The 57,183-nt window shown below is 36.3% G+C and carries 60 protein-coding genes, 20 tRNA genes, 2 rRNA genes, 1 pseudogene and 4 riboswitches (1 of these 87 only partly in view); of the genes and pseudogenes, 20 read left to right on the top strand and 63 right to left on the bottom strand.

All coding sequences use genetic code 11. The features are described from left to right. Together CO726_RS12165 and CO726_RS12160 are read left to right on the top strand one after the other, a co-directional pair. On the top strand, positions 1-265 hold the final stretch of the coding sequence (locus CO726_RS12165) for an MFS transporter (protein WP_099684407.1). Its footprint begins 938 nt before the window's first position; only the last 265 of its 1,203 coding nucleotides appear in the window; the start codon falls outside the window, past its left edge; the stop codon is at positions 263-265. Positions 266-596: 331 nt separating this feature from the next. Continuing rightward, positions 597-2,252 carry a Na/Pi cotransporter family protein gene (locus tag CO726_RS12160; RefSeq protein ID WP_098762428.1) on the top strand — a complete coding sequence of 552 codons (1,656 nt, stop codon included), beginning with the start codon at positions 597-599 and terminating at the stop codon, positions 2,250-2,252. A 36-nt stretch (positions 2,253-2,288) separates the two neighbouring features. On the opposite strand, the gene CO726_RS12155 is transcribed toward CO726_RS12160, so the two are convergent. After that, positions 2,289-3,287, bottom strand: coding sequence for a YhdH/YhfP family quinone oxidoreductase (locus CO726_RS12155; RefSeq protein ID WP_099684406.1), 999 nt, complete (start codon positions 3,285-3,287; stop codon positions 2,289-2,291). Between the two features lie 315 nt (positions 3,288-3,602). Here CO726_RS12155 and CO726_RS12150 point away from each other — a divergent pair, with 315 nt between their 5' ends. Both CO726_RS12150 and CO726_RS12145 read left to right on the top strand, forming a co-directional pair. After that, positions 3,603-4,811 (top strand): LCP family protein, encoded by a 1,209-nt coding sequence (locus CO726_RS12150; protein WP_099684405.1) that lies wholly within the window; start codon positions 3,603-3,605, stop codon positions 4,809-4,811. A gap of 148 nt (positions 4,812-4,959) precedes the next feature. Further along, positions 4,960-5,400, top strand: coding sequence for a hypothetical protein (locus CO726_RS12145; protein WP_000642359.1), 441 nt, complete (start codon positions 4,960-4,962; stop codon positions 5,398-5,400). Between the two features lie 186 nt (positions 5,401-5,586). On the opposite strand, the gene CO726_RS12135 is transcribed toward CO726_RS12145, so the two are convergent. The 11 genes and pseudogenes from CO726_RS12135 to spoVR form a co-directional block, all read right to left on the bottom strand. After that, positions 5,587-6,351 carry a sulfite exporter TauE/SafE family protein gene (locus CO726_RS12135; RefSeq protein ID WP_099684404.1) on the bottom strand — a complete coding sequence of 255 codons (765 nt, stop codon included), beginning with the start codon at positions 6,349-6,351 and terminating at the stop codon, positions 5,587-5,589. A gap of 33 nt (positions 6,352-6,384) precedes the next feature. Beyond that, positions 6,385-6,864 (bottom strand): DsrE/DsrF/DrsH-like family protein, encoded by a 480-nt coding sequence (locus tag CO726_RS12130; RefSeq protein WP_099684403.1) that lies wholly within the window; start codon positions 6,862-6,864, stop codon positions 6,385-6,387. A gap of 72 nt (positions 6,865-6,936) precedes the next feature. Further along, positions 6,937-7,233, bottom strand: coding sequence for a rhodanese-like domain-containing protein (locus CO726_RS12125; protein ID WP_098761737.1), 297 nt, complete (start codon positions 7,231-7,233; stop codon positions 6,937-6,939). Positions 7,234-7,247: 14 nt separating this feature from the next. Next, complete coding sequence (locus CO726_RS12120) at positions 7,248-7,607, bottom strand: rhodanese-like domain-containing protein (RefSeq protein ID WP_098761736.1); 360 nt, start codon at positions 7,605-7,607, stop codon at positions 7,248-7,250. A gap of 30 nt (positions 7,608-7,637) precedes the next feature. Continuing rightward, positions 7,638-7,868 (bottom strand): sulfurtransferase TusA family protein, encoded by a 231-nt coding sequence (locus CO726_RS12115; RefSeq protein ID WP_098761735.1) that lies wholly within the window; start codon positions 7,866-7,868, stop codon positions 7,638-7,640. Positions 7,869-7,887: 19 nt separating this feature from the next. Beyond that, positions 7,888-9,018 (bottom strand): MBL fold metallo-hydrolase, encoded by a 1,131-nt coding sequence (locus CO726_RS12110; RefSeq protein WP_099684402.1) that lies wholly within the window; start codon positions 9,016-9,018, stop codon positions 7,888-7,890. Positions 9,019-9,056: 38 nt separating this feature from the next. Then, positions 9,057-9,617, bottom strand: coding sequence for a sulfurtransferase TusA family protein (locus CO726_RS12105; protein WP_099684401.1), 561 nt, complete (start codon positions 9,615-9,617; stop codon positions 9,057-9,059). An 88-nt stretch (positions 9,618-9,705) separates the two neighbouring features. Continuing rightward, a complete protein-coding gene (locus CO726_RS12100; protein ID WP_098761732.1) occupies positions 9,706-9,969 on the bottom strand; it encodes a metal-sensitive transcriptional regulator in 264 nt (87 codons plus the stop codon). Between the two features lie 185 nt (positions 9,970-10,154). Then, positions 10,155-11,819, bottom strand: a complete 1,665-nt coding sequence (gene cdr, locus CO726_RS12095; RefSeq protein ID WP_099684400.1) for a CoA-disulfide reductase — start codon at positions 11,817-11,819, stop codon at positions 10,155-10,157. A gap of 146 nt (positions 11,820-11,965) precedes the next feature. Beyond that, positions 11,966-13,332, bottom strand: a pseudogene (locus CO726_RS12090) (neutral/alkaline non-lysosomal ceramidase N-terminal domain-containing protein). A gap of 19 nt (positions 13,333-13,351) precedes the next feature. Continuing rightward, positions 13,352-14,770 (bottom strand): stage V sporulation protein SpoVR, encoded by a 1,419-nt coding sequence (spoVR, locus tag CO726_RS12085; protein WP_098761729.1) that lies wholly within the window; start codon positions 14,768-14,770, stop codon positions 13,352-13,354. A gap of 267 nt (positions 14,771-15,037) precedes the next feature. Here spoVR and CO726_RS12080 point away from each other — a divergent pair, with 267 nt between their 5' ends. From CO726_RS12080 to CO726_RS32970, 3 genes are read left to right on the top strand one after another with little or no spacing between them, the layout of a single operon-like run. After that, entirely contained in the window at positions 15,038-16,051 is a 1,014-nt protein-coding gene (locus tag CO726_RS12080; protein WP_099684398.1) for a hypothetical protein, read from the top strand. Between the two features lie 10 nt (positions 16,052-16,061). Then, positions 16,062-17,426 (top strand): hypothetical protein, encoded by a 1,365-nt coding sequence (locus CO726_RS12075; protein ID WP_099684397.1) that lies wholly within the window; start codon positions 16,062-16,064, stop codon positions 17,424-17,426. After that, the gene (locus CO726_RS32970; RefSeq protein WP_099684396.1) at positions 17,423-17,728 is read left to right on the top strand and encodes a YkgJ family cysteine cluster protein; all 306 of its coding nucleotides are present in this window, start codon (positions 17,423-17,425) and stop codon (positions 17,726-17,728) included. The genes CO726_RS12075 and CO726_RS32970 overlap by 4 nt, the downstream gene beginning before the upstream one ends. 90 nt (positions 17,729-17,818) lie before the next feature. Here CO726_RS32970 and CO726_RS12065 read toward each other — a convergent pair whose 3' ends face one another. The 3 genes from CO726_RS12065 to CO726_RS12055 all read right to left on the bottom strand — a co-directional run bounded on the left by CO726_RS12065 (position 17,819) and on the right by CO726_RS12055 (position 21,833). Beyond that, entirely contained in the window at positions 17,819-19,609 is a 1,791-nt protein-coding gene (locus CO726_RS12065; protein WP_245916626.1) for an AAA family ATPase, read from the bottom strand. Positions 19,610-19,865: 256 nt separating this feature from the next. Continuing rightward, positions 19,866-21,104 carry a type I restriction enzyme HsdR N-terminal domain-containing protein gene (locus CO726_RS12060; protein WP_099684552.1) on the bottom strand — a complete coding sequence of 413 codons (1,239 nt, stop codon included), beginning with the start codon at positions 21,102-21,104 and terminating at the stop codon, positions 19,866-19,868. A gap of 168 nt (positions 21,105-21,272) precedes the next feature. After that, positions 21,273-21,833, bottom strand: a complete 561-nt coding sequence (locus CO726_RS12055; protein ID WP_099684394.1) for a nitroreductase family protein — start codon at positions 21,831-21,833, stop codon at positions 21,273-21,275. 232 nt (positions 21,834-22,065) lie between these two features. On the opposite strand from CO726_RS12055, the gene CO726_RS12050 reads away from it, so the two are divergent. The 9 genes from CO726_RS12050 (at position 22,066) to CO726_RS12010 (ending at position 28,890) form a co-directional block, all read left to right on the top strand. Further along, positions 22,066-22,662, top strand: a complete 597-nt coding sequence (locus CO726_RS12050) for a hypothetical protein (protein ID WP_136699581.1) — start codon at positions 22,066-22,068, stop codon at positions 22,660-22,662. 258 nt (positions 22,663-22,920) lie between these two features. After that, positions 22,921-24,426 carry a spore germination protein gene (locus CO726_RS12045; RefSeq protein WP_099684392.1) on the top strand — a complete coding sequence of 502 codons (1,506 nt, stop codon included), beginning with the start codon at positions 22,921-22,923 and terminating at the stop codon, positions 24,424-24,426. Beyond that, positions 24,423-25,505, top strand: coding sequence for a spore germination protein GerYC (gerYC, locus tag CO726_RS12040; RefSeq protein WP_099684391.1), 1,083 nt, complete (start codon positions 24,423-24,425; stop codon positions 25,503-25,505). Before CO726_RS12045 ends, gerYC begins: the two co-directional genes overlap by 4 nt. Before the next feature lie 12 nt (positions 25,506-25,517). Continuing rightward, on the top strand, positions 25,518-26,627 hold the full coding sequence (locus tag CO726_RS12035; RefSeq protein ID WP_099684390.1) for a GerAB/ArcD/ProY family transporter: 1,110 nt from the start codon (positions 25,518-25,520) through the stop codon (positions 26,625-26,627). A gap of 45 nt (positions 26,628-26,672) precedes the next feature. Then, entirely contained in the window at positions 26,673-27,185 is a 513-nt protein-coding gene (locus tag CO726_RS12030) for a PCYCGC domain-containing protein (protein ID WP_099684389.1), read from the top strand. Between the two features lie 115 nt (positions 27,186-27,300). After that, positions 27,301-27,549 (top strand): YhdB family protein, encoded by a 249-nt coding sequence (locus tag CO726_RS12025; RefSeq protein WP_001195459.1) that lies wholly within the window; start codon positions 27,301-27,303, stop codon positions 27,547-27,549. A 165-nt stretch (positions 27,550-27,714) separates the two neighbouring features. Then, on the top strand, positions 27,715-28,134 hold the full coding sequence (locus CO726_RS12020) for a disulfide formation protein C (RefSeq protein ID WP_099684388.1): 420 nt from the start codon (positions 27,715-27,717) through the stop codon (positions 28,132-28,134). Positions 28,135-28,146: 12 nt separating this feature from the next. Then, positions 28,147-28,602, top strand: a complete 456-nt coding sequence (locus tag CO726_RS12015; RefSeq protein WP_099684387.1) for a thioredoxin family protein — start codon at positions 28,147-28,149, stop codon at positions 28,600-28,602. Between the two features lie 72 nt (positions 28,603-28,674). Then, positions 28,675-28,890, top strand: coding sequence for a DUF1540 domain-containing protein (locus CO726_RS12010; protein WP_098761720.1), 216 nt, complete (start codon positions 28,675-28,677; stop codon positions 28,888-28,890). A gap of 33 nt (positions 28,891-28,923) precedes the next feature. On the opposite strand, the gene CO726_RS12005 is transcribed toward CO726_RS12010, so the two are convergent. The 3 genes from CO726_RS12005 to CO726_RS11995 all read right to left on the bottom strand — a co-directional run bounded on the left by CO726_RS12005 (position 28,924) and on the right by CO726_RS11995 (position 30,975). Beyond that, positions 28,924-29,175, bottom strand: a complete 252-nt coding sequence (locus CO726_RS12005) for a hypothetical protein (RefSeq protein ID WP_000834197.1) — start codon at positions 29,173-29,175, stop codon at positions 28,924-28,926. Positions 29,176-29,278: 103 nt separating this feature from the next. Continuing rightward, positions 29,279-30,040, bottom strand: coding sequence for a L,D-transpeptidase (locus CO726_RS12000; protein WP_099684386.1), 762 nt, complete (start codon positions 30,038-30,040; stop codon positions 29,279-29,281). Positions 30,041-30,108: 68 nt separating this feature from the next. Further along, entirely contained in the window at positions 30,109-30,975 is an 867-nt protein-coding gene (locus CO726_RS11995) for an SDR family oxidoreductase (RefSeq protein ID WP_099684385.1), read from the bottom strand. A gap of 203 nt (positions 30,976-31,178) precedes the next feature. Here CO726_RS11995 and CO726_RS11990 point away from each other — a divergent pair, with 203 nt between their 5' ends. Next, complete coding sequence (locus CO726_RS11990) at positions 31,179-32,480, top strand: NCS2 family permease (RefSeq protein ID WP_098761717.1); 1,302 nt, start codon at positions 31,179-31,181, stop codon at positions 32,478-32,480. A gap of 97 nt (positions 32,481-32,577) precedes the next feature. Here the strand turns inward: CO726_RS11990 and CO726_RS11985 are convergent, their stop codons facing one another. From CO726_RS11985 to CO726_RS11975, 3 genes are all read right to left on the bottom strand, one after another. Continuing rightward, positions 32,578-32,781 (bottom strand): hypothetical protein, encoded by a 204-nt coding sequence (locus CO726_RS11985; protein ID WP_099684384.1) that lies wholly within the window; start codon positions 32,779-32,781, stop codon positions 32,578-32,580. 130 nt (positions 32,782-32,911) lie between these two features. Further along, positions 32,912-33,766, bottom strand: a complete 855-nt coding sequence (locus CO726_RS11980; RefSeq protein WP_099684383.1) for a patatin-like phospholipase family protein — start codon at positions 33,764-33,766, stop codon at positions 32,912-32,914. 127 nt (positions 33,767-33,893) lie between these two features. Further along, the gene (locus CO726_RS11975) at positions 33,894-34,355 is read right to left on the bottom strand and encodes a MarR family transcriptional regulator (RefSeq protein WP_099684382.1); all 462 of its coding nucleotides are present in this window, start codon (positions 34,353-34,355) and stop codon (positions 33,894-33,896) included. A 140-nt stretch (positions 34,356-34,495) separates the two neighbouring features. Here CO726_RS11975 and CO726_RS11970 point away from each other — a divergent pair, with 140 nt between their 5' ends. Then, a complete protein-coding gene (locus CO726_RS11970) occupies positions 34,496-35,677 on the top strand; it encodes an MFS transporter (protein ID WP_099684381.1) in 1,182 nt (393 codons plus the stop codon). A gap of 22 nt (positions 35,678-35,699) precedes the next feature. Here the strand turns inward: CO726_RS11970 and kdpDN are convergent, their stop codons facing one another. From kdpDN to tenA, 18 genes are all read right to left on the bottom strand, one after another. Beyond that, positions 35,700-36,854, bottom strand: coding sequence for a KdpD-like non-kinase potassium sensor (gene kdpDN / locus CO726_RS11965; RefSeq protein ID WP_099684380.1), 1,155 nt, complete (start codon positions 36,852-36,854; stop codon positions 35,700-35,702). Between the two features lie 56 nt (positions 36,855-36,910). Beyond that, positions 36,911-37,492, bottom strand: coding sequence for a K(+)-transporting ATPase subunit C (kdpC, locus tag CO726_RS11960; RefSeq protein ID WP_099684379.1), 582 nt, complete (start codon positions 37,490-37,492; stop codon positions 36,911-36,913). 16 nt (positions 37,493-37,508) lie between these two features. Next, a complete protein-coding gene (gene kdpB, locus CO726_RS11955; RefSeq protein ID WP_136699579.1) occupies positions 37,509-39,599 on the bottom strand; it encodes a potassium-transporting ATPase subunit KdpB in 2,091 nt (696 codons plus the stop codon). A 13-nt stretch (positions 39,600-39,612) separates the two neighbouring features. Next, positions 39,613-41,280, bottom strand: coding sequence for a potassium-transporting ATPase subunit KdpA (gene kdpA, locus CO726_RS11950; protein ID WP_099684377.1), 1,668 nt, complete (start codon positions 41,278-41,280; stop codon positions 39,613-39,615). A gap of 19 nt (positions 41,281-41,299) precedes the next feature. Beyond that, positions 41,300-41,380 (bottom strand): K(+)-transporting ATPase subunit F, encoded by an 81-nt coding sequence (gene kdpF, locus CO726_RS11945; protein WP_000972378.1) that lies wholly within the window; start codon positions 41,378-41,380, stop codon positions 41,300-41,302. Continuing rightward, the gene (locus tag CO726_RS11940) at positions 41,377-41,481 is read right to left on the bottom strand and encodes a SipW-dependent-type signal peptide-containing protein (protein ID WP_000887889.1); all 105 of its coding nucleotides are present in this window, start codon (positions 41,479-41,481) and stop codon (positions 41,377-41,379) included. The genes kdpF and CO726_RS11940 overlap by 4 nt, the downstream gene beginning before the upstream one ends. Positions 41,482-41,576: 95 nt before the next feature. After that, positions 41,577-41,722: riboswitch (cyclic di-AMP (ydaO/yuaA leader) on the bottom strand. Between the two features lie 261 nt (positions 41,723-41,983). Beyond that, positions 41,984-42,214, bottom strand: coding sequence for a hypothetical protein (locus CO726_RS11930; RefSeq protein ID WP_136699577.1), 231 nt, complete (start codon positions 42,212-42,214; stop codon positions 41,984-41,986). A gap of 16 nt (positions 42,215-42,230) precedes the next feature. Continuing rightward, positions 42,231-42,617 carry a hypothetical protein gene (locus CO726_RS11925; protein WP_136699575.1) on the bottom strand — a complete coding sequence of 129 codons (387 nt, stop codon included), beginning with the start codon at positions 42,615-42,617 and terminating at the stop codon, positions 42,231-42,233. 93 nt (positions 42,618-42,710) lie between these two features. After that, positions 42,711-42,858, bottom strand: a riboswitch (cyclic di-AMP (ydaO/yuaA leader). 91 nt (positions 42,859-42,949) lie between these two features. Next, complete coding sequence (gene thiD, locus CO726_RS11920; protein WP_136699573.1) at positions 42,950-43,765, bottom strand: bifunctional hydroxymethylpyrimidine kinase/phosphomethylpyrimidine kinase; 816 nt, start codon at positions 43,763-43,765, stop codon at positions 42,950-42,952. Positions 43,766-43,771: 6 nt separating this feature from the next. Further along, positions 43,772-44,791, bottom strand: a complete 1,020-nt coding sequence (locus CO726_RS11915) for a thiazole biosynthesis adenylyltransferase ThiF (RefSeq protein ID WP_099684373.1) — start codon at positions 44,789-44,791, stop codon at positions 43,772-43,774. Further along, complete coding sequence (gene thiG / locus CO726_RS11910; protein ID WP_099684372.1) at positions 44,784-45,554, bottom strand: thiazole synthase; 771 nt, start codon at positions 45,552-45,554, stop codon at positions 44,784-44,786. Before thiG ends, CO726_RS11915 begins: the two co-directional genes overlap by 8 nt. Positions 45,555-45,556: 2 nt before the next feature. Next, positions 45,557-45,760 (bottom strand): sulfur carrier protein ThiS, encoded by a 204-nt coding sequence (gene thiS / locus CO726_RS11905; protein WP_001049505.1) that lies wholly within the window; start codon positions 45,758-45,760, stop codon positions 45,557-45,559. 15 nt (positions 45,761-45,775) lie between these two features. Continuing rightward, on the bottom strand, positions 45,776-46,885 hold the full coding sequence (gene thiO, locus CO726_RS11900; RefSeq protein WP_099684371.1) for a glycine oxidase ThiO: 1,110 nt from the start codon (positions 46,883-46,885) through the stop codon (positions 45,776-45,778). Beyond that, positions 46,878-47,498: a thiazole tautomerase TenI gene (gene tenI / locus CO726_RS11895; protein ID WP_099684370.1), complete on the bottom strand. Its 621-nt coding sequence runs from the start codon at positions 47,496-47,498 to the stop codon at positions 46,878-46,880. Before tenI ends, thiO begins: the two co-directional genes overlap by 8 nt. A gap of 10 nt (positions 47,499-47,508) precedes the next feature. After that, a complete protein-coding gene (locus CO726_RS11890) occupies positions 47,509-48,504 on the bottom strand; it encodes an ABC transporter substrate-binding protein (protein WP_099684369.1) in 996 nt (331 codons plus the stop codon). Continuing rightward, positions 48,501-49,253: an ABC transporter permease gene (locus tag CO726_RS11885; RefSeq protein ID WP_098761739.1), complete on the bottom strand. Its 753-nt coding sequence runs from the start codon at positions 49,251-49,253 to the stop codon at positions 48,501-48,503. The genes CO726_RS11890 and CO726_RS11885 overlap by 4 nt, the downstream gene beginning before the upstream one ends. Continuing rightward, positions 49,253-50,002 (bottom strand): ABC transporter ATP-binding protein, encoded by a 750-nt coding sequence (locus CO726_RS11880; RefSeq protein WP_099684368.1) that lies wholly within the window; start codon positions 50,000-50,002, stop codon positions 49,253-49,255. The genes CO726_RS11885 and CO726_RS11880 overlap by 1 nt, the downstream gene beginning before the upstream one ends. Next, complete coding sequence (tenA, locus tag CO726_RS11875; protein ID WP_000666826.1) at positions 49,971-50,666, bottom strand: thiaminase II; 696 nt, start codon at positions 50,664-50,666, stop codon at positions 49,971-49,973. The genes CO726_RS11880 and tenA overlap by 32 nt, the downstream gene beginning before the upstream one ends. An 84-nt stretch (positions 50,667-50,750) precedes the next feature. Then, a riboswitch (TPP riboswitch) is annotated at positions 50,751-50,853 on the bottom strand. Positions 50,854-50,913: 60 nt separating this feature from the next. Next, positions 50,914-51,026, bottom strand: a riboswitch (TPP riboswitch). A gap of 269 nt (positions 51,027-51,295) precedes the next feature. Between tenA and CO726_RS11870 the strand changes: the two genes are divergently transcribed. Further along, positions 51,296-52,456 carry an SH3 domain-containing protein gene (locus tag CO726_RS11870; protein WP_099684367.1) on the top strand — a complete coding sequence of 387 codons (1,161 nt, stop codon included), beginning with the start codon at positions 51,296-51,298 and terminating at the stop codon, positions 52,454-52,456. A 5-nt stretch (positions 52,457-52,461) separates the two neighbouring features. Continuing rightward, positions 52,462-52,794 (top strand): hypothetical protein, encoded by a 333-nt coding sequence (locus CO726_RS11865; RefSeq protein ID WP_099684366.1) that lies wholly within the window; start codon positions 52,462-52,464, stop codon positions 52,792-52,794. Between the two features lie 241 nt (positions 52,795-53,035). Here the strand turns inward: CO726_RS11865 and CO726_RS11855 are convergent, their stop codons facing one another. The 24 genes from CO726_RS11855 to CO726_RS11740 form a co-directional block, all read right to left on the bottom strand. Further along, positions 53,036-54,187, bottom strand: a complete 1,152-nt coding sequence (locus tag CO726_RS11855) for a DUF3965 domain-containing protein (RefSeq protein WP_099684364.1) — start codon at positions 54,185-54,187, stop codon at positions 53,036-53,038. A 295-nt stretch (positions 54,188-54,482) separates the two neighbouring features. Next, a complete protein-coding gene (locus CO726_RS11850) occupies positions 54,483-54,902 on the bottom strand; it encodes a CBS domain-containing protein (RefSeq protein WP_099684363.1) in 420 nt (139 codons plus the stop codon). A 130-nt stretch (positions 54,903-55,032) separates the two neighbouring features. Further along, a tRNA-Glu gene (locus tag CO726_RS11845) sits at positions 55,033-55,104 on the bottom strand. 1 nt (position 55,105) lies between these two features. After that, a tRNA-Asn gene (locus CO726_RS11840) sits at positions 55,106-55,180 on the bottom strand. An 8-nt stretch (positions 55,181-55,188) separates the two neighbouring features. Then, positions 55,189-55,265: transfer RNA gene (locus tag CO726_RS11835), tRNA-Ile, on the bottom strand. Between the two features lie 9 nt (positions 55,266-55,274). Further along, a tRNA-Trp gene (locus CO726_RS11830) sits at positions 55,275-55,345 on the bottom strand. A gap of 6 nt (positions 55,346-55,351) precedes the next feature. After that, positions 55,352-55,424 (bottom strand) — tRNA-Thr (locus tag CO726_RS11825). A gap of 9 nt (positions 55,425-55,433) precedes the next feature. Next, positions 55,434-55,509, bottom strand: a tRNA-Phe gene (locus CO726_RS11820). A gap of 8 nt (positions 55,510-55,517) precedes the next feature. After that, a tRNA-Asp gene (locus tag CO726_RS11815) sits at positions 55,518-55,593 on the bottom strand. Between the two features lie 3 nt (positions 55,594-55,596). Continuing rightward, positions 55,597-55,673: transfer RNA gene (locus CO726_RS11810), tRNA-Met, on the bottom strand. A gap of 27 nt (positions 55,674-55,700) precedes the next feature. Continuing rightward, positions 55,701-55,793, bottom strand: a tRNA-Ser gene (locus tag CO726_RS11805). A 55-nt stretch (positions 55,794-55,848) separates the two neighbouring features. Beyond that, a tRNA-Ser gene (locus CO726_RS11800) sits at positions 55,849-55,941 on the bottom strand. Positions 55,942-55,961: 20 nt separating this feature from the next. Then, positions 55,962-56,034 (bottom strand) — tRNA-Ala (locus tag CO726_RS11795). Positions 56,035-56,049: 15 nt separating this feature from the next. After that, positions 56,050-56,123, bottom strand: a tRNA-Pro gene (locus CO726_RS11790). A gap of 10 nt (positions 56,124-56,133) precedes the next feature. Continuing rightward, positions 56,134-56,207 (bottom strand) — tRNA-Arg (locus CO726_RS11785). A gap of 3 nt (positions 56,208-56,210) precedes the next feature. Further along, positions 56,211-56,299 (bottom strand) — tRNA-Leu (locus tag CO726_RS11780). Between the two features lie 16 nt (positions 56,300-56,315). Continuing rightward, positions 56,316-56,390 (bottom strand) — tRNA-Gly (locus CO726_RS11775). 29 nt (positions 56,391-56,419) lie between these two features. Beyond that, positions 56,420-56,500 (bottom strand) — tRNA-Leu (locus CO726_RS11770). 14 nt (positions 56,501-56,514) lie between these two features. After that, a tRNA-Lys gene (locus CO726_RS11765) sits at positions 56,515-56,590 on the bottom strand. A gap of 4 nt (positions 56,591-56,594) precedes the next feature. Further along, positions 56,595-56,669 (bottom strand) — tRNA-Gln (locus tag CO726_RS11760). Between the two features lie 11 nt (positions 56,670-56,680). Next, positions 56,681-56,764: transfer RNA gene (locus CO726_RS11755), tRNA-Tyr, on the bottom strand. Between the two features lie 8 nt (positions 56,765-56,772). Then, positions 56,773-56,848 (bottom strand) — tRNA-Val (locus CO726_RS11750). A gap of 5 nt (positions 56,849-56,853) precedes the next feature. After that, a 5S ribosomal RNA gene (rrf, locus tag CO726_RS11745) occupies positions 56,854-56,969 on the bottom strand. Positions 56,970-57,070: 101 nt separating this feature from the next. Continuing rightward, positions 57,071-57,183 (bottom strand): 23S ribosomal RNA (locus CO726_RS11740); the annotation flags it as partial.

Raw genomic sequence — 57,183 nt, 5'->3', positions numbered from 1 at the left:
AGCGATTCAACCTGCACTACAAGCATGGATGATCGACCGAGTAGCACCTCACCGACGAGGAGTCGCAACAGCTACATTCTTCTCAGCATTTGACCTAGGAATTGGTGCTGGCGCAATTATTTTTGGATTCATTGCACATTTTACAAACTACGCAACTGTATATCGCTATTCCTCTCTACTACTTATTGCGTTCCTGTTCATTTACATCACAAGTGTAAGAAAACAAAAGCATGGAAATAAAAACACAGAAAAAGCTGCTGGATAATTCCAGTGGCTTTTTTATCTTATTTTTGATGTTATAAAACTACATGCATTTTCCTACATATTTTTTTAACTTCCATCAAAAAATATACGATGAACTCGCAGACGCTTTCCTTGATATTCATCTGAACAATACTATTCTAAAAAGTGTGATTTCTTTACAAAAATACGATTTACAAAAGACAAAAACCAATAAAATACAGCTGTTTCTTTAAAGAATTGTAAACTTTTCATCCCTTTGTAAATTTAGTGTAAATTTTACTGATAAACCGTTTACAGTTACTCAAGGTTCAGTTAATAATTACATCGTACATGAAATTTAAGGAGTGGAATGCGTGGAATACAATGTTCAAGATATGATCTTCCAGTTCATTGGTGGATTAGGTATTTTCTTATTCGGGATTAAATACATGGGCGATGGACTGCAACAAGCAGCTGGAGATCGTCTTCGCGATATTCTAGATCGCTTTACAACAAACCCACTTATGGGTGTACTAGCAGGTATGTTAGTTACTGTATTAATCCAATCAAGTTCAGGAACAACAGCTTTAACAGTCGGACTTGTAAGTGCCGGATTTATGACATTAAGACAAGCAATTGGTGTTATTATGGGTGCGAACATCGGAACGACAGTTACTGCATTTATTATCGGAATTAAAATCGGAGAATATGCTCTCCCAATTATGGCAGTTGGAGCAATTTTACTATTCTTCTTTAAAAATAAAAAAGTTCATTCTTTAGGTCAAGTTGTATTCGGTTTTGGTATGTTATTCTTCGGTTTAGAATTAATGAGTACAGGTATGAAACCTCTTCGCTCTTTAGAATCATTCCAAGAATTAACAGTTAGCATGAGTGATAACCCAATTTTAGGAGTTGTTGTTGGTACAGTCTTCACTTTAATTGTACAAAGTTCAAGTGCAACAATCGGTATTTTGCAAGAACTATTCGGTCAAGGGGCAATCGATTTACAAGCTGCCCTACCTGTATTATTCGGTGATAATATCGGTACAACAATTACAGCAGTATTAGCAGCAATCGGTACTTCTATTGCCGCAAGACGTGCAGCATTAGTTCACGTTATCTTTAATATCGTCGGTACAATCATATTTACGATTTTATTAGTACCGTTTACAAGTTTAATTCAATATTTCCAAACGTCATTAAACTTAAATCCAGAAATGACAATTGCATTTGCACACGGAACGTTTAATGTAACGAATACACTCATTCAGTTCCCATTCATCGCTGTATTAGCATGGATTGTAACGAAAATTATTCGTGGTGAAGATGCAGCTATTGATTTCAAACCGCAACATTTAAATCCAATCTTTATTGAGCAATCTCCAGCTATCGCTTTAACAGAAGCTCAAAAAGAAATCATCCGTATGGCTGAGTTTTCATTACATGGATTAAAAGAAGCAAATCAATTTTTAAATACACAAGACAAAAAACACGCTGATATGGCTACTCAATTAGAAGGAGCTATTAACAATTTAGATAAAAAAATTACCGAGTATTTAGTTTTACTATCAGAAAAACCACTTTCACCTACGGATTCTGAAAAGCATTCAGTTCTAGCAGGTGTTGTTGGAGATATTGAACGTGTTGGTGATCATGTAGAAAACCTTGTAGAACTTGTAGATTTCCAAATTTCAAACCGTGTTTCTCTATCAGACGAAGCACTAGCTGAATTAAATGAAATGCTTGAGTTAACAATTTCAACATTACAAGACGCAGTTGAAGCTTTAACAAACTTCGATACTGAATTAGCTCGAACTGTTATTGCGAAAGAACGTAAAATTGACCAAATGGAACGTGTTCTTCGTAAACGTCACGTATTACGTCTGAACGAACGTAGCTGTTCAGGTAATGCAAGTATCATCTTCGTCGATATGGTAAGTAACTTAGAACGTATCGGTGATCACGCTGTAAATATCGCTGACGGAGTTTTAGGTGAACAAGGAAAAATCAATTTAAAACAATCATTATAATGAAGAAAAGAGACGCTACATTACGCGTCTCTTTTCTTATTTCATTTTTACTACCGTTCTTCCTTTTAACTTTCCTTGTAGTATAAGCTCAAACTTCTCATCTAATTCTTCTAATGCACATTCTGCTGTATAAGATAATAGCTCTAAACTTTTCCAATCCTCTGCTAACAACGCCCACACTACTCTTCTCACATCTACTGGACATTGCACTGAATCTATTCCTAAAAGGCTAACTCCTCGTAATATGAATGGATATACTGTTGTATGTAACTCATGCCCTGCCACATTTCCACATGTCGTTACACAACCGTCATATCGAACCAATTTCAAAGCTGTTTCGAGTATTTTTCCGCCTACAGTATCGATAACCCCAGCGTATCCCCCTTTCAGCATTGGTCTTCCTGATTCATCATTCAATTCCGCGCGATGAATTACTTTTTTCGCTCCTAGACGTAGTAGCATCTGTTCTTCTTCCATTTTCCCTGTCGCTCCTACTACGTTAAATCCTAATTTACTTAAAATACTAACAGCTACACTCCCTACGCCGCCTGTAGCACCCGTTACTAAAACATCTCCCATACTTGGCGTTATGCCTGCTCTAATAAGCTTATATACTGATAAAGCAGCTGTAAAACCTGCTGTCCCGTACATCATACTTTCCTTTAATGACATTCCCTCTGGTAAAGAGATGATCCAAGATGCTGGCACGCGAATATATTCTCCGAAACCACCAGAAGTATTCATCCCTAAATCATATCCTGTTACAATGACTTGATCTCCTACCTTAATGGTTTCATCTTCACTACTCACAACTTCTCCTGCTGCATCAATTCCTGGCGTATGAGGATATGTTCTCGTAACACCTTTATTACCAGTAGCTGAAAGAGCATCTTTATAATTTAATGAAGAATAATGAACCTGTATTAATACGTCTCCCTCTGGTAAACTACTTACTTCTTTCTCTACAACGTTTCTTACAAACTGCTTACCTTCTGTTTCGTTCACAACAATTGCTCGGAATGATGTATGATTCATTATGTTCCTCTCCTTTATTCGTAAAGTTCTACTTTATTATATAGAAAATATAAGTACGCCTACTCATTTCTTCTTGGCTATATTTCAACAAATCTTACTTCTCTCTCTCTTTCTCATAATATATATTTTCATTTCTACTAAAAGCCTTTATACTTAATCTACATCTAAAAAATAAAATATAGAAAATCTGACTTTTTATAAATAAATTGAATTTTTACGAAATGTAAATGATTTGTAATGTTTTTTTTCGCTAAATTTCATTATAATAAGTGGATATGAGTGTCGTATTTCAATCCAAATGAAGGAGTACAGGAAATGGAGCAAAACCCATCTTTGCAAGAAAATACACGCAGTAAACCGAAAAAAAGTAAGAAAAAAATAAAAATTATTATAAGCGTTATTCTATTCTTTTTAATAGTAGGTGGCGGTTATACTTGGTTTTTAGTAAATAAAGCATCTTCTGCTGTTCGAAATGCCGCACACGATTTAGCACGCGGTGATAAATCTGATTTACGTGATAAAGCTGTAAAACCTATTACAAACAATGTCTCTGTCTTAGTAATGGGTGTTGATGAAAGCGATGTCCGCGGGAAAGAATATGGTGAAGCTATAAGAACGGATGCACTATTACTTGCAACGTTTAATAAAGATAGCAAAACTGTAAAACTATTAAGTATTCCACGAGATACATATACGTATATTCCAGTGGAAAAGAAAAAAGATAAAATTACACACGCTCATGCATACGGTTCTACTAAAAACGGAAAAGATGGTGGACCACAAGCAAGTATTGATGCAGTTGAAAAATTACTAAATGTTCCTGTTGATTACTTTGTAAAGTTTAACTTCAAATCATTTATGAAAATTGTCGATGATTTAGGCGGTATTGAAGTCGATGTACCAGTTGAATTTACTGAACAAGATAGTAATGATAACGCTGATGCAATTCACCTGAAGAAAGGTGTTCAAAAGCTAAATAGTGAAGAAGCTCTCGCTCTTGCTAGAACGCGCCACATTGATAGTGATGCAATGCGTGGACAACGTCAACAACTCGTTATTGAAGCTATTTTAAAGAAACTAACAAGTGTTGGCTCTGTAACAAAAGTTGGTAACATCATTGATGATATTAACGGACAATTCGTTACAAACTTAACATTCGATGATATGCTTTCATTCTATAAGTACGGATCGGATTCGGAAATTGAGAAATTACAAATTCAAGGTGAAGACTGCTATATGGCAAAAGGCGACGATACATGTAGCAAATCTGCTGGTGGCGGTCGAACATATTACTACAATCCAGATAAAAAAGAACTAGCAAATGTTACAAACCAACTTCGTACTCACCTTGGATTACCTGCATATACAAAAACAGACTCTGATTCAAAGAAAACAAACTCACAGAAAACAAAAGAATCTAAGTCTGAAAATTCAAGTGAACGCGAATCAAGTAACAATGAAGTGAAAAATAAGAATAAAAATAGCAGTGAAGATACAGAAACATCGTCTAACGACAATGAATAAAAAAGAAGCAGTTCTCTATGGAGGTAGAGTACTGCTTCTTTTTATTTCTTCAGAATTAAAAATCAGAACTTTCTAACTATCTTTTTTAATATTTTTAAATTATAATAAATAGTAGCAATCTATTCCAATTATCAGGGGGCTCATACATATGAAAGCTGCAGTAAAACATAACATCTCAGATTTTAAAGATTACTTAAAATCCAACGATATATACATGGAAGAAAATATAGATGAAAATGATGGTTCTGTTCATTTTTCAGTAGGATTAGAAACAGAAGCTGGCGCAAAAATTCAACTTATCGCTGCTTTCCAAAACGAACATCCTACTGTGGATATATACTGCTTCAATGTTGCTCACGTACCTGATGCAACAGCAACAAATGACATTTTGCACGTTATCAATGAATTAAACACATCTTATCGATTTGCAAAATTCACATTAAACAAGCAAAATGCAATTGATATTTCAACATCTCTTGCATTCTCAGAACCAAACTTTAATCCAGCACTTGTCTTTGAACATACGAGAATGCTATATAAATTAGCAAATGACGAATATAAAAACTTAATGAAAGTTATTTGGGCATAAAGTGAAACTTTAATCAGTGGGGGTTTTGTTCATCCCCCACTGATTATTAGTTGAACCAATCGGGCTTTTACGTGCAGCCCGCCCCCCACCTAACTTCTTTGCTTCCGCTGAATTTTGAGGTGGGGGTCTTACTGCCCGGCGAATAGCGGGATAAATAAAAAGATGGGCTGCAAGCAGCCCATCCTTTTATTTCAATATCATATCAATCCACATCTTAACAGCAGTGCCTACAATCAAAATCGATAACATATATTGCAATGCTTTTTGATTTATCTTCTTCCCAACTCGCGCTCCAAGCGGCGCAGCAAAGATGCTTGCAATCGCAATAATAAGAGCTGGAATTACAACTACTTGCCCAGTTATCACTTTTCCAGTTGTAATCCCTACTGAGGAAATAAACGTAATAGCAATCGATGTTGCTATTGTTGTACGTATCGGCAATTTTAAAATGACTAGCATAATCGGAACTAATAAGAAAGAACCTCCAGCTCCTATAATGCCTGATGCTCCTCCTACAATAAATGCTAACAAACTTGCTAACCATTTATTATATTTCACTTCATCACCATTATTTCGTTTCGGTACGAACATCATAATAGCAGCTATTGTTGCTAACGCTGCATAAACAATATTGACCGTATGTTCCTCTAATACGTTAGCACCAAAACTCCCTATGAAACTTCCTATTAATATACTAGCTCCCATATACACAACTAGCATTTTATCCATAGCATTACTTTTCCGATAGGCCCATGCCCCTACAAAAGTTGCAAAGAATACTTGCACCGCTGTAATACCACTCACTTCATGTGCAGTATAGCCAGAAAATCCTAGCAATACCGGAATGTATAGGATCATCGGATAATTAATAATCGCACCACCAATTCCAACCATTCCTGATATAAACGATCCTATAAACCCAATTATAAAAAGTAATACGACTAAACTCATCTTATATCCCCCGCCTTCTAAAAAGAAGGTGATTTAAATGAATAAGTTTACATTCCCATCCGAAGCATCTGCTAAATAAGCTCCTACTCCTGCAAACTCTACCCCTTCCATAATCTCTTCCTCTTTTAACCCTAATAAATCTACCGTCATTTGACAAGCGACAAGTTTAATCCCCTGTTCTTTCGCCAAATCCATCAAATCTGGTAAAGGCATCGCATTATGTTTTTTCATAATACCTTTAATCATCTTAGGTCCCATACCGGCAAAATTCATTTTTGATAATCTCATCTTATCAGCACCACGCGGCATCATTTTTCCAAACACTTTTTCTATAAAAGTTTTCTTCACCTTCACATGTTCATCTTTCCTTAAAGCATTTAATCCCCAAAAAGTATGAAAAATAGTCACCTCTTGATCATAAGCCGCTGCACCATTTGCAATAATATAAGCAGCCATCGCTTTATCATAATCTCCACTAAATAAAACGATTGTTGTTTTCTTCTGTTGCTCCATGTTGCTCTCCTTCCAATTACCTATAGGGGTATTTACTTGTTTATAAAAAGATTGAAATCATTTACCTCATTCTTATATGACTTTACCTTCCCACGCTAACATACCACCTACCATATTGATTGCTTGAAAACCGTAGCTCTCTAAAAACTGAACTGCTCTTGCACTTCTTCCCCCAGAGCGACAAACGATAATGTACTCTTTATTTTTATCCAACTCATGCATACGAAATTCTAATAGTCCTAGTGGAATGTTACACGCTTCTGGAATTTTCCCTTCAGCTACTTCTTCTACTTCACGTACGTCTACAATATTTACTGCTTCTTTCCGTAACAATTTTTCTTCTATTTCTTTTGCCGTCATTTCTTTCATTTTAAATGCCCTCCTCACAAACCATTCATACCACCTGAAACATTGATAACTTGCTGAAACCCTAATTTCTTTAATACTTTTGCTGCTCGCTTACTTCTCATCCCGCTCTGACAAATAACGATTACTTCCTTATTTTTATCTAATTGATTTGCTCTACTAGCTAACTCATTTAACGGGATATTCTGAAATCCTTTCATATGATTCCCTCTATATTCACCTACTGTACGAACATCGATAAATTGTTTCCCCTTTTTTCCCGCTATACTCTTTAATTCTTTTCCACTTATATTTTGAACACCTTTTGCCGGTAAAAAACGTGAAATAACAACTACTACAGCAAATACAATGAAAAGCGTACTTAATAATGTATTCATATAACCAACCTCTCTACATTTATAAAAATACTACGCCTTCTTAATCCAAAACTTCAGCACATCTGCTTCTTCTACATGCTTTACGATGTCATGACCACCTTTATTTGCCCACGCTGGAATATCCTTAACTGAGCCTTTATCCGTTACGTGTACTTCTAACACTTCTCCAGTTTGTAAAGCATCCATCGCTTTCTTCGTTCTTACAATCGGCATTGGACATGCTAAACCTTTCGCATCTAACACTTGTTTTACATTCATCATCTATTCCTCCAATTTGTTATTAATTATGAACTGCACAGCGATTTGGACCGATCTCCATTTCACGTTCTTCTTCCACACTCGGATGAATTTTCCCCATATTCGTTTGACGAATTTCTTCGTAAGCATTCGGCTGAGGTGGTAAATTCTCTGTTACAACTTTACGAAACTCTCCCTCATCCTCAATATTTAGTCCTGCATTATGCGCGAATAAATCTTTTAACTTTGCGCTTACAACACCATGCTCATCCATTTCACTTATTTTTGAATAATGAGCTGGTAACACGATTAATTGTTGAGATAAAACTTTATATCGGTTATATAGAGTTTCTCGTAAATCACTCACCCAATCTTCAGCCTTCCCAGCAAGATCTGGACGCCCAATTGAATCTACAAATAAAATATCGCCTGATAATAAATAGGAATCATCTACAATAAATGATGTACTTCCAATCGTATGCCCTGGTGAGTATAATGCGTCAATTGCAATTTTGGTATCCCCCACTGTAATAACAGATCCTTCAACAAGCGGTTTATATGAGAAAACTACTTTCTCCGCATCTTTTGGAGGTAACCAATACGTACCACCTACTTTTTCAGCTAACTTACGTCCTCCAGAAATATGGTCTGCATGTAAATGTGTATCCATTACATTCGTAATCGTAACGCCATGCTCTTTCGCAAACTGTTCATATGCTTCAACTGTTCTTACCGCATCAATAACTGCTGCTTCGCCGTTTGAAACGACCATATACGATAAACACCCTTTTCCAAGGCGGTTAAATTGATATATACTTCCTCCGCCCTGTATATCTCCTACTTTTAACGGCTTTACATATTCACTCCAAGCTTTCATACCGCCGGCTAAATAATAAATATTTTCTAATCCAGCCTCTGTTAATTGCTCTGCAACAAATATAGAAGACCCTTCTTTTGCACATACTACTAAAACATCTTTATCTTTAGGTAATTCACTTACAATATGATCTACACCCTCTAACAAGTCAAAATAAGGTTTATTAATAGAAGAAACTTGTTTTCCTTCAATTTTCCAATCTTCATAATCCGCTTCATTACGTACATCTAAAATAAACAATTCTCCGAATAAAACTTTCTCTGCAACATCTTTCGCTTGTAACGGTTTAACACTCACCTTATTACCCCCTGTGGTATATTTGTATTTAAAAAATTTTAATTCTCTATATTCCCTTGCCACTCTAACATACCTGAAATGACATTTTTCACGTTTGAAAAACCTTTCTCTTTCAACATGTGGCAGGCTACATCACTGCGGTTACCAGTTCGACAAACAACATAAAATTGCTTCGTCTTATCTAATGCTGCACTATCCAGTTCACCTAATGGCACCGAAATAGCGGATGGAATATGACCAAAGGCGAATTCCGCTGCTTCGCGAACATCTAATACAATACACTCTTCACCACTTAATAATATCTCTTGCAACTCCGTATTCGTAATTGTATGAGGATACTTCGCTACTTCATTCACTTCATGCTCATATGCTTTCCTAACGTAATGCATCAAAATATCGCCCTCTTGTTTCGTCCCGATATATTGATGCCCTACTTTATTCGCCCAGCTTTGTATGTCTACTGTAGACCCTTTATCTGTTGCCTCAATTTCAATCACTTGCCCTGACGTCAACCCTTCCATCGCCTTCTTCGTTTTCACAATCGGCATCGGACAAGCCAACCCCTTACAATCTAAACTCCTGTCCACTTTTATACTCATAGTCGATTCCTCCATAATTTATATACATATACCTGTAGGGGTATATTAAAATGTTTTTGAAAATCTGTCAACACTTACGTTTGACAGATTATCGGCTCTTTACAAGTAATTGAACAGCTTCTTTAATTAACTCTTCATTTGAACTATTGCCACTTTCAAACTGTTCGCGTAAACAGTGCTCTAAGTTTGTTCCAACAACGAGTCCAATTGTACGATCAAGCGCAGAGCGAGACGCCGTTAATTGTGTAATAACCTCTCGGCAATCTTTTCCCTCTTCCATCATACGAAGCACACCACGAACTTGGCCTTCAATACGTTTTAATCTATTTTTCATATCTTGATTATATTCCATTCTATAATCACCTCATTACCATTATGTCACTATTTATAACTTATGACAATATATTATACCCTGCAGGGTATTTTGCAAACCCCTATTTTTAATTTTCACCTTATATATTCGTAAAACACAAAGTGAAACCTGAATCTATAGGCTTTCATCTTCCACCAAATTTTGAAGTGGAAGATGAAAAAACATCAATATACAATACGGTCTGGTAATACTGTACCGTACAATTTAAAGCCACCATCTACATTCTTTACCTTGTATCCTTTTTCCATTAACATGCGCGCTGCAACATACCCTCTCATACCGAGCTGACAAGTAATATATATTTCTTTACCCACTGGCACTTCATCCAAACGATCACGTAATTCATCTAACGGAATATGAATAGAACCTTTAATCATTCCCTGTTTTAGTTCATTAGGCTCTCGAACATCAATAAGATATCCACCATTTTCAACAATACGATCTATCTCATGCCATTGGACTGTTTCCACAAAACCATCTACTATATTACTTGCGGCATACCCCACCATGTTTACCGGGTCTTTCGCAGAAGAATAAGGCGGTGCGTATGATAATTCTAAATCTGGCAAATCAATTACAGTTAAATTTGCTTTTATTGCCGTTGCGATAACATCGATGCGCTTATCTACACCGTCACGCCCTAACGCCTGTGCCCCGTAAATTTTTCCGCTTTCTTTATTAAAAATTAATTTTATTAGCACTGGCGTAGCATTCGGATAGTATCCCGCATGCGAATTTGCCTGTACATGCACTACCTCATAGGGTATATTTAATCGTTTTAATATTTTCTCATTTACTCCCGTCGAAGCAACCGTTAGATCAAAAACTTTAGCTACAGAAGTTCCCAGCGTACCTTTATATAAAGAATCCGTATGACCATGAATAATATCAGCTAACATGCGACCTTGACGATTAGCCGGCCACGCTAAAGGAATCATCGTTTCTGTTTCAGTAACAAAATCTTTTACTTCAATCGCATCACCAATTGCATATACATGTGAATCCGATGTTTGAAATCTCTCATTTACCTTTATCGTTCCTCTAACTCCTAATGCTAATCCTGCATCCTTCGCTAAACTACTCTCTGGTTGTACACCAATTGCTAAAATAATCATATCTGTCTCTATGATTGAACCACTTTTTAAACGTACAACAGTCCCGCTCTCTTCTAATGCATCTACACCATCTTCCAAAACAAGCTCAACATTGTGATTTTTCATATGCTCATGTACATATGCTGCCATTTCATAATCGATCGGTGGCATCACTTGATTCGCCATCTCTACAAGAGTAACATCAATTCCTCGTTCTCTTAAGTTTTCAACCATTTCCACCCCAATAAACCCGCCACCAATAACCGTCGCACGACGTGGTTTCTTCTCATCAATATACGCTTTAATACGATCTGTATCAGGTACATTTCGTAACGTAAACAACGCCTTCGCTTCTTCAATACCCGGAATAGGGGGAATAGTTGGCTTTGCCCCTGGTGAAAGAATCAAAACATCATATTCCTCGTTATATGTTTCATTTGTAGTTACATTCTTTATAGTAATTGTTTTCTCTTCTTTATTAATCTTTACCACTTCACTCAATACACGTATATCTAAATTAAAACGCTTTGACATCTTTTCAACAGTTTGTACTAATAATTTTTGTCTTTCTGTAATGACACCGCCAATATAGTACGGTAATCCACAATTTGCAAATGAAATATATTCACCGCGCTCCACCATAATAATTTCATCTTCTTCACTTAAACGACGAAGCCTTGCAGCTACTGATGCCCCGCCTGCAACTCCGCCTACTACTACAATTTTTCTAGACATATTTCAAACCTCCATGTTATTTATTATTTAAGTTCTCCATGCATCATAAATACAAAACAGATACCTACACGGGTATATAATAAGACGTACAAAAATCATTTTCAATATATATATCTTTTGTTCACAAATTCGAAACAAAAAAGAACCTAGATATCTCCAAGTTCTTTTTCGTATAGTTCTATAACTTTTTGCACAATTAAATCTGCTGTGTTCTCCTTTGGTGGCATCAATAAATTCGTAGTTGCCCCATACACAATAGGGTTCAACTCTACTTCATACCCACCATATGCAAACTCTTCTTTTGTCGGTAAGTACCCAATATATCCATTCGTATATCCACCAAAAAAAGCTAGTTCATTTTGAAGACGCTCCTTCATTTCTAAAGCAGTTTCCGAAAAAGGTTCCATCGGTATACCAGAGAACATACCATCATTCATTTGAAATAGTTGAACTTCTAAATCAATACGTAACTGCCGAATGCCTTGCTTATATTTCTCTAATACGATAGTAAGCCATTCATCCGTGTTCACACCCCACTGCTTCTCTGCTAATTGAGCCATGCTTCGTATCTCATCAATTTCAGGAATATCTTTCAATTTCATTTGCATCGTACTCGAAACTGTTCTTAAATTTACAATTGGGCTATATGTAATTGTTGGCAACATCGTTAATACATGTCTACTAAGCGTGTACGCCATTTGTGTTAATGCTTCCCTTGAACCACGATACTTTGCATTTACATTACCAGCAGCACCTTGCACAATAATAACAGGACAGTTTACGATCTTCTCAAGAATCTCTCTCGTCATCCCGGGATAATCCGCTGACAATACATCACTATCACCTTTTAAAACATTCGGATGGGCAGTACAAAATACTACACCCCCGGATAACTCCTTCGTTTCAACGTCTCTTATTGCTAACATACCAATTCGCTTATCTACAACACCCTCTATATTTGTTCCCATCTTCGCTTTTCCATCAGATGTTCTCTCTCTTCGGTTTACCCCAATATCACCTGTCGTAACACCCCATCCAACTTCGCATAGCTTCAAATTGTTATTCGCAATAACAGCACCTTGCACTATATTATTTACTAAAAGCGTTTTATACGACTGTACTACCGGATCATCACCGACCGTTTCTGGACCGGAATGCGTATGAGTATAAACCACCGTTATTTGCTCAAATGGCACGTGAAGCTCACTCGCTACTCGCTCACGAATCATGTTCGTATCTTCTACTAACATCCCAATATTATCAATACTTATAAACACCGTTTTCATTTTATCTTTTTCAAATACAAAAACTGTCCCATAAATACGTTCTTCAATATTATTTATTCCTGTTTCTCTATGATATCCGACAAAATCAATACCTATAGGCGGCGTAATATCCACCTTGCATACCCCTACTTTGCTCATTTGAACCTCTCCATTTCTCTATGTAACTCCCTTTTTTCAAGAATAGCATATTTAACTTTGTTCCAAATAAAAAAGAACGGACATAACATTCTATGTCCGTTCTTTCCATCACACATACTTCCGGTGCACCATCTTCCCATCATAAGAGAACACAACGCCCTTACTCTCCACAATCGACTCCATATGCACCGTTCTTCCCCACAGCTGATGAAGATATGGCAATACTTTTTCTAAGTATTTTAAATCGAGCTCGATTCCTTCGTAACTATGTTTAATATATAATTCTCCGTTCTTTAAATAATCTCCATCTTCTACTACTAAATACGGGAATCCACCATTTGTACGCATATTTACGAGTTGATCACGTACATGTTCCCACTCTTTATCTATTACTTTATACTCTTTTCCTTGGCGCTGGAATAAGTACATATCTTCTCTCATTACGAGATCTTTGTTTAAGTAGTTTCTTAAGAACGATACATCCCATTCGATTTCGCGTACTTCAAAGATTTTGTCTCGACCAGATCCTGGTTTGACGCCTCGTCGCTTCATTTCTTCTGTCGGGTTATTATAGCGCTCTTCTATATCTTCAAACATTTTAATACCGAGGTAGTATGGATTAATACTTGTTTTTGATGGCTGAACGACACCTGCATTTAATTTCGCAAATTCAATTGCTTCATCAGATGTTAAATCCATTTCACGGAGTATGCGTTGATGCCAGTAGGAAGCCCAGCCTTCGTTCATAATCTTCGTTTCAAGCTGTGGCCAGAAATATAACATTTCCTCACGCATCATCGTTAATATGTCTCGCTGCCAATCTTCAAGCTCACGGCTATATTCTTCAATAAAGAGTAGTAAATCTTTCTCTGGTTGCGGTGGAATCTTCTTCTTTTTGCGTATATTCAATCGTTCCCTCTTTTTATTTCGATCATCTAAATTCCATAAATCATCGTATTGTGATGCTTTTTTCTTTTCCACTTCTTCCTCTTCTAAATCATCCATACTCCATGCAAGTTTCGGACGCATAAGCGACGGATCAATATGTTCTTGAATGGCAAGTACGGCATCTAAAAATGTTTCTACCTCTGCTTTTCCGTACTTATGCTCATAAGCTTTCACCCGTTCAGCTGTCGCTGACATACTTTCTACCATATCTCGCTTCGTATTTGAAAAACGAATATTATTTTTAAAGAAATCACAGTGCGCTAAAACATGCGCTACGATTAATTTGTTTTGGATTAAAGAGTTCGTATCTAATAAAAAGGCATAACATGGATCAGAGTTAATAACGAGTTCGTATATTTTACTAAGACCTAAATCATATTGTAATTTCATTCTAAAAAATTGCTTCCCAAAACTCCAATGTGAAAACCTCGTCGGCATCCCATATGCACCAAATGTATAAATAATTTCCGCTGGACATATTTCATAACGCATCGGATAAAAATCCAGCCCAAAGCCAGTCGCAATTTCCGTAATTTCCGCAATCGCATATTGCAATACTTTATCGTCACTTGCTCTCATTATTTTCCCTCCTTACACTTTCCCTTAAGAAAGTGTATGATGAGGAACAAGCTTTCATGAGAACTAAACGTAGTTACTTCATTTATTACTTATCCCTTATAATTTTATATACCACTCTTAATCAAAGAATCATCAAAAAGCAAATACATACACGGTAATAAATATTCTTATCTATTTATTAGAATTTAAATATAACTTTTATTGATAATATCGTGATATTTAAATTATAATTATTAGGAAAAATATCTCAGGAGAGGAATGATTTCAATGCCGTTACCATTTATTCCATTAGTTGTTGCTGCTGGTGCTGCAGTTGCCACTGCAGTTGCTGGAAAAAAAGGACATGAATCATATAAAAATATGAAGGAAACAAAAGATATTGCTGAATCAATAGAAAAGCGCTACAAAAATTCTTTTAACACATTTGACAAAGCACGTCAAAGCACAAATACTCAATTTGAAAAATACGGAGAATTAAAACTAAACATCCTTAGTGGCACAATGAAAGAATTCATTTCAGAATTCAAGAAATTAAAAAATGTTGATTTTACAGATAAAACTACTATCGATTCCCTTGAAGATGTATCTGATTCTAAACGTTTTATGCAGGAAATTGAAAAACAAGTTATCGCTGCATCTGATTTATTAAAATCGGGGGTTTCCGCAATTGCTGGCGGTGGACTGGCAGCTTTTGGAGCACTCGGAGCTGCTACAACATTTGGCGCAGCCTCAACTGGAACGGCTATCGCTTCTTTAAGCGGGGTAGCTGCGACCAATGCAACGTTAGCATTTTTAGGTGGCGGGTCACTAGCTGCTGGGGGTTTAGGAATGGCTGGGGGGATGGCTGTTCTAGGTGGGATTGCTCTTGCCCCTGCTTTAGCATTAGGAAGCGTGATTTTCGCTGCCTCTACCAAAAAGAAATTGGAAGAAATGAAAATTCAAAGAGAAGAAGTCAAAGTAGAAATTGAAAAATTAAATAGTGCAAATTCTGTTTTACAAGAAATTAAAGCCTATACTGTCAAATTATCCGATTTAACTACTGAAACAAATAATCTTTTTGGCGACTATATTGCAACAATGAGTTCTATCATCAATGAAAAAGGTATCGACTATCGCAACTTCACCGACGATGAAAAACTTGCAATCCGTTATACTACTGAACTGGCGATTATCTTGAAAAATTTATTAGATACACCAGTTATTGATGATAATGGTGAACGCTCCAAAATCTTAGAAGATGTCCTTAAAAACACAGAAAAATCAATTCAACACATGTACTAGGTAATTGCATATGAAGAAAAATCTAGATATTCTTGCAACTCAAATTGTAGCTGAGCAAATTGAGCGCTATGGAAATGCTACTATTGAAACATTTGCTGGAATGGATACACTAACCAAAGTAGCAAAACAATATATGAACTGTTCACCCAATATCACACAAGGACGGCTTTTTGAAATTATTGAAGCAACCAAATTTAATAAAGACGCAGCCTTAAAAGGTGAAAGTTTGCGTGCTTTTACAACAGACTCTTTAGGAGATCCACATGCCGCGGCTGATATCTTAATCAAAGATGGTGATACATTAATTAAAGAAGTACAAGCAAAGTCTGGTGCTAAAGCTGCATCACTAGCAAGAATGGTATCGAGCGAAAAGTATGGGGACATGGATCGTTTAGTTAACAGTGAAAAAGCTGATAAAGTAAAAGAATTAGTTGAGAAACGTGCAAATTCCCAAAGTATTTATGCAAAAGACTACGAACAAGCAGCTCCTCACATAAACGGAAAACTAGAAGCAAACAACATTACAAGTGGTGGCACTACATATGAGGAAGCTTTAAAAGCTGCAAATCAACCACAAACATACGCACTAAAAGAAAAAATATATACATTTGCTGAAGGAACATTCTCTTCTATGATGAATGGTGCTTTAGCAGGGGCATGTGTAGGTGGCGGAGTATCACTTGTACAACAAACTGTTGAGATTTGTAAAAGCGAAAAGCAAATAAAAGATGGATTTATACAAGTAGGAAAAGATAGTGGCAAACAAGCTGGAAAAAGCGCTGCTGTTGCAGGCATTGCTCATGGCATTAAATTTATTGGTAAAGATAGTGTGATGATGAAAGGAAACGTAGCAGCAGCTCTTGCTTCTTCAGCTGTTCGACTAACGGAAAGCTCCTACCAACTCATAAAAGAAAAATTATCTATTGAAGAATTTTTAGAAATAGTTGGTGAAAACGCTGTTACCACTTTTTCAGGAATTGTATTCAGCGCAGCAGGAGCAATGCTTCTAGGCCCTGTCGGTGCAGCTGTTGGCGCTACCGTCGCAATGCTAGGAATGAAACAGCTTTATGGAGCATTCACTCATGCTCAACAAGAGTTAGAACTAGCAATTGAAGAACGAAAAAAGGCTGAAGAATTAAGTAAAGTCCTTATCGATTACATTAAACAAGAAGAAGAACGTATTTGTAACTTTTATCAAGAAACTGGTGCAAAAATAGAACACGTAACTGGATTGGTTAAACAAACGATTCATACAGGTGAAAATATAGAAGCGACTATTCATCAACTTGCCGAAAATTTAAACGTCTCGTTTAAATTTAAAAATCAAGATGAATTCAATTCATTTATGCTAAGTGAAGAGTCATTCACATTATGATAACTTTTCCTTGTACCCAATGTGGAATCTGTTGTCAAAACATACAAGGTATTGACTCCCTATCTCATTTAAACAGAGGTGATGGCTGTTGTATCCATTATGATATTGACAATCGGTCATGTACAATTTATGAAGAACGTCCCCTCCTCTGTAATATTGAACTGGCATATGAAGAGCTTTTTAAAAAATCCATGTCAAAAAAAGATTTTTATTTATTAAATGTGGAAGCCTGTAATGAATTGCAAGAAATGCATCAAGTTCCTTCAACCTATAGAATTGATATTAAAAAGATTATTGGATAATAAAAGACATAAGCACAAATTCGACTAGAAACGTGCTTATGTCTTTCTATTTCACAGTTTTATAACACTATACTTCATATCATAATTCACTTACATATAGTAATAATCAAATTGCCCTTTTATACTAGAGAAAAATCTCTGCATTTCTTTATTTCCAATATTTATGACGATTAAATTTTTTCTACACCGTGTTATTCCAGTGTATATAAGTTCTTCCACTGCAATTTTTTCCTCATCTTCGCTTTTATTTATATCTTCTGCAACAAATAGTACAAGGTTATTGATTTCCCATCCTTTAAAACTATGTATAGTTGCAACTTTAGTGGTACCGCCATTCATCCAAAAATTGTACTTCCTCTCTCTTCTTAACTTTTCCAACTGCCTCTTACAGTCATAATCCTCTTTAATTTGTTCGTATACTTCCTTGCTCTCAAAAGTTCTTGTTGTCTTTTCTTTGCGATATAACCTTATGTAATAGTCCAACTCTCGTAATAATTCAATCTGTGCCCCTAAAAAACATAAATCATTTCGATGTACATCAAATTTCTCGATTATGTTATACACAATTTCAAAAAATTTAATATATTTCTCATTCTCTAAAGATTTTTTTATAAAATAATAATGTAATTGTGTACCATCATCAAGAGTGAGCTGTAATTGCTCTTGGAGATCAATATTATCTAATTCATATTTCTCTTTAAAAAAATGTTTTTGAAATTCAATTGCTACATCAGATATCCTTGAAGTTAAACGATATGATGTGTTTAATTGGTTCCATGCACCTGAAATAGTTGTCTTCACCTTTTTATCTTCTTCTAGTTCTCGATTATAAATATTCTGCTTCTCATCTCCTAAAAGAACAAACTCCCCTCCCTCTTCTAAAAAATACTTCCTTATAATCTGTTGCCATTCAAATTTAAAATCCTGTATTTCATCAATAAAAATAGCACTATACTTTTCAATCCTGTTTTCTACACCACTAAATAAATCTATATCCTCAAAACTTCCAAGTGTTATCTTAATGCCATGTTTTTTACATTTACTAGATATAAAGAGGTGATAATGTTTAATCTCAAAATTTGACCAGTCGAAATCCTCCCGAACATCACTAATTCGATCTTTAATATAATTTCTTAATGTAATATTAAAAGTTAGAACAAGTACACGTCTCCCTGTCCTTTTGTATGCATTCACACATCTTCTTGCAAGGACAAGGGTTTTCCCTGAACCCGCAACTCCTTTTATCTTTTGGTGCTTTGAACTAGATTGGAGTAGTTGTTTTTGCTTTTTATTATATATAGGCTCTTTACCTGATTCTAAATCATGGAAAGAAGGCATTAAACAACTCTTAATTTTTTCATATAGTTCGTCTGTAAATAAAGATGATTCATTTACTAAGATATTAGAAATTTTATTACTCGTATCCCTCCCCCATATCTGTATAAATTTCGTATCTTGTTCTATTAAGAAATTCTTCGCATTAACTTCTAATTCTTTATGAAAATATACCCCACATTTAATAAGTCCATAATATTTTTTATTTAACATCTTCTGCTCTAGTAAACCTTCTATATGCCAGTCATACATACTATTTTTATAATTAACAACTTGTTTTAAAGGACAATCTTTAATTGGTCCATTATCCTTTTTTACATACCAGTTTCCTGATTTATCTATACGGTAACTATCCAATTCCCAATCTTTCACTTCAATAATTACGGCACCGTATTTTTTTCGCAGTACTACAATATCTGGGCGTTCTCCATTTAAAAACGGTTGAAAAAACACTTCATATGAATCATCTAGAATAACTTGAAGTATTCTCAACAAAGACATTTCTCCATCTGTCGGCTTTACCTTTAATTGTTCAACAACTTCCATTTCTGGGTATAAAATCGCCAAAACAATCCCCCCTCTTTATACTACAAAACTATTACTATAGTTAATAAAATTTATATCTTTATTTACCTATTATAAAGCTATTCAAAAATAACGTTTTTAAAGTTAGCTCTTTGGAAAATTAAAAATTCTCCTTTCTAAACTTTTAAATAGCACTACCTTAGACTCTCAAAGATAAATTTCTTTCCTATGTTTTAATATCCTCAAAGCACCTTAGCAATAGAAGCCTAGCCTTCGTTCATGATTTTCGTTTCAAGCTGTGGCTAGAATTATATTCCTTTCGAAACTCATCTCTTAATATCGCATACTTAATCAAATTTGCCACGAAGAGTTTTACATCTCTGTGCTTCCACTTAAATTCTCTAGAATGATCTAATACTCCTAGAATAATTTGATTGTCTTCATTTACTAGCTCAGGTGCTTTCTGTTTTATAAATTGAATTACTTTATCTCTTTTGACAGCCCCTTTTTTCCCTGCCGTCAAAGTACCATCGTGCCATATCATACATTCTTTTTTTCCTACAGATACATATTTATCAATGCTTAATTGCAAGGAGTTGTGACTCTTATCAAAATCATCAATTGCGACAACCAAATACGTTATCCCTTTTCGTGTGCCGTAAATGGGGTCATTCATAGTTTTTGCTGTAGCAAATATAGACATACTAACAATTTGATGGTTGCCTTCTTTATCTTCAACAATAAAGTATCGATAATCTCCTGTATAAGTTCCACCTGCTGCATTTCCATAAGACATGTAACGCAATCCACCATCTTCAATTAAATTAATACTATTAAAAGATTGAGAGCGTAAAGAATATCTTTGATCTTTTAGTAATCCCATCAAGTTAACAATGAAATTATGTGACTGACTAGGGGTATCTTCCCCAATCCATCCCCTGCCTTTAAATTCTTCTATTATTTGCGAAGGATAATTATCATAAAAAACAGGACGCTCCCATAGTCCATCCAGTTTCTCCCGAACAACTTGAAGATCTTGTCTCTCAACCAGCTCTTTATAAGATGGGAGAACCGCTAAAGTTTTATATAATTCGGTACTTGTACAATATGCTTGAAAAATAGTTTCAATACCATTAGTAACCATAATCATATCCGCAAAAATCATTTCATCATAACGAATAACTTGATTAAAAACACTATCGGTTAATGGAACTAGATTTGCTTTACATTCTATAATTAACACAGGGATAAGTTGATTATCCCTTTCACTATAAACGATAATATCAGCTCTTCCTTTTAAGCCTTTCTTAAAATAAGACATTGGTACTTCAACCTCAATATATTCATTCGGAACATGCATATCTTTAATTAAAAACTGAATAACTTGTTGCCTCACTATTTCTTCTGGAGTAATTAAAATTAGCTTCTTTCTAATTGGATCAAAAAAGCATTCTTTTCCGTTTCTTATAAATTTTTTTGGAAGTTCGTATTTATTATATTTTATACTTTGATACATTTCCCCCACCCAATCCAATCTTTTATATTCACCTTTAAAAATATTCCCACTTAATTTTACAACAAAAAGAAACTAAAGGAATTTTATCAGCATTCGCTCTCATTGCTTTCATGAGGATTGATTGCATAATAAAAAGACATCCTCATAAAAACGAGAATGTCTCATCTATTAACCTTCAATAATCTCCATCTTCTCCGTAATCGGAGTACGAGCTTTTCCTTCTGGTGCTTTATCGAAATAGCCAAGGTGAAGAATTCCAACGATGCGTTGACCTCTTGTTAAACCAAGTCCTTCTATAAATAATGGATTGTAGTTTAATCCGCCTGATTTCCAAACACAACCTAATCCGCGTTCCCAAGCAAGCAGTTGGAAGTTTTGCATAAATGCACATGTTGCAGCGTAATCTTCGTCGCGTTGAATTTGACGTGGATCTTCATTCATATATACAACGATTTGTGCAGGTGTGCTTAAGAAACGATCAGATAAAATTTTACCGCGTTTCGCTCTTTCTTCTTCTGTGAAAGAGTTTAATACTGCATCTACTAATTTCTGACGGCCTTCTCCAATGTATAATTTACAATTCCATGGCTCACGGTGTTGATGATTCGGTGCCCACGTTGCGTCGTTTAATAGTTCAATTAATAACTCTTTTTCTACTGCTTTATCTGTAAATGTACGAACAGAACGTCTTTCTTTAATGACATTTGCAATGGAAGTATATGTAGTCATATTTTTCTCTCCCTTATTTTTATCTATATGTATAAGTTTATTAGTGATATTGATTTTCAATTTCGATTATACCTTAGTTTTTTACTATTAATCAATGTTTTATGTTGGAAAACTTCTAAAAACGTCATTTCATGCTGTGAATAAAAAAACTTAGCTTGTTCACAAGTTTTTCACATTTTATGGAAATGATATGTGTAAAGTTTTCCACATTATCCATCTAGGAGGAGTTTACATGTACAAAAAAATAGCAGTAAGTATGACTATGGCAGCATTATTATGCGGGATATCCACCTTCCCAGCTTCTGCTGCCACGCCAAAAGAAGTAACAATGCATCACCATAAACCAATTTCAGAAGAAGAAATGCAGTCGCTAGAAAAACTCGGCTATAACAAACATGAAATTTGGAAAGCTGCCCACATTGCAAGAATGAGTAAAAAAGCAATTAAAGATGTTTTAGCTTACTATAAGCAAAATAAATCTTGGGAGAAAACCGCACAACATTTCGGTGTAGATTCAAGTAAGCTTAAAAAGCATCATATGAATAAGGAGACAAAAAAAGCATTACTGCAACAATTAGCAACGATGCAAAAATCCACACCAGATGGACTAAAACAAAAAATGAAAGAATATAATATCGGCTTACGTCAGCTCACGGTATTAACAATCATCTCTCAAAAAAGTAATACCCCTCTTGATGATGTACTAAAAATGAAAAAAGACAGTATGGATATTAAACAAATCGCGGAAAAATTAAATGTTAAAAGAGAAGATATACGAGCAGAGATGATTAAATTAGTGAAGTCTATTAAAGAGAAGAAAACAAATTAATACGCAAAAAAGGAAGAGGTATTCACTACTCTTCCTTTTCTTTATCCCGCTATTTGTGGGCAGTAAAACTCCCACCTCAAAATTCGGCTAGAGCAAAGAAGTTAGGTGGGATTCGGGCTGCCCGTAAAAGCTCGATTGGTGAAGGCTAATAATCAGCGGGGGATGCCCCCCCACTGATTAAAGTTTCAATTTTCAAGTATAAATTCCCCTCTTTCCCAAAAACTAACATAAGCAAATGATGTAGTAAGGGGTGAGAAAATGTTTCGTTTATCGTCTAAAAAGAAGAAAAAAACAATCTGTTCCATTCCAGAGTTTATCCTCACTATGAAAGAATCTAGTGATTTCGTTTCTTATAACATCGTAGAAGATGGGACACTATGTTTGTTTTATTATAAATCTACAGCTGAATCACTCCTCATTCATCGATTCATTTTAACACCTATAAAAAGAGAATTAGATCGCATTGAAAATATAAGTGACATAGCAAATATCGTCACACTCGAAGGGATTATCACCAATCCTTCTATCGATGATATTCGTGAAAAATTACTAGTTGGGTATGTACTCATACAGATAAAAAACGGTGCTGAAGCAGCAGAATATGCACTTATTCGTGCTGAAAGTTCAGTTTTAGGTACACGCTTATATAACGATACCGAAAATGAATATAGTGTAATCGGTCCAAAAGTCGGATTTGTTGAAAATATTGATACAAATACACACTTACTTCGCCGAAACATAGTAACAGAGCAATTAGTTTTCAAAGAAGTTATAGTTGGCTCTATATCCAAAACAAAGGTTATAGTTGCTTACATCGAAGGCATTACAAATGAACAACACATCAATACTGCAATGCAGCGCTTACAAGACGTTGACTTTGATGTTCCTTTTGATGCAACTATGATTGAACAGTTTATTAGCGATAATAGTAACTCACCCTTCCCTGTTTTACTACCTACAGAGCGGTTAGACCGCTCTGTGTACGCATTACTGAATGGGGGCGTTGTCATTTTAACAGACGGTTCACCTTACGCATTAGCTGGACCAGCGACGTTACTTGATTTCTTCGTCTCTCCAGAAGATTATTATTTACCATGGATAGCAGGCTCATTTCTTAGATTGGTTCGTTTTTTTGGAGCAGCTTTCTCTCTATTTTCTTCAGCTATTTACACAGCTGTATTAACGTATCATTATCAAATGATTCCTGCAGATTTACTTGGCCCTATTATTTATTCTAGAGCCAATGTACCATTTCCACCTGTTTTGGAAGCTCTTTTTTTAGAAATTACAATTGAATTACTGCGTGAAGCTGGAGCACGCTTACCGACTAAAGTCGGCCAAACAATTGGTATTGTTGGAGGAATTGTAATTGGGCAAGCATCTGTTGAAGCTGCTTTAACGAGTACGATTTTATTAATTGCTGTTGCATTGTCTGCACTGGCGTCTTTTACAACACCAACAGTAAAAATGTCTTCCACTATCCGAATATTACGCTTCCCCCTCATTATTTTAGCTGGAGCTTTTGGAGGCGTAGGTCTTATCGTTGGATTCGTGCTCATATTAGCTCACTTAATTCGCTTAAAGTCACTTGGATCACCTTATTTATTACCTCTATACCCATTCCGCGGTTTAGGGACAGCAGAAGGCCTCCTTCGTTTGCCGTTTAGTCAAACTGCTGGACGTGCCTCTTTTCTGAGACCAAAAAAGAAATGGCGCTATGACCCAAACAAAGCGAAAGAAAAACGTGACGGTGAAGAGAAATGAAAAATATTTTATTATGCTTTTCCATTATCATTTTAATTTTTCAATCTGGTTGTACAGAAACAAATATAGTTGATACACAGCGAATGATTCACGTAGGTGGATTCGATATAATGAAAGATAAAAAATTTCGCGGGACAATTTTATATCCCGATTACACAAAAGGAGTACAATCTAAACCAGAAACTCAATCAACTCATGCAGGTACAATTGAAACAATATCTTCCCTTCTAAACGCCAAATCGCCACATACGATCGCTGTAGGTCAAATGCGTGTGGTCCTATTTGGGAAGGCATTTGGTGAACGTGGAATTGGAGATGTTATTAACAACTTACAACGTGATCCTAACATTGGCCGTGATGTGCAACTAGCACTAGTAGATGGTTTAGCAGAAGAATTACTTAAACATGTTAGAACAAATGGATCACTTTATCTATCTGATTTACTGGAACAAAATATAAAAAACGAGACAATCCCACGGACAGCTTTAAATATTTTTTTATATAACTTTTATTCATCAGGATGTGATCCATTTCTTCCTTATATTAAAGTTGCAGAAGACAAGTCCGCTTCCATTAAAGGACTCGCTTTTTTAAAAAAGGATAAAGTGGTTATGTACACCGATAAAAAAGGATCTTTTTTATTAAAATTACTTATTAATCCAACGAAAAATGGTCGCTACGAAGTTCCAATACGTCAAGGTAAGCATAAAGGATTGATCGCTACTCAAAACTTATCTGGAAAAAGTGTTTGTTCCCTTTCCGACACCAGTGATATTCCGAAAGTTAACATCCACTTAAAATTAAATGGACTCATAAAAAATGCTCCCGACTGGCTTGACTTATCTAAGAACGAAAATGTAACTTACGTAAAAAAACATGTAGAAAAAATGCTTGAGAAGGATTTAAGCGAATTAATAAAACAATTCCAAGAAAAAGAAGTTGATCCAATAGGTATACGAGAAGAAATTCGTAGTCATTCAAGAAAATGGAGTATGAAACAAATTCAAGACATGTATCCTAATGTAGACGTTGCTGTTCATGTGAAAATTAATATCGTACAATCTGGTATCGGAGAATAGTGAGGTGCTATCATGGCTAAACAAGATAAAACACATACTGTTTCCCCTTATTTCACATTCCTTCTATTACACTCCCTTCAAATCGGAGTAGGTGTGTTAGGATACCAAAGAGTTATTGCACAATATGCCGGTTATGATTCTTGGATTTCTCTTATTATCGCTGGTATTGCAACTCATATCGTTTTATTTTGTATGCTTAAAATGTTAGAAAAAGATAATGATTTAATGAATATTCATACGACATGTTTCGGAAAGTGGATTGGAACATTTTTTTCCGTATGCTTTGCTGCATACCTTCTATTATTTTGCCTTACTGTTCTTCGTACATATATTGAAGTTATTCAGGTTTGGGTCTTTCCTACAATTAAGCCATGGAAATTAACTTTACTATTTTTACTTGTAGCTTATTACATAATTAGAGGTGGCTTTCGTTCTGTAACAGGAATATGTTTTTGGGGCGTTATCATACCGATTTTCGTTCTATTTTTCTTAGTTTTCCCAATGAAATATGCACATGTCCGTAACATTTTCCCAATTCTAACTCATGCACCTTTAGACATTTTTACTGCAGCGAAAGCATCTGCATTAGAGTTTCTTGGATTTGAAGCAATCCTTATCTTTTATCCCTTTATAAAAAAAGGAAAATCGTTAAATAAATGGGCACATAGCGGTATTGCTTTTACAACCATTCTATACGTAATATTAGCGATTGTGTCCCTTATGTACTATAGCCAGGGACAACTACATCATACAATTTGGCCAACATTAACGATGCTAAAAATCATCAAGGTTCCTTTTATTCAAAGGTTTGAGTACATTATTATTTTCCTATGGTACCTTATTATTTTACCTAATCTTTGTTTAACGATTTGGTCTTCTTGTTGTATTAGCAAGAAGTCTTTTCGCATACCTTTTAACATTACACTGCCATTTTTTATCGCTGCTATATTTATTTCGTCTTTGTTTTTCACAAACCGTGAAGATATCAATGCATTAAATACCGTACTGTCTCAAGCTGGTTTATATATCGTATACGCTTATATCCCAATTTTATTTCTATTCCATTCACTACGTTGGCGTTTTAAAAATCAGTCGAAAAAATCTTCACCCAACGCACCATGATATTTGATACAATTTGTTTAATACATTTGTAAAGGGGACAAGCGAATGAAAAAGTATGTATTTTCTTTACTTGCAGTACTAAGCTTAATTCTTGCTGGATGCGGAAGTACTGGTACAAATGACAATAAATCTTCTGAATCAAAAAAAGAAGAGCATGACCATGCATCGCACACTCAGCAAGCTGACATTCAAGAAAAAACAAAAGGAGTCGACACACTTCCTACCTTCCTAGACAAGCTTGATCCACAAATGAAAGATATCTACACTGTCGCTGGGCAAAATGCAGAGTTATTAGATTGGATTCCATGTTACTGCGGTTGCGGTGAAAGTGTAGGACATAAAAATAATAAAAACTGCTTTATTCGTGAAATTAAGAAGAATGGTGAAGTTGTTTGGGATTCCCATGCAACGACTTGCGTCAATTGCCTAGAAATCGCAGTTGAATCGGCTGCGATGAAACAAAAAGGAAAATCAACGCTTGAAATTCGTAACTATATTGACAATAAATACAAAGAAGGCTATGGCAAACCAACACCTACGCCAATGCCAAAAGCTTAAAAACGAGGAAATACCTCGTTTTTTTCATTCACTTTTTTTCTTAACAAATTCTTTCAAGTGTATTTCTCCTTACTTATCACACACTATATATAACTCTCGGTAAGGAGGGTACACAGTGCAAACATATAACGACTATGATAAAGCTCTCTATTACACGTATTGCTGTAATTGGGATAAATTACTCGTTCTCATGGTTCAGACGAACGATCAATTATTTTCTAAGCGTATTGAGCATTTTTTACATGCTTATCAATACAGTAAAGAATTACCAGAAGTTGATAAACAATTGCAGCTCCTATTTCAATATATTGACCACGCATCCCAAAAGTCACATGTAGAAGAAGTAGAGCAAATTCAAATGTAAAATATAGCGCTATTCTCTTCTGGAGAATAGCGCTTTTTTAAAATGTTTATATCAATAAAAGTTTCCTCTTATAAAACTTTTATTGATAAACATATTTTTTCTTTCTTTTCTGTGCCACTTCATACTATAATTTAGTATGTAACTATTATAAGTGAGGTATAAAATATGGGACGAGAAAAAAAGCAAGAATATGCTTTACTTACTGCATGGGGAGCTTCATTTATTGCTACATTAGGAAGTCTATACTTTTCCGAAATCATGAAATTTGAGCCTTGTGTCCTTTGTTGGTATCAACGTATTTTTATGTATCCATTCGTTTTATGGATTGGTATCGCTGTAGTAAAAAAAGACTATCGCATTGCAAGTTATTCTTTACCAATTGCAAGTATTGGTGCTTGTATTTCTTTATATCACTATGCAATTCAAAAAATCGCAGCATTTTCAGCTGCTGGGGCAGCTTGCGGCCGCGTACCTTGTACGGGAGAATACATAAACTGGTTCGGCTTTGTGACAATCCCGTTTTTAGCACTTATCGGCTTTATCACAATCGCTGTTTGTAGCTTCATCGTAATCAAAAACAAATAAGGAGATGAAAGAATGAAAAAAATGCTTATATTTGGTGGTATTATTATCGCCCTGTTTGCAGCAATTTTTGCTGTCACACAAATGGAAGAAAAAAATGCTGCAACTAGCCAAAAAATTGATAATGCTACTGGTAGTCCAACTGGTGGTCCTGACTACTACACAAATAAAATCTCTCTTTCAGATCTTCAAAAGAATTTAAAAGAGAAAAAAGAAGAAACAGTATACTTTTATCAAACATCTTGCGTTCATTGCCAAAAATTATCTCCCATCGTAGTACCGATGGCTAAAGACTTGAATGTTGATATGAAAGTTATGGATATTGAAAAATTAGATGCTCCTTGGGATGAATATAAAATTAAAGGCACTCCAACAATCATTCATTTTAAAGATGGTAAAGAAGTGAGCCGTATTAGTGGTGAACAACCGAAAGACAAATTAAAAGAATGGCTTGAGCAAACGAAAAAATAACGAGAAAAGGAAACTCCTTCTACACATGAAATGGGCGTAAAATCCCAAACTAATGTATAAGGAGGGGGTTTTATGCCAGAAGTGAAATGCTCTGTTTCCAATTGCTCATTTTGGGGACAAGGTAACTTTTGTCAAGCAAGTGCAATCGTTGTTCAACCTGATGCACAAGAAGCTGGTTCGAATACAAATGATTCATATACAAGCGCTGTTTTAACAAACGAGACGCTAGAAAGCTCTGTAGCAACGAGTGTAGAAACTTGTTGCCATACATTTAAGCCAAAATATTAAACATAAAAAGCATACGACTACTCGTATGCTTTTTTACATTCCTCTCCAAAAATCATGCATCATAAAAAAGTACAAAATAACGAGAACAACTGTCCCGCATAGGGTAATACGCCGATATATACTCTTCTCTCCTTCTCTTGCTTTCACAAATGCCCAAATAAATCCAAAGAACAATATTAAATCAACATATGGAACATAAAACGAAAAGACGAGAAACGCATACAAATACACGATAAATAAACAGGTCGTTACTAAGAAAACTTTAAAAGCAAATTCACTTTTCATAATGTAACCGCCCCCTATCTGTACTGTATTATATTCAGCAAAATACAATAGTTGCAGTTAAACTCGAAGTAGAAATAAGCTACCGTCTATAATACGGTAGCCATTACGAAACACTATATTTTCGTTTATATATATTACTTAAAATCGAAGAAGGAATTTGCTCATAACGAATTTTCTCTCCTGTTTCATCCATAATATACAAATTGTTTCCTATATAATATATTCCATCTTTTCGTTTTGAATACACCTTGTATCTTTCATTCGGCAATACCGTTTTCACTTTCGTTAACTGTCCATTTGGTTCTTGCCAATATATATCAGCACGGTCTACTAACGTAAGCACGCCAATTTGCTCTTCTTCTACTTTACGACCGTTCCAGCTCACAACGCGATAACCAAGCTTATTTGCCTCATATTCTGGATTCGTATGAAAACGAGAAATGATTACTTTTGTTTGTAATTGTACCCGGTCATATAACCATTGTATATCCCTGTCATGCATACGAATACAGCCATTTGATTCCCTACTTCCAATCGTCCATTCTCGATTTGTTCCATGAATTGCATACTCCTTTTTATCCAGACCTAACCAACGCGTACCGAGAGGATTATTCGGTGCACCCCCAGCTATTTTTTTTCGATGGTATTCTTTATTTTTATATTTAGTTATAATACAAAAATTCCCTTCAGGTGTAGGTGTACGGTCTCTTCCAGTTGTTATGGGGAATGTTTTTGTATAATTTCCATTTTCAAAAAAAGATAATTGGTTTGTCGTAAGATTCACTAATATTAAATGATCTGTATCAGCAAAAGCACTAACCGGTAGGATGAAAAATAATAGTATGACGAAACATAATTTTTTCATCTATATCCCTCCCCTAGCGCTCACTATAATAAGTGGAATTAACTTTACTTTGCTCTTATAAATGAAAACTATCCATTTACAATAACGCCCCCATTTACATGTATCATTTGCCCTGTAACATAGGATGAATCGCCAGATGCTAAGTATACGTATGCTGGTGCTAATTCATATGGCTGACCAGGTCTTTGCATCGGAACATTGCTTCCAAACTGTGACACTTTCTTCTCATCAAAGCTCGATGGAATAAGAGGTGTCCAAATCGGACCTGGCGCAACACCATTTACACGAATTCCTTTTTGCACTAACGATTGAGAGAGAGATCTTGTAAAAGCAACGATAGCTCCTTTCGTTGCAGAATAATCAATTAAAGTTTCATTTCCTTCATATGCAACGATAGACGCCGTATTTATAATGACATCTCCTTGCTTTAAATGAGAAAGTGCTGCTTTCGTAACGTGAAAATAAGAAAAAATATTAATACGAAACGTTTTTTCTAGTTGCTCTGCTGTAATATACTCTAGTCCTTGCTGCGGATATTGCTGCGCGACATTATTTACTAAAACATTTAAACTACCTAGCTGCCGGGCGGTCTCTTCTACAATGTCTTTACAATGCTGTTCATTACTTAAATCCCCCGGCAACAATACACACTTTACGCCTTCTTTTTCAACACGCTGTTTCGTCTCATTTGCATCTTCCTCCTCATCTAAATACGCAATCGCAATATTTGCTCCCTCTTTCGCAAAAGCGATGGAAACAGCTCGTCCAATTCCACTATCTCCCCCTGTAATTAATACATTCTTTCCTTTTAACTTTTCGCTTCCTTTATAATTTGGATTTTCAAACTGCGGAAGTGGATTCATTAATGATTCAATACCAGGCTGTTTATTTTGATGTTGGGCTGGCATTGTTAAAAAGTTTTTTTGCTGTGGCATAACTTCCTTCAGCTCCTTTTCCTTATAATATGCGCACAATAAAAACGGAAATTCACAAATCGTTTTACGATTAATATTCGAATTTAAGACACAAAATATGAATTGTTGTAAACTTTTTATGCAAAACTATTGCAAAATAGTTAAAAAACGAATATTATATATAACTGTTGTGAAAATTATTCGTAAACAGAAAGGATGTTTATATGTTTAACCTTTCAAAACATAAAACTTCTATTAAAACTGAAATTATGGCAGGTATTATTACCTTCTTAACAATGGCATATATCATTGTCGTAAACCCTGTCATCCTTGGGGATGCAGGTGTTCCATTTGAACAAGCATTTACAGCAACAATTATCGCTGCTGTTGTCGGAACATTATTTATGGCAATCTTTACAAACTTACCAATCGCAATTGCACCAGGTATGGGATTAAATGCTTACTTCTCTTACTCTGTTGTAAAAGCTCATGAAGGCATGACTTTCGCAATTGCATTCTCTGCTGTATTCGTAGCAGGTATGATTTTAATTTTGTTATCATTCACATCTTTCCGTACAAAATTAATGGAAGCAATTCCTGAAAACTTAAAACATGCAATTACTGCTGGTATCGGTCTTTTCATCGCCTTTATCGGTTTACGTTTAACAGGTATCGTTACAAAAAATGATGCAAACCTAGTTGGACTTGGTGACCTTCACTCTGCTCCAGTACTACTAGCATTAGCTGGACTTGGAATTACAATTGTACTGATGTCTTTAAATGTAAATGGCGCGCTATTTATCGGTATGCTATTAACTGGTATTATCGCTTTCTTCACAGGACAATTAACATTCTCAAACGGTGTTACATCAATGCCTGGATTACCAGAAGGCATTATCGTTTCAAATCCAATTACTGCTGTATCTGATGTAATTAACTACGGATTGTACGGCGTTGTATTTTCATTCTTCCTTGTCACATTATTCGATACAACAGGTACATTACTGGGCGTTGCTCAACAAGGTGGATTTATGAAAGACGGAAAGCTTCCAAAAGCTGGACGAGCTCTTCTATCTGACTCATTCTCAGCAACAATCGGTTCTATGTTTGGAACAACACCATCAACAGCTTACATTGAATCATCTGCTGGTGTTGCAGCTGGTGGTCGTACTGGTTTAACAACTGTTACAGTAGCTGTTCTATTCGCACTAGCAGCATTCTTCGGACCATTAGTAAGTGCCGTTTCTGGTGTATCAGCTATTACTGCACCATCATTAATTATCGTTGGTAGTCTTATGATGGGTTCAGTTCGTCACATTGATTGGGACTCATTTGATGAGGCATTCCCAGCATTCTTAGTAATCTTAAGCATGCCACTTACATCAAGTATCGCAACAGGTATTGCACTTGGATTTATTTCATACCCACTTATGAAAGTGGCAAAAGGTAAATTCCGTTCTGTGCACCCACTTGTGTATGTATTCGGAATCTTGTTCGCTTATCAATTAATTTTCTTACCACATTAAAAAAGTAGAGCATCGAAATCCGATGCTCTACTTTTCTTTTATAACAATCATTCAAACTATAGCGGTCCCTCCAAAATATGAAGGAGCTTATAACATTTTAATACTTCTCTTCTACCTGTAATTCTTTACTATACCTTTGAATGAAAATTGATGAAATAACCATTATCATCCCTACACTACACCCAATAAGCTGATCTAGTAGCATTTCATCACGAATGAACCAACGCAGTAGAAACACACCACAAAAAATAAGCATCATAGTAAATCCAGTATGTCTAAGCCCTTTATATACATTTTCCATATATATGTATCACCTCTCCACACACACTTATCCATATTATACCATAAAAAAACCCACAAATAACCAATATTTGTAATTGAAACCAATCATAAAAAAGGCTGCGGAGAAACTCTTCTCCGCAGCCTAATACTTATTTTTGTAAAAACGACTGTAAATCTGCAAACTGTCTCTTTGCATCTTTATAGCCTTGCTCATATAGATTTTGTAGTTTTGCTGTATCTTTTTCCATACGATCAACTTGAAGCGGCACTTCTGGGCGAATAACAAATAAATTACCTGCTTGCTCTTCTTTTTCAATGTAGTGAAGTGTTTCATTATACACTTCATAACGATTCAACATCGTGTTAACAAGGTTCGGATATTTTTTATAAGCTTTCGCTGCCACCCATCCAAACTTTGATTTTTTCTTAGCATAACCATGGTTTCTCGTTAAAATAACGACTGATTTTTTAAACCCATCTTCTTGTGCTTTACGAACTGGAATCGGATCAGAAATCCCGCCATCTAATAACTGCTTACCACGGTAGTTTACTACCGGTGCAATGAAAGGTAATGAACTAGATGCTTGTAATAAATTTAATGCATCATCATTCGTTCCCTCTTTTTCAAAATAAACAGACTGTCCTGTTTCACAATCTGTTGTGCCTACAAGGAAACGCTCTGGGCTATTAAAATATGTTTCAAAGTCAAAAGGCACATGCTTTTCTGGAATTTCATGGAAGATAAAATCCATATCAAATAGCTGACGTTTTCTCCATAAGTTTTTATACGATAAATATTGCGGGTGTGATGCATAATCAATATTCACTGTTTTATTTCTATTTCTTTGTCTGGAAAGATACGACGCTGCATGACAAGCACCAGCTGATACACCGATTACATATGGAAAATATAAATCTTGTTCCATAAAGTATTCTAATATCCCGCCCGTATATACACCACGCATACCGCCGCCTTCCAATACTAACCCCGTATTTTCAAGCATGTTATTCTCTCCTCTTATATATTGACTCTTTAATTATTCACTATGTTAAGTATCTTTTTCTATTATATATGAGTTCTTTTAGAATTTATATTCAAAAGGCTTGAAATGAAGGAGTTTTTTCTTCCAATTATATTTCCAAATGATTGGTGACATCCTTTATAAACCTTTGAATAAAATCTTGCTCTTCTTTCGTATATCCATCTAAAAGTAACAGCCACTTTTCTTCAGCTTGTTTATGCAATTTATCATGAGCTTTATATATTTCATCTCCACTTTCCGTTAAGCGAAAAAAAATTTCTTTTTGATTGTCTAACATTTGCATCTTCTCAACAAATTTCTTTTGGAACAACTTTGTACAAATTTTAGAGATTGCGCCCTTCGTCATTCCCATTTCTGTCGTAATTGCCGTTACATTCATCAGACCATTTTTTCCGATACACTCGATCACATGTAACTCAGATAAAGACATACCACTTATACCTGTCTCACGAAGAAACTTCTCATTTTGTCCTTTCAAATGTTCTTCTTTTTTATGCAAAAGTGTACGAATGTCTGAAAGTATTTCCATTTGTTTCGTTGCATGCTCCAATCCGTTCGCCCCCTAAGTTTCCAAAGAAACAATTCAACTATATATCATTGTAAAATCATTTTTTCATATTTACAAGTGAGAAAATGATGTTAAAATAAGTTTAGTTTCCTAGGAAACTAAAAAACAAGGAGGTTAACATAATGAAAAAAAACAAACTAAATCTCATTTTATATGTTGTCTGTATTAGTGCCTTACTCGGTTCCTTCGCTCAAAATATTTACACACCTATCTTGCCTATGATTCAAGGTTCTTTTCACACTTCTCTTTATCTTATAAATTTAACAGTTTCACTTTTCACATTCGTTCTTGCAATTATGCAGCTCGTATATGGGCCTTTAATTGACACAAAGGGAAGAAAATCTGTCCTTATTCCTAGTTTAATCATTAGTACAATTGGTTCAATCGGATGTGCTTTTTCGGCGAATGTTTATTTATTTCTATTTTTTAGAGTTGTTCAAGCTATAGGAATAGCAGCTATACCTGTAGTCGCAGCAACGATTATCGGTGATTTGTTTGAAGGGAAAGAACGAGGAGAAGCAATGAGCCTTTACCAAATGTTACTTGCGCTCGCTCCTGCGATTGGCCCTCTCATAGGTGGTTATCTCGGCAGTATAAATGGCCACTTATCCGTATTTCTGTTTTTATCTATACTTGGCATTCTCTTATTAATTATAAACTCTTCACTACTTCCAGAAACAAAACCAACTGTAATGAAGCAACCTCAAGCAAAAAAGAATTACTGGTTTATTTTAAAAAATAAAACTAGATTTTCTATTACTCTTATTGGCTTCATTCAATTTTGTATTTACTTTTGCTTCCTCGTTTTTTTGCCGAACATTTTAACAAATTTATTTCACCTAACTGCAAGTGAAATTGGTCTTATGTTTGTACCAATGTCTCTTTCTATTATGCTAGGAAGTTATTGCTACAAATTTTTGCAAAAACAGCTCACAACAAAGCAGGTTTTATTCATCACTAGTTTCTTCAATATTATATGTGTCACTTTATTCTCTTTCACATATAGCATCAACATCCCATTCATCACTATCATCACCTCTTTATATGGTTTTAGCATGGGACTTTCTATGCCAACTCACACTACTTTATTAACGGACGAATTCGTACAAGAACGTGCAACAGCTATTGGTATATACAACTTCATCCGCTATCTCGGTATGGGTGCTGGACCTATTGTAGGTGGATTTCTTTTATTTAATCAAAATTACTTTTGGATTTTCTTCCTAGGTGCAATTACATTTCTACTTATCATTTTATGCGCAATGAAAATGCTACATTTTCATGCTGTACAAAAAGCAAAATAGAGACCTACAGATGGTCTCTATTTTAAGCTCTTTGATCCGCAACAATATGAATATCAATATGTTTCGTTTGTCTCATAATTTCATTTACAATAGAACCTTTTCGAATTTCTTCCCAACGCGTTCTTGCCGATTGCCCAAGTAAAATTTGCGTTACTTGTAGTCTTTTCGCAACTTCAATAATAACATCCGCTGGCTTTCTTCCTTTTGCCTCTTCTAACACAAAACTCGCATCAAATTGATTCGTTAGCGATTTCCACTCTGCAATTGTTTGCTTTTTACCAGCTGAAAGAGAGTCTATATTTTCTCTTTCAACATTTAATACATACAATTCAGCGTTTAACCGATCTGCCATGCGCCATCCCCTTCTTATTAATTTCTCTGCTGTTGAACTGTATTGTACACAAACGAGAATTTTTTCTTTTACGCCAATCGGTTCTATAACGGTTTGGCTAATTTTCTCGTCCATATCATCGGCAACTTCCCGAAGTGATAATTCCCTGAGTGCTCCTAAATTATTAAGCGTAAAGAAATTTTGTAAGCTTTGCTCTATTTTTTCTTCCTTATATATCTTTCCGTCTATTAATCTCTTCCTTAATACCTCGGGCGTTGCATCGACAAGCTGAATCTCATTTGCTTTTTGTAAAATAAAATCTGGAATACGTTCTCTTACTTTTACATTCGTAATTTGAGCTACAATGTCATGAACACTTTCTAAATGTTGAATATTAAACGCTGACAATACGGATATACCAGCATCTAACAATTCCTGTACATCCATATAACGCTTCTTATTTTTAGACCCGGGAATATTACTATGTGCGAGTTCATCCACAACAACTACTTGCGGTGCACGTTTTATAATTCCTTCCACATCGAGTTCATAAAATACTTTCCCTTTATACTCTATTTCTTTTAAAGGAACTTTTTCTAAATCGGCAATTGCTTCTTCTGTCTCTTTTCTTCCGTGCGTTTCAATTAAACCAATGACAATATCCATACCGTCTTTTTTCATCTCTCTTGCATCAAAGAGCATTTTATAACTTTTCCCTACTCCTGGAGCTGCTCCTACATATAGCTTTAACTGTCCGCGATTTTGCTGCCGAATATATTCTAAATATTCCTCTGGCGTTCGCCTTTGAAACGTCGGGTTGTAGTCATCTGCATACAACACACACACAACCTTTCTTTCGAAACAACGCTACCTCAATCCATTAGATTGAGGTAGCACTGTTACTATTTCATTAGTTTCTGTAATTCTAAATTTAACTTTAAAACGTTCACGCGATCTTCTCCAAATAAACCAAGTGCCGCACCTTCCGTTTGATCTTTAATTAATTGATTTAGCGTTTCTTTCGGGATATTCGTTAATTTTGAGATACGCTCCACCTGTACGGAAGCCGCCTTCGGACTAATGTCAGGATCAAGCCCTGAACCTGAATTCGTCACTAAATCGATCGGCACTTCTGTAACTGGAACGGCTCGGTTTTGTTTCTTCCACTCTTCAATACTTTTCTCTACTCGCTTCGCTAAATCTGGATTAGACGGTGCATAGTTATTAGACCCTGATGCTTCTGCTTTATATTCAATACTAGAAACACGCCCCTGAAAATAACGTGGATCTGTGAAATTTTGACCGATTAATTTAGAACCAATCACTTCGTTTTTATCATTATATATTAGACTTCCATCCGCATTATCCTTCATTACTGCTTGTGCAACACCAGTAACAATAAGCGGGTATACAAGTCCGCATAAGACTAGAAATGTAAAAGTAATACGGACAATCGGTGATAGTATACTTTGTTTCTTCGCCATCTTTTTCCCCTCTTCCTTATATGAACAAGCCGACAATCATATCAATTACTTTAATTCCAATGAACGGTACAATAACTCCGCCAAGCCCATAAATAAATAGGTTTCGGCCAAGTAGTGCATTCGAACTCATCGGTTTATATGCGATACCTTTCATCGCTAACGGAATGAGTAATGGAATAATAACTGCATTAAATATTAATGCTGACAAAATAGCTGACAGTGGTGATGTTAATTTCATAATGTTTAATGCTTCCATTTGCGGAATCGCAAGTGTAAACATTGCTGGAATGATTGCAAAATATTTTGCGATATCATTCGCAATACTAAACGTCGTTAACGCACCACGCGTCATTAACAATTGCTTACCAATTCCTACAACTTCAATAATTTTTGTCGGGTTCGAATCTAGGTCAATCATATTCGCCGCTTCTTTCGCAGCTGTCGTCCCACTATTCATCGCTAATCCAACATCGGCCTGTGCTAATGCCGGAGCATCATTTGTACCATCACCTGTCATCGCTACAAGTTTCCCTTTATCTTGCTCTGCTTTAATAACAGCAATTTTATCTTCTGGTTTACACTCGGCAACGAATTCATCTACCCCTGCTTCTTTTGCGATCGTTGCTGCTGTTAACGGATTATCACCTGTACACATGACCGTTTTAATCCCCATTTGACGCAGCTGTTCAAAACGCTCACGCATACCTGGTTTTACTGTATCCTTTAAATAAATTAAACCGTAAATACGATTATCCACTGCAACTACAAGTGGTGTTCCGCCCTCTTTTGAAATGAAATCTGCTTTTTGATTTACATCTTTCGGAATTGTTCCGCCTTGTGACCTAACCCATTCAATAACGGCACCGACAGCACCTTTTCTTACTTTCGTTCCGTCCTGTAAATCAACACCACTCATTCTCGTTTCTGCTTTAAACGGAACAAATTCACCTTGTTCTGCAAGTGCTCTATCATATGATAGAGACTTCGTTTTTACATATTCGATAACAGATCGACCTTCTGGTGTTTCATCTAAAACAGAACTAATCGCAGCCCATTTTCCAACTTGCTCAATCGTTTCATTTCCTACAGGAAGCAGTGTATGTGCCATCCGGTTCCCGAAAGTAATCGTACCTGTTTTATCTAAAATAATTGTATTAATATCACCCGCAGCTTCTACTGCTTTCCCTGACATTGCTAACACGTTAAACTTTGTCACCCGATCCATCCCAGCAATACCAATTGCCGATAATAACCCACCAATTGTCGTTGGAATTAAACAAACTAACAATGCGACAAGCACAGCTGTATCAATTTGAAATCCTAAATAATTTGTAAAAATCGGCAACGTTACAACAACGATTAAGAAAATAAGAGTTAAACTCGTTAATACTGTATTTAAAGCAATCTCATTCGGCGTTTTTTGACGTGCAGCCCCTTCTACTAACGAAATCATTTTATCGATAAATGATTCACCAGGATTACTTGTAATGACAATTGTAATTTCATCACTTACGACCATCGTACCGCCTGTTACGGAACAAAAATCACCGCCTGCTTCTTTTATTACAGGAGCTGATTCCCCTGTAATTGCAGATTCATCGACAGACGCTAATCCTTTGATTACTTCACCATCACTAGGAATCATTTCTCCTTGTTTTACGATAACAACGTCACCTTTTCTCAGATCAGTTGCTGAAACTTGGACGATATCTCCATTTTCTTTCACAACATTTGCAAACACATCTTTCTTCGATTGTTTTAAAGAATCGGCTTGCGCTTTCCCTCGTCCTTCCGCTAACGCTTCTGCAAAGTTAGCAAATAAAACTGTAAATAAGAGAATGAGAGAAACTGTTATATTAAACCATCCTGGTACACTACTAGAATGACTTGGAAGAAAAGATAAAATGAACGTAATGATAAATCCAATTTCTACAACAAACATAATCGGATTCTTTACCATCACTTTCGGGTTCAATTTCGCAAAGGATTGCTTCATCGCATGTGTTACGATATCACGATCCATCGTTTTCGCTTGTCTAACTTCATCTTCTACCGCATGTATTTGTGACTCATTTAATTGTTTTTCTTTTACTACTACCGGTCTCATCATTTACCCTCCATTACTTCAATGTAAGAAATTCTGCAATTGGACCGAGTACTAACATCGGGAAGAATGTTAATGCACCGACAATTACAATTGTTCCGATGAAAATGCCGCCAAATAAACTATTATCCGTACGGAACGTTCCGACTGTTTCTGGCACAACCGTCTTTTCTTTTAAGGAAGCTGCAACAGCTAACATCGTAATTAAACTGAAATAGCGCCCTAAAAACATAACTAAACCAGTTGTAATATTCCAAAACGGTGTATTATCCGCTAATCCTTCAAATCCAGATCCGTTATTCGCAGCTGACGATGTATACTCGTATACAACTTGCGTTAAACCATGGAAACCGGAATTAGAAATTGCGTCTGTTCCTAAATGCGTCGAAAGGGCTAACGCTGAAAATCCTAAAATGAGAAGTGGATGAAATAATATCGTTACCGCAATTAATTTCATTTCCTTACCTTCAATTTTCTTTCCTAAAAACTCTGGCGTCCGTCCAACCATCAATCCAGATATAAAGACTGCGATCATCGCATACATAATAATGTTCACAAAACCTGCTCCAACGCCGCCGTATACTGTATTTAACATCATGTTTACGAGTGGTACTAAACCGCCAATCGGTGTCAGCGTATCATGCATCGTATTAACAGCACCTGTTTCCGCAGCTGTCGTTACTGTCGCATAAAGGGAAGAAAATACTGTTCCAAATCGAACTTCTTTTCCTTCTATACTTCCTTGTACATGCTGGATACCCATTTCGTTTAATACTGGATTCCCATGTAATTCAGATGTCGTAATTGTAATAAATCCTAGTAAGAACACCATGAATAATGATACGAAAAGAATACGTCCTTGCTTTTTATTTCCTACCATTCGCCCGTACGTAAATGGAAGTGCTGTTGGCAATAACATCATAAGCATCATTTGCAAAATATTACTCATTTGCCCTGGATTTTCGAAAGGATGAGTAGAGTTGGCTCCGAAAAATCCACCGCCGTTATTTCCAAGTTCCTTAATGGAAACGAATGATGCAACAGGCCCGCGTAATATACTTTGCTTTGCCCCATCAATTGTTTGTGCTGTAACGGCCCCGTCTAACGTTTGTGGTACGCCAAGTGCGACAAAGACTAGTGCCGCAATAAATGCGATAGGAAGAAATACTCTCGTTAATGCTCTCGTAAAATCAACGAAAAAGTTACCGAGTTCTTTTCCAGCGAGCCCTCTTATAAATGCCATAACGAGTGCTAACGTCGTTGACGGTGCTGCAAACATTAAAAATGTAATTCCGATTAATTGTGATAAATAAGATAAACCATTTTCACCGCTATAATGCTGTAAGTTTGTATCAGCCATAAAACTAATTGCTGTATTAAAAGCGAGCGTAGGCTCCATTCCTTCAATGTGTGCTGGATTTAATGGCAATACCCCTTGTAGTCTGAAAATGAAATATACGACAACAATCATAAATCCATTTAATAAAACTAATGACAATGCGTACTGTTTCCATGTTTGATTGTATTCTTTTACACCCGTAATTTTAAAAATAAGTTTTTCAAAAGGCCCGAATACTTTATCTAGCTTTTCACTACCTTGAAAGGCTTTCTCTAAATAAATTCCCATTGGCTTTGCCACAAGAATAAACAACAGCATTGTAATAACGACTGCGACCCAAATCATAATGAATAATTCCCCCTAATTAAAACTTTTCTGGATTTAATAATGCATACACTAAGTACACCGTAATTGCTGCAACAATAACCGATAAGGCAATCATCATGATTGCTTCCCTTCTTTCACAACTTTATCTGACCAACTTGCAAGACTTGCCATCGATGCAACTAATACAACAAAAATCCCGATCATTACAACATCTAACATAGCTATCCCTCTCTTTTTGTAAAAATTTACCACCTGATTATCAAAAAAAGAACACTAAGCTCTACTTAGTGTTCGAAATGAACAACACAAAGTAAACCTCCTCTCTAAACGCTTACGAGGTTAGCTGTCGGATTCGGGCCTAAAGAGTAGCCCTACTTTCAAAACTGAAAGATTCACCCCAAGTGACGATGCACAAAATTGGTTCCCCCGCTCCATTTCTGGAACTCAGCGATTTTAGGTTTTTTTGGAAATTTTATGAATGATTTATGAGAGTAAATATACTCCTCTATATTTCACTTGTAAAGAGGGAAATTACTGAAAATAAGAAAATATCTATCTGTTTAAGCGCTTACATTGAGTATTATTAATATTCTTTCATCTATTTTCTCTTCTTTTCTTTCTTTTTCACAGAAATGACCTTTTAAATACGCAATAAAAAGAGCGAATGACATGAAGTGCATAGCTTGTCGCACTTCGCATTCGCTCTTTTTTCACTCACTATTTATTCTCCTCGTAAAAAAGCACGTAAATTTCTCCCGCGAATATAAACTTGTGACAATTCTGCATGTAGCTGCTCATATTCGATAACATCTGTTTTTAAATATAAAGCGTCTTTCGATGGCAATATGATATATGGCCTTGGAAAAATTGGATCAAGCACCATCAATTCTTGAACTCGCTCTACTGATACCGCCCAACGATTCGCTATATCTCCTAGTAGCAACACCTTCATCTTCTTCTCCCCCACCCTATTCAAAAAATAAAAAAGAAATATTATCACAATTCGTAAACACAACAAATTTAGCTCCAATTGTTTCATAGAGCCTCGCTGGATATCGTTTATTCCTTGTAACAACAGTAATAGGTGCTTGAAAAGAAAAGCGAATGTGTTCGGTGAAGAAACTAACAATTGGAAGCTCATCCCCTAGTAAAATCACCTTCTTAATACTCTCACAAATACTAGTAAAATCCTGCTCCTTACTACAACTATACGTCCAATCAAATCCACAATTCCTAACTTCAGCCGCTATCTCTTCATTTGCTGTAAAAATAATTAACTCATGTTGAAATGCAACTAGGTCTCTTAAACTATTTATCTTGCTTTCTCCTCCAACACAAATAAGTGTTAGTTCCATGTACCTCATCCTCCTTAATATAAAAGAACTCAAAAATAGATTGATATTCCCCTATACTAATCAGATCGATGAAGTGATGTATCCATCATGGCACCGTCCTCTCTCAAGACGCTTACGAAGTTAGCTGTCGGATTCGGACTTTGAGAGTAGCCCTACTTTCAAAATTGAAAGATTCACCCCTAGTGACACTGCACAAATTGGTTCCTCCGCTCCGTATATTTGGACTCAGCGTTTACAAAAAAATGTATTCTGGCTGATATATTACTCCTGTATTTTGAAAAAGTAAACAGAAAAAAAGCCAGTTGTAAAACTGACTTTTCCTTTCTTTATGCTTATGCTTTATTCAATTTGTATGCAAAATGATTCGTCGGTCCATGACCACTTCCAATATTCAATGGCTCTTCAATTGCTATACTAATAAATCGTTTTGCTTCTTGAACTGCCTCTTCAATCGAGTATCCTTTCGCAAGTCCTGCTGCAACGGCTGAAGCAAATGTGCACCCGCTTCCGTGCGTTTGCTTTGAAGGAATCCGTTCACTTCTAAATTCGATAAACTCTTCTCCATCAAAGAGTAAGTCAATTACTTCATTGCCTTGATACTCTGCATGTCCGCCCTTCATAAGTACATATTTTGCCCCTAATTCATGCAGTACTTTCGCAGCTTCCTTACTATCTTCAACATTATGAATCTCTATCCCAGTTAACACTTCTGCTTCAGGAACATTCGGTGTTACAACCGTTGCTACTGGTAATAAATATTCTTTTAATGCTTGTACTGCTTCTTGTTGTAATAATGATGCACCACCCTTAGCAATCATAACAGGGTCTAGCACAATATTATTCCAGCAAAACTTCTTAATATGTTCTGATACAATTTGAATAATTTCGCTGCTAAATAACATGCCTAGTTTCACAGCATCTGGTGTTAAATCCGTACCAATTGAATTCAACTGTTCCGTAATACCTTCTAACGGAACTGGATATACCCCTTGAACGCCAAGCGTGTTTTGAGCAGTAATTGCCGTAATTGCCGTCATCCCATACACACCAAGCTCTTGGAATGTTTTTAAATCTGCTTGAATGCCGGCACCGCCTCCGCTATCAGATCCTGCAATTGTTAAAGCTTTATTTATTTTCATCCCACTCATCCTTTTCTACCCAAAATAGCGATGATAAATCGTTTTTGCTTCGCTTATATCTTTCGTTCCATGTACAAGTACACGACCATCTTTAAAAGCAACTAATCTCTTTTCTTCCACAGAAAATGATAATAAATATGGATTTACATTTAAATCTTTCACACGATCATTCAGCAGCTCTTTGTATCGTTCAAAATCTATTTCTTCTTTATAAGGTGGTCTAATTTGAACTGTATTTCTCCCGCATAAAACTGCTGTTTTGGATGTGTTTTCTTTATTTAAATACGGATATAATGCATTCTCTCCGCACGAAGGACAATTGTGTTTACGAAGCTTTTGCACATTCATACATGAATATTCATTCTTCCATACATCAAACGATACAAGTCCATCTCGAAGTGATTCGTAATCTTCCACTAACAATTTAAGAGCTTCCGTTACTTGATGAGAAACGACGAGAGATACAGCAGGTGATATAATGCCCGCTGTATCACATGTCGCCCCGCCAAGCGGAATCGATTGTAATAAACAAGATAAACATGGCGTTTTACTAGGAAGAATTGTGTAAGAAAGGCCGTAACTCCCTACACATGCTCCGTAAATCCATGGAATAAAATATTTTTGCGCTATATCATTTACAATGAAACGCGTTTCGAAATTATCAGTTGCATCAATAATTACATTAACGTTTGTAACAAGCTCTTCTAATTCCTCAGCTGTTACATCTTGAACGAGAGCTTCTACTCTTACTTCACTATTAATCTCTTCTAGACGCTTCTTTGCTGCTACAGCCTTCGGAAGATTATTTTCCACATCACTCTCTGCGTACAATTGCTGCCTTTGTAAATTACTCCAATCGACATAATCCCGGTCTACAATCGTTACTGTGCCAACACCAGCTCTTACAAACATCTCTGCATTTGCACTACCTAATGCACCTGCACCGATAATGAGTACATGCTTTTCTCTTATCTTTCGTTGCCCTTCTTCTCCAATTGGAAAAAATAATTCTTGGCGAGAATATCGATTATTCAACTATGCTCATTCCTTCTAAAGGACTACTTGCTGTTGCACAACGTTTACGTGCAATACGACCTGCTTCAAATCCTAAACGTCCTGCCTCAATACTTAATTTCATTGCCTGTGCCATTTTAATAGGATCTTTTGCTCCTGATACAGCCGTATTTAATAACACACCATCGGCTCCTAATTCCATCGCGAATGCCGCATCAGCTGGGCTACCGATACCAGCGTCAACGATAACTGGTACTGTCGCTTGTTCAATAATGAAACTTAAATTTAACGGATTTACAATACCAAGCCCTGAACCGATTGGTGATGCTCCTGGCATAATTGCATGCACACCTAGTTCTTGTAATTTACGTGCTAATACAACATCATCAGATGTGTACGGAAGTACGATAAATCCTTCTTCTAATAACATTTCAGATGCCTTTAACGTTTCTACTGGATCAGGTAATAACGTTCTATCATCACCAATAACTTCTACTTTGATCATGTCGCAAAGCCCCGAAGCTTTTGCTAATTTTGCAATACGAACAGCTTCTTCAGCATTTTTTGCTCCTGCTGTATTCGGTAATAACGTATATTTTTTCACATCAAGTTTCTCTAATAAATTAGGTTGCTTTGCATCAAAGATATCCATACGACGTACTGCGAACGTTAAAATTTCAGCCTCAGAAACGTCAATTGCCTTTTGCTGTACATCAAAATCAGGGAATTTCCCTGTTCCTAATAAAAGTCTAGACTGAAATGACAATGGTCCAATGTTTAACATAATCAACCGCCTCCTACGAAAGTTACAATCTCAATTTGGTCTCCATCAAAAACAGATGTATCTGTATGATCATCTTTTTGTAAAATATCTTTATTACGCTCTACTACGACAATTCTATTATCTAACTCTAAATGTGTAAGTAGCTCAGCTACTGTTTTCACACTCTCTGGCACTTCTATTTGATTACCATTAATTTTTAAATTCAAACTTCCATCCCCTTTCTAAACTGTTTTAGAAAGCAATGAATCTAGCAAGTGATTCTCTTGCTTTCCTTCTATTAAATCAGCCATATATTGACCAGAAACAGGGCTTAATAAAATGCCGTTTCGATAATGGCCCGTGCAAGCATATAAACCTTTTATTTCTTCATGCTCTCCCATATAAGGAGCTTCATGATTCGATTGTGGTCTTAATCCTGCCCATGCACTTTCCCATTCCGCTTCTTTTAAAGCTGGCAATATTGTATACGCGCGCTCTAATATAGAAGTAATACTTTCCGGTTGCACAGTTTTATTAAACGTATGGGGCTTCATCGTTGCTCCAATTACGTAACGTCCGCCGCGCTTTGGTGCAATGTAAAATCTTTCTTGGAAAATAGGCGCCTTTAAAAGTGGTTTTCTACTTCTTACTGCTACTACTTCTCCTTTAACTGGATATGTACCCCATTCGCGGTGAAAATCGCCTAATAGCTTCGTGCTCCATGAACCACCGGCAATAACAACCTTCTCGCACGCGATAATACCTTCACTTGTAACAATTCCAGTTACTCTATTATTTTCAACACGAATATCAAACACTTCTGTCTGTTCATATATATCAGCACCCGAAAATGATGCGGAATGTGCGAATGCTTTCGTAAGCTCTGGTGCAATAACATGACCATCTTTCGGATAATATACCGCTCCTATAATCGATTCGGATAGAAACGGCTCTTTTTCCCGCAAATGTTCTCCCGTTAGAAAATAGGAATCTTCACCTGTTTTCTGCTGCCAATCCATAATATGAAGAATTCTTTCCTTCTCACCTTCATTTTGGGCAATGCGATATATCCCTTTTTCTTCATATCCAATATCAATACCCGTCTTTTCACGTAAAACTTCTGCAAGTTGTGGAAATATAGCACGGCTTTCTCTAGCAAGTTCAAATAGAGGGTCATATTCATCCCATTCTGCCTGAACCCCAAGTAAACCAGCGGCTGCTTTCGAGGCTTCAGATGCAATTCTTTGTTTCTCTACAATCGCTACTTTATGGCCTCTTTCTGCTAGAAAATGTGCAACTGAACTCCCAATTACACCACCGCCAATTATCGCTACATCATACTTCTTACACATGTTTTTCCGCCCACTTTCTTATTGATTCCTTATAAGATTTCGCTTTGCTATACGGGTTACTACTACTTATAATCCCAGACATAACAGCAATTCCACTTACTTCACTTACCAGAATATCCTTTGTATTTTCAGGAGTAATCCCTCCAATAGCTATAATTGGTATCGATAAGCTCCTTGCAATGTCCGAAATTTCTTCAAGCCCTCTCGCTGGCACACCTTTTTTACAATCTGTCGGAAATACATGACCATAAACGAGTGAATCCGCTCCATTTTTAAATGCTACTATCGCTTCGTCTAGCGAATGCACGGAATAACCGACATGCAAATAAGAAAACTTTTTTTTCACTGACCTTACATCTGCGCTTTTGTATCCTAATTGAACACGAGGAATATTTAATAAAATAGCGATATCAATTCGATCGTTTATAACAATTTTAGAAGCTGGAAAGCCTTCCGTTAAAAGACTTTCCACACCTTCATATAATTCCTTCGTACTTTTCTCACGCTCACGAATATGCAAATAATCAATCTCACTTTCAATTTGCATCGCTACATCTACTAACTCTTTGAATGACATGTGACCATTTGAGATTACATGAAGCTCATTTTTCATATTCATTCGCCTACTTTAAAATGTTTTCGAATAACTCATCGGCCGGAACGATTTCTTTCGTCATTCCTTTATCTTTCAGCCATTTATTTTGTTTCTCCCATGACTCTTTTGAATCTGATAAAAATGGCTCATCTTTCGTTTCCATCTTCTCTAATAAAATCTTCATACTTTCTTTTTCAACTTCTGGTACAAGCGGGAAGTTTTCTTTTTCTTGATGATTTAATAAAATATTTAATGCTTCATCTGGATTTTTCTTCATGAAATCATAACCTTTTTTCGTACCACGCAAGAAAGCTTGCAACGCTTCTTTATCTTTTTTCAACGTTTTATCACCTGTTACAAATACAAGCTCATGATAATTCGGTACACCATAATCTGCTGGGTTAAAGTATGCTGGTTCATGACCTTCATGACGCATAACAGGTACTTCATGGTTAATGTATGCCCCTGTTACTGCATCCACTTTTTTCGTAATTAATGCCGGTACTAAATCAAAGCCAACATCGACTACTTTCACTGTATCTGGATTACCACCAGCTTCTTTTATCATCGTTTTTAAATACATCTCACTTAAAGGTGTTCCAGAATATCCGACTGTTTTCCCCTCTAAATCTTTCGGCGATTGAATACCTGCTGACTTCAGCGATACAACATGATTTAATGGTGAACGTACGACAGCTCCAATTGATTTCACTGGAATTTGTTCATTTGCTTTTGCTATGACAACATCTGGCTGATAATATAAGCCGACCGTTACTTTTCCTGCAGCCGCTAACGTTAGTGGGTCAGTCGGATTGGAAGGGAATTTAATATTCACCTTCACTCCTTCTTCTTTAAAGTAGCCTTTTTCAATTGCCGCATAAATAAAGCTATGTACCGCATTTGGGTACCAATCAAGCATGACCGTTATTTCTTTTTTACCCTTATCTGATGCTGAATTACTAGAACATCCAGCAATTATTGCAACTAATAATGTCAACACAAAGATGCGTTTTAATAATTTCATGAATGCTTCCTCCAACTAATGAATTTCTTTTCTAATACCGAAATAAGTATGACGAAGAAAATAGCTAATAATGATAACAATACAATGGGTGCAAATACACCTGCTCCGTCTAACTGCGTCATCATTCTTTTACTGAAATATCCTAGCCCCGCTTGTGCACCGAGCCATTCACCAATTGCTGCCCCAATCACACTAAGCGGCACTGCAATTTTTAAAGCTGAGAAAAAATAAGGAAGAGCAGACGGCAACTTTAATTTAAGAAAAATATCTTTTTTCGTTGCCCCATACGTAACTAAGAGCTCCTCCCATTCTTTTTTCGTACTGCGCAGTCCATCATACGTATTGACCGCAATTGGGAAAAACGTAATTAAAACCGTAACAACAACCTTACTCCAAATCGTATATCCAAACCATAAAACGAAAAGCGGAGCAAGCGCTGTAATAGGAATCGTTTGTGAAGCAACTAATAATGGATAAAATGCTCTCTCCATCCAATTACTCGCATTCATTAACATCGCTAGCCCTACCCCAAGTACGATAGAAATAGCCACCCCTATTAAAACGACGTATAATGTTGCTGGCAAATGAACCGTAAATAATATATCTTTTAGTTTCCACATCTTCATTACAATTGCCGACGGTGACGGTAAAATGTACATTTCGTCTACAATTCTTGCTCCTACTTCCCAAAGGACAAGTAAAATACTAGAAAGTGTAAGGGCAGGTAATAGCTCCTTCAACCGGTTCATCATACGAGTACCTGCCTTTGTAACATACTAAGAAGCTCATCTTTAAGCGCTAACACTTCAGGCTTATATAAATCTTTTCTTGTCCGATTACGATCAAGCGGCACAATCCTCTCGGTTAAAGTAGTTATCGGTTGATTTTCTACAACAAAAATTCGATTAGAAAGAAATAGTGCTTCTTCCACATCATGAGTGATAAATAAAATTGTTTTTTCCCACTCTTTCCATTGTTCAAACAGCCATTCTTGCAAAGATGCCTTCGTTAAAGCATCCAACGCGCTAAACGGTTCATCTAACAGCAATATCTCCCCGCCTGTTAATAAAGTTCGAATAAAAGATACGCGTTGTCTCATACCACCAGATAAATCTTTCGGATATTTTGTCTCATACCCTTGTAAGCCAAATTTATGTAACAGTTCCTTTGCCTTTATTTGTGCTTCTTTCTTCTGTACACCTTGGCACTCTAGCGGCAGGGCAGCATTCTCAATAATCGTTCTCCATGGCAGGAGCATATCTTTTTGGGGCATATACCCTACAGGATGGCTCTTTGTTTTTGTCAGCTCTATCTGTCCCGTACTTGCTTCTTCTAAACCTGTAATAAGGCGAAATAAAGTACTTTTCCCGCATCCACTCGGTCCGATAATACTTACAAACTCTTTATCTTGTATAGAAGCATTTAATTCATTGATGATTGGCTTCTCATCATAATGAAAAGAAACATTATGAAACTGTAGTATGTTCTTGCTCCTCAAATCCCCACATCTCCTTACGATAGGACATATCCCAGAATAAATATTCAAATCGACTGGAATATAGGAAAATCTCCTCTAATCGATCTAGCTCTTTTTCAGACTTTCCAACTGCCATTTCATTTAATAAATCTATTAACCAAATACAAAGGTTGCCGTATTCTTCAGAACTATATCCTTGAATCCACTCACCAAAGAATTCATGATCCCTTGCTCCAGGAATATCATTTAAACGCTTTCCAATTTCCCAATAGCTCCACATACATGGAAGCAGTGCTGCTATTAATTCTGCAAGTGTGCCATTTTGAGATACAGACATCATGTAATTTGTATAAGCTAAATTTTTAGCAGATGGTTTTGCTGACTCTATCTCCTCTATAGAAATTCCAAGTCTTTTTGCATACTGTTTATGGATTGTCATTTCTCCATTTAATATTCCATCAATTTGTTCAGCAAATTTCCCCATTACTTGTGGATTCGTTGCTTTTACAACACCGATGGCATATAGCTTTGCATAATCTAACAAATATAAATAATCTTGAATAATATAATACTGAAACTTATCTTTCTCTAACGTGCCATCCCCCATACCTACTACAAATGGATGATTATGACTCATCTCCCAAACTGGTTGTACTGTTTCTAATAATCTATCGCAAAATTTCATTTCTCTATCCCCTTCCGATATGTGTACCTAAATAAAAAACCACTTCTCTATATAAGAAGTGGTTACAGCAAATAAAATTATAATTTATTCGTTGTTCCACTTCCCTTCGCTAGTATTATCTAGATCAGGTCTGTAAGGGTTAAGGATTATTCCTCTCTCAGCACAACAAGCACCCCTAGTGGTTTCAATATGAAATTTTCAAATAAAAAAGCCCCGTTTCTATACGCAAAGAAACGGGGACTCATTATTAGTGTCCAAATTGCTTCCCTACGCTAGCATAATCTAGATCAGGTAATAAAAAGGATCAAAGACTTAAGGTCTTACTCTCAGCTGGCAACACCAGCTCTCCTAGCAAACTATAAAATTATCACTGTCAGTATAACACCGTAATAAGACATCATCAACTGTTTTAATTTTCTCAATTGTCAACAAAATAACGAAACTATATAATACTTATATTCTATCTTAGAAATTATTATCCTAATTAATTGGATAAAAAGGAATCATTATCCTCAAAAAATTTATTTTTATATTGATTTAACATTACATTTATGTGAATACACCCACTATATTATATCTTTATACTATAATAAAATTACAACTATACAACTAGAGGGGGTCTCTATGATATGAATATGAAAGCTACTGCTTTAACAGCAACTACTGTCGCAATTGCTTCTTTACTTCCTTCTATGGGAGAAACAAATGTACAAACAGCCAACGCTGAACAATTATCTAATGTGAAAACTGGATATGTCAAAGTCGATCAAGTAGCCTTACATACTAAAGATAACGCAAATAGCTCATCAATTGATACAATTCGCTTTAATACGAAAGTGAACATACTTGAAACAACTAATGGCTGGTATAAAGTATCTGTTAATAATAAAGTAGGTTACGTACAAAAAGATTCTATTCTACTAAAAAACAAACTTCAATCTAATAATCAATACATCGTCAATGCCAATGCATTAAACGTTCGTTCTGAACCTAATTTAGAATCTTCAATTTTAGATGTATTACCAAATGGGAAATTCGTTACCATTCAAGAAGAACAAGGCGAGTGGTATAAAATTTTACATAATGGCAAAACAGGTTACGTACAAAAGGCATTCGTATCTAATGGTTCACAGCCTTTAGTAAAAGGCATCACAGTTCAAAATAATACGAAATACACAGTGGCAACACCTAAACTTAATGTGCGTAGCAACGCTAGTACAAGTAGCGCACTACTTGGTTCATTACAAAATGGTACACAATTACAAGTAGTGGAAACTGTAGGAAGTTGGTATAAAATTCGTTTTGGCACAGGATACGGATATGTGGCAAAACATTATGTGATGCAAAATCAAACACAATCACAAGACCAAACAGCTCAGCCTACTTCCATTCCAGCAGTTTTCAAATTTCCTACTCAAGGAAGAATTAGTTCAACCTTTGATATTCGCTGGGAACAAATGCATTATGGTATAGATATTGCAGCTCAGGGTAATGTCTCTATCCAGGCAGCGGCTGTAGGTAAAGTTGTGAAATCATATTATTCAGCTAGCTATGGCAATGTTGTGTTCATCGCTCATCAAATAAACGGGAAATTATATACAACAGTCTATGCTCACATGAAAGATCGCACTGTACAAGCTGGTGATCAAGTACAAGCTGGACAATTAGTAGGTCATATGGGAAACACAGGTCATTCATACGGGCAACATCTTCATTTTGAATTGCACAATGGAGAATGGAATTTTGAAAAAACAAATGCAGTAAACCCACTGCCATATTTAGTTAGGTAAATTGTATGCCACGCAATATACCTCTCTTAATTGAATACTTAGCCTTTTTAGGCTTAATCTGTTGCTTAGTAATTTATAATACAAATACTGTATTTTTATCTATTATCATTGCTTTTGTTGCTTTAGAAATTATGATGGAAGCTTTTCAAGTTCAACTAAAACAAAAAATTGCCCATATTTATAATGCCATCTTTCTATTAAGTGCCTTAATAATAAATATTATTAGTAATGGTTTTTATTTATCTACCGTATTTCCCGTATTCTTTATGGCTGTTTTATTATTCATAGCTAGATACATTCATGTCCCTAATAACAAAAAACACGAACAAGAAGCTTAGAAAGAGGAGACACTGTGTACCAATCTTTCAAAGATAATCCGATAAAATATATATTGAATTTATATAAAAAAACAAATACTTTTTTGGGTATACAAGGAAGCTATACTGCACAATTTCTCCTTTATGGAATGTTATTTCTCGTCTTAATTACATTCTCCTTGCTTTACTAACAAAAAAAGGATCTCACATAAACTTGAGATCCTTTTTAATTTATATTAAATTTTTATATAGAAAATGCTCTTTATCCGCAAGCATATTTTTCATAAATAAAACTAAGGTTATATTTTTTCTCTAAGCTCATTCTTTGCTCATCATCGCACCAATAGAACAGAATATCATGAATCGTTGCATAACGCTTATTTTTAAGAAATAGCTTAAAGAATGATGGTAAACAATCATGTAATTGTATAAATATATAATTGCGTAGTATTTCTTCTTTATATTCAATGCCCTTACAAATATATAATAATTCTTCACAATAATATGCATGTTGTGGAACTTGGATCATTTCGAAAAATGGCACATATGATAATAACTTTCCGATAAAATGATCGTATCGATCCATTATTCCTATCGTCATATGCTCCATCATATCTTTCATTACATATAAATAATCATCTACATGAGTAGTCTTCAATGGGTCTAATCGATCTGAAATTTGAGAAAGTACAGCTCTTTGACAAGCTAACACCGCTTGACTAGGTCCATAATATGATAGGAAGTCTGTACACTTACGATATTTTCGTAATAAGTCATGTGTATATAAGTCATACACAAAAGTATTACAATACATCGCCAGACTCATCATATCACTATTTAATTGCTCTTTTGATAGTAACTTAGCTCTCTTACACATATAAAAGAATGTAAATTCCAATACTTCTTTATGGGATAATAGATGTTTACAGTCCGTTATACATTTCTCATTAAATTTAACTCTATCCCAAATTTCTACATCTTCATCAGTTAATTCACCAATGCGATATTTAATAATTAAATAGTTTAAAGCAACCGCTTGTGTCAAAAGATCCCATGTTTCATATTCCAATGAAGTGTGAACAAACTCAGCAAGTCCTTGAGTCACCATAAAAGTATTCGCTTCTTCATACCAACCGATTTCTTGACATAAGCGAAGAATACGTACTAAAGTTGGAATTTCATCTTTATGAAACTGTGGCAAATTTTTTGCTTTGTTCATTCCATATACGATAAATGCAGCTAAATTTTCTTCTTTATAAAATTCTTTTTCTTTCCACACTAATATAGTTCGTTCTTTTCCTTCACCTTTTGGATGACAAGGTACAAGTAAAGAAAATAATTCAGCGAAATTATTTGGTTCTATATATGTATCTGTAACCAAATTCCAATTTGGATCGCGCTGTATAGCCCTCATATAATTCCCCTTCCCTTTTATCTACATAGGAAACATTAATCCGTTATTACATCATTAACAATAAATATTGTTATATTCAAAATCTATCATAATACTTATATCTATCAGTATATCATTTTTTCTCTTATTTAAAATTAAGAATGACAAATTTTAAATAACTGTCGAAATTACTACCTATATACTTATTATATAATGGCTCAGATACATCATGCTAACATATTAGTTTAATCCATATATACTAGAATAATGTATCTGATTTTTATACGTAACTTATTCCACTAATTACATTCTCACTTCATTCCGTATGCTCCGATATTTCACTTAAAGCAAATCCCGCTTGATCATCTGCCGATTCTCTTACAGCTAAATCTCCAAGTGCCAGCATCCCAACGAGTTGACCACTCTCAACTACTGGTAATCGTCTAATTTGATACTGCGCCATTAACTCTGTAGCCTTTTCAATAGAATCATCTGGAGAAACTGAAACAATGTTTGTTGTCATTACATTCGTAATTTTATTAGATCCAGGATGTTTCTCAGCAATCCCTCGAACAACTAAATCTCGATCCGTAACAAGACCAACAACTTGCTCATTTTCAACAACCGGAATCAATCCAATCGATTCTTCTTTCATCTTTACAGCGGCCTCATATACATTGTCTAGCGGTGTGCAATGTACAATATGAGTGCTCATCAAGTCTCTCACTCGTGTCATTTGTATCTCCTCCTTTTTATACATACCATAGCTTTTCCTAAATCCCTTTATTTATTTCAGGAAAATCAGTTGATAAAGGAGGATTAACACACAATAAAAAAGAGTCAGCAATATGCTGACTCTTTTTTTATGACCCGTACGGGATTCGAACCCGTGTTACCGCCGTGAAAGGGCGGTGTCTTAACCACTTGACCAACGGGCCATGGCTCCGCAGGTAGGACTCGAACCTACGACCGATCGGTTAACAGCCGATAGCTCTACCACTGAGCTACTGCGGAATAATATATGGTGGGCCTAAATGGACTCGAACCATCGACCTCACGCTTATCAGGCGTGCGCTCTAACCAGCTGAGCTATAGGCCCATATACTTACAGGGGCAGTAGGAATCGAACCCACACTGGAGGTTTTGGAGACCTCAGTTCTACCTTTAAACTATGCCCCTAAAGGATGCCGACTAGAGGACTTGAACCCCCAACCTACTGATTACAAGTCAGTTGCTCTACCAATTGAGCTAAGTCGGCATAAAAAAATGGTGGCTCGGGACGGAATCGAACCGCCGACACGAGGATTTTCAGTCCTCTGCTCTACCGACTGAGCTACCGAGCCAACATAAATGGCGGTCCCGACCGGGGTCGAACCGGCGATCTCCTGCGTGACAGGCAGGCATGTTAACCACTACACCACGGGACCATTTGGTTGCGGGGACAGGATTTGAACCTGCGACCTTCGGGTTATGAGCCCGACGAGCTACCGTGCTGCTCCACCCCGCGATGATAAAATATTTACTTTAGAAAAAATGGAGGAGGTAGAGGGATTCGAACCCCCGCGCGACTCTCGCCGCCTGTCGGTTTTCAAGACCGATCCCTTCAGCCGAACTTGGGTATACCTCCATGAAGGAAAAAAGAAATACTATATTATTTATGTCTAAACCATTTAAAAATAAAATGGAGGAGGTAGAGGGATTCGAACCCCCGCGCGATTCTCACCGCCTGTCGGTTTTCAAGACCGATCCCTTCAGCCGAACTTGGGTATACCTCCGAGACATATAATAAATAAAGTGGAGCCTAGCGGGATCGAACCGCTGACCTCCTGCGTGCAAGGCAGGCGCTCTCCCAGCTGAGCTAAGGCCCCATATTTTTTGGGAAATCGGGAAGACAGGATTTGAACCTGCGACCCCCTGGTCCCAAACCAGGTGCTCTACCAAGCTGAGCCACTTCCCGTTAATAAAAGCGCGCCCGAGAGGAGTCGAACCCCTAACCTCTTGATCCGTAGTCAAACGCTCTATCCAATTGAGCTACGGGCGCATATGGTGCCGAGGGCGGGGGTCGAACCCGCACGGTGGTCACCCACCGCAGGATTTTAAGTCCTGTGCGTCTGCCTGTTCCGCCACCCCGGCATGTCATATTGAAAATTGGAGCGGAAGACGGGATTCGAACCCGCGACCCCAACCTTGGCAAGGTTGTATTCTACCACTGAACTACTTCCGCAAGACATGTATGAGTTATTTTATTAAAAGTGCGGGTGAAGGGAGTCGAACCCCCACGCCAAAGGCGCTAGATCCTAAGTCTAGTGCGTCTGCCAATTCCGCCACACCCGCATATTTTGTTAAAATGGTGAGCCATGAAGGACTCGAACCTTCGACCCTCTGATTAAAAGTCAGATGCTCTACCAACTGAGCTAATGGCTCTTAATGGCTGGGCTAGCTGGATTCGAACCAGCGCATGACGGAGTCAAAGTCCGTTGCCTTACCGCTTGGCTATAGCCCATTAATTAAGAATGGTGGAGGGGGGCAGATTCGAACTGCCGAACCCGAAGGAGCGGATTTACAGTCCGCCGCGTTTAGCCACTTCGCTACCCCTCCGACATATATGGTGGAGGATGACGGGATCGAACCGCCGACCCCCTGCTTGTAAGGCAGGTGCTCTCCCAGCTGAGCTAATCCTCCATTTTGCCTGGCAACGTCCTACTCTCACAGGGACAAGGTCCCAACTACCATCGGCGCTAGAGAGCTTAACTTCCGTGTTCGGTATGGGAACGGGTGTGACCTCTCTGCCATCATTACCAGACTGTATTCATTTAAGACAAGAATTATTTTAACTTATTCAACTTTGAAAGTCAACAAGTTTTTTATATTCTTTCAAAACTAGATAACATTGCTTCATATTATATGGTTAAGTCCTCGATCTATTAGTATTCGTCAGCTCCACATGTCACCATGCTTCCACCTCGAACCTATCAACCTGATCATCTTTCAGGGATCTTACTAGCTTACGCTATGGG

Origin of the sequence: Bacillus fungorum (assembly GCF_002746455.1) — a bacterium.
Lineage (GTDB): Bacteria > Bacillota > Bacilli > Bacillales > Bacillaceae_G > Bacillus_A > Bacillus_A fungorum.
This window is presented reverse-complemented; position numbering and strand designations above follow the sequence as displayed.

What these genes read in the sequence shown, in the direction of transcription:
- CO726_RS12155 (WP_099684406.1), bottom strand. Translation starts at nt 3,287, where the DNA reads ATGAATCATACATCATTCCGAGCAATTGTTGTGAACGAAACAGAAGGT.
- CO726_RS12150 (WP_099684405.1), top strand. Translation starts at nt 3,603, where the DNA reads ATGGAGCAAAACCCATCTTTGCAAGAAAATACACGCAGTAAACCGAAA.
- CO726_RS12145 (WP_000642359.1), top strand. Translation starts at nt 4,960, where the DNA reads ATGAAAGCTGCAGTAAAACATAACATCTCAGATTTTAAAGATTACTTA.
- CO726_RS12135 (WP_099684404.1), bottom strand. Translation starts at nt 6,351, where the DNA reads ATGAGTTTAGTCGTATTACTTTTTATAATTGGGTTTATAGGATCGTTT.
- CO726_RS12130 (WP_099684403.1), bottom strand. Translation starts at nt 6,864, where the DNA reads ATGGAGCAACAGAAGAAAACAACAATCGTTTTATTTAGTGGAGATTAT.
- CO726_RS12125 (WP_098761737.1), bottom strand. Translation starts at nt 7,233, where the DNA reads ATGAAAGAAATGACGGCAAAAGAAATAGAAGAAAAATTGTTACGGAAA.
- CO726_RS12120 (WP_098761736.1), bottom strand. Translation starts at nt 7,607, where the DNA reads ATGAATACATTATTAAGTACGCTTTTCATTGTATTTGCTGTAGTAGTT.
- CO726_RS12115 (WP_098761735.1), bottom strand. Translation starts at nt 7,868, where the DNA reads ATGATGAATGTAAAACAAGTGTTAGATGCGAAAGGTTTAGCATGTCCA.
- CO726_RS12105 (WP_099684401.1), bottom strand. Translation starts at nt 9,617, where the DNA reads ATGAGTATAAAAGTGGACAGGAGTTTAGATTGTAAGGGGTTGGCTTGT.
- CO726_RS12100 (WP_098761732.1), bottom strand. Translation starts at nt 9,969, where the DNA reads ATGGAATATAATCAAGATATGAAAAATAGATTAAAACGTATTGAAGGC.
- cdr (WP_099684400.1), bottom strand. Translation starts at nt 11,819, where the DNA reads ATGTCTAGAAAAATTGTAGTAGTAGGCGGAGTTGCAGGCGGGGCATCA.
- spoVR (WP_098761729.1), bottom strand. Translation starts at nt 14,770, where the DNA reads ATGAGAGCAAGTGACGATAAAGTATTGCAATATGCGATTGCGGAAATT.
- CO726_RS12080 (WP_099684398.1), top strand. Translation starts at nt 15,038, where the DNA reads ATGCCGTTACCATTTATTCCATTAGTTGTTGCTGCTGGTGCTGCAGTT.
- CO726_RS12075 (WP_099684397.1), top strand. Translation starts at nt 16,062, where the DNA reads ATGAAGAAAAATCTAGATATTCTTGCAACTCAAATTGTAGCTGAGCAA.
- CO726_RS32970 (WP_099684396.1), top strand. Translation starts at nt 17,423, where the DNA reads ATGATAACTTTTCCTTGTACCCAATGTGGAATCTGTTGTCAAAACATA.
- CO726_RS12065 (WP_245916626.1), bottom strand. Translation starts at nt 19,609, where the DNA reads ATGGAAGTTGTTGAACAATTAAAGGTAAAGCCGACAGATGGAGAAATG.
- CO726_RS12060 (WP_099684552.1), bottom strand. Translation starts at nt 21,104, where the DNA reads ATGTATCAAAGTATAAAATATAATAAATACGAACTTCCAAAAAAATTT.
- CO726_RS12055 (WP_099684394.1), bottom strand. Translation starts at nt 21,833, where the DNA reads ATGACTACATATACTTCCATTGCAAATGTCATTAAAGAAAGACGTTCT.
- CO726_RS12050 (WP_136699581.1), top strand. Translation starts at nt 22,066, where the DNA reads ATGTACAAAAAAATAGCAGTAAGTATGACTATGGCAGCATTATTATGC.
- CO726_RS12045 (WP_099684392.1), top strand. Translation starts at nt 22,921, where the DNA reads ATGTTTCGTTTATCGTCTAAAAAGAAGAAAAAAACAATCTGTTCCATT.
- gerYC (WP_099684391.1), top strand. Translation starts at nt 24,423, where the DNA reads ATGAAAAATATTTTATTATGCTTTTCCATTATCATTTTAATTTTTCAA.
- CO726_RS12035 (WP_099684390.1), top strand. Translation starts at nt 25,518, where the DNA reads ATGGCTAAACAAGATAAAACACATACTGTTTCCCCTTATTTCACATTC.
- CO726_RS12030 (WP_099684389.1), top strand. Translation starts at nt 26,673, where the DNA reads ATGAAAAAGTATGTATTTTCTTTACTTGCAGTACTAAGCTTAATTCTT.
- CO726_RS12020 (WP_099684388.1), top strand. Translation starts at nt 27,715, where the DNA reads ATGGGACGAGAAAAAAAGCAAGAATATGCTTTACTTACTGCATGGGGA.
- CO726_RS12015 (WP_099684387.1), top strand. Translation starts at nt 28,147, where the DNA reads ATGAAAAAAATGCTTATATTTGGTGGTATTATTATCGCCCTGTTTGCA.
- CO726_RS12010 (WP_098761720.1), top strand. Translation starts at nt 28,675, where the DNA reads ATGCCAGAAGTGAAATGCTCTGTTTCCAATTGCTCATTTTGGGGACAA.
- CO726_RS12005 (WP_000834197.1), bottom strand. Translation starts at nt 29,175, where the DNA reads ATGAAAAGTGAATTTGCTTTTAAAGTTTTCTTAGTAACGACCTGTTTA.
- CO726_RS12000 (WP_099684386.1), bottom strand. Translation starts at nt 30,040, where the DNA reads ATGAAAAAATTATGTTTCGTCATACTATTATTTTTCATCCTACCGGTT.
- CO726_RS11995 (WP_099684385.1), bottom strand. Translation starts at nt 30,975, where the DNA reads ATGCCACAGCAAAAAAACTTTTTAACAATGCCAGCCCAACATCAAAAT.
- CO726_RS11990 (WP_098761717.1), top strand. Translation starts at nt 31,179, where the DNA reads ATGTTTAACCTTTCAAAACATAAAACTTCTATTAAAACTGAAATTATG.
- CO726_RS11985 (WP_099684384.1), bottom strand. Translation starts at nt 32,781, where the DNA reads ATGGAAAATGTATATAAAGGGCTTAGACATACTGGATTTACTATGATG.
- CO726_RS11980 (WP_099684383.1), bottom strand. Translation starts at nt 33,766, where the DNA reads ATGCTTGAAAATACGGGGTTAGTATTGGAAGGCGGCGGTATGCGTGGT.
- CO726_RS11970 (WP_099684381.1), top strand. Translation starts at nt 34,496, where the DNA reads ATGAAAAAAAACAAACTAAATCTCATTTTATATGTTGTCTGTATTAGT.
- kdpC (WP_099684379.1), bottom strand. Translation starts at nt 37,492, where the DNA reads ATGGCGAAGAAACAAAGTATACTATCACCGATTGTCCGTATTACTTTT.
- kdpB (WP_136699579.1), bottom strand. Translation starts at nt 39,599, where the DNA reads ATGAGACCGGTAGTAGTAAAAGAAAAACAATTAAATGAGTCACAAATA.
- kdpA (WP_099684377.1), bottom strand. Translation starts at nt 41,280, where the DNA reads ATGATTTGGGTCGCAGTCGTTATTACAATGCTGTTGTTTATTCTTGTG.
- kdpF (WP_000972378.1), bottom strand. Translation starts at nt 41,380, where the DNA reads ATGATGATTGCCTTATCGGTTATTGTTGCAGCAATTACGGTGTACTTA.
- CO726_RS11940 (WP_000887889.1), bottom strand. Translation starts at nt 41,481, where the DNA reads ATGTTAGATGTTGTAATGATCGGGATTTTTGTTGTATTAGTTGCATCG.
- CO726_RS11930 (WP_136699577.1), bottom strand. Translation starts at nt 42,214, where the DNA reads ATGAAGGTGTTGCTACTAGGAGATATAGCGAATCGTTGGGCGGTATCA.
- CO726_RS11925 (WP_136699575.1), bottom strand. Translation starts at nt 42,617, where the DNA reads ATGGAACTAACACTTATTTGTGTTGGAGGAGAAAGCAAGATAAATAGT.
- thiD (WP_136699573.1), bottom strand. Translation starts at nt 43,765, where the DNA reads ATGAGTGGGATGAAAATAAATAAAGCTTTAACAATTGCAGGATCTGAT.
- thiG (WP_099684372.1), bottom strand. Translation starts at nt 45,554, where the DNA reads ATGTTAAACATTGGACCATTGTCATTTCAGTCTAGACTTTTATTAGGA.
- thiO (WP_099684371.1), bottom strand. Translation starts at nt 46,885, where the DNA reads ATGTGTAAGAAGTATGATGTAGCGATAATTGGCGGTGGTGTAATTGGG.
- tenI (WP_099684370.1), bottom strand. Translation starts at nt 47,498, where the DNA reads ATGAAAAATGAGCTTCATGTAATCTCAAATGGTCACATGTCATTCAAA.
- CO726_RS11890 (WP_099684369.1), bottom strand. Translation starts at nt 48,504, where the DNA reads ATGAAATTATTAAAACGCATCTTTGTGTTGACATTATTAGTTGCAATA.
- CO726_RS11885 (WP_098761739.1), bottom strand. Translation starts at nt 49,253, where the DNA reads ATGAACCGGTTGAAGGAGCTATTACCTGCCCTTACACTTTCTAGTATT.
- tenA (WP_000666826.1), bottom strand. Translation starts at nt 50,666, where the DNA reads ATGAAATTTTGCGATAGATTATTAGAAACAGTACAACCAGTTTGGGAG.
- CO726_RS11870 (WP_099684367.1), top strand. Translation starts at nt 51,296, where the DNA reads ATGAATATGAAAGCTACTGCTTTAACAGCAACTACTGTCGCAATTGCT.
- CO726_RS11865 (WP_099684366.1), top strand. Translation starts at nt 52,462, where the DNA reads ATGCCACGCAATATACCTCTCTTAATTGAATACTTAGCCTTTTTAGGC.
- CO726_RS11855 (WP_099684364.1), bottom strand. Translation starts at nt 54,187, where the DNA reads ATGAGGGCTATACAGCGCGATCCAAATTGGAATTTGGTTACAGATACA.
- CO726_RS11850 (WP_099684363.1), bottom strand. Translation starts at nt 54,902, where the DNA reads ATGACACGAGTGAGAGACTTGATGAGCACTCATATTGTACATTGCACA.